We start from the raw sequence: 57,671 nt of genomic DNA, 5'->3' as shown, positions 1-57,671 counted from the left end.
GTCTGGGAGCCGAATCATGAGAGGCGTAGTCACATCGGCACTACGAATGTGTTCAATCACTTCCGTAGCGTGATCAAGCGTATCGAAGCTAAGCAATGCTAGCCGAGCGGAGCCAATCCCACAGGTCGACAGAATGCTCATCTCGGTACAATCACCATAAGTAATGCGAATACCTTGCTTGCGTGCCGCGGCAACAACTTCAGGGTCTCGTTCTATAACCAAGTAGGGAACTTCCTGCAGCGCCAGTAATCGAACCACCGCTTTGCCAACTCGACCATAACCACCCACCAGCACTAACTTTTCTTGATCATTCGCTGTGGTCCCGTCATCGGTATCTAGCTTGCTCGGCTTCAGCCAGCGCGCAACAACATGATGTCCATAGCGAATAAGAAATGGGCTCAAAGCCATACTTAGGACGGCAACAATCATGATGAATGATGCTTGTTCATTAGGCAGTAACCCATAGCTCACGGCAATAGTAAGCAGCGCCAAGCCGAACTCTCCCGCTTCGGACAGAATTAACCCTGACTGAGCAGCAGGTTTGGCGGGATAGCCCAACAGACGGATTAAAACGGCAATAATTAACGCTTTCAACGCCACTAACGCCAACGTAAAGAGGATAATCCGCGGGGCATACTCCACCAACATTGAGGCATCGACATTCATCCCAACGGTTACAAAGAATAACCCTAGAAGAATATCTCGAAATCCACGGATATCGCTTTCGATCTGATGTTTATAGTGACATTCGCCTAACATCATGCCGGTTACGAAGGCGCCCAAAGCCATTGACAGCCCCGCCGCATGGGTAACCCAAGCAGCAACCATCACAATAACAAGGGTACTCAGCACAAAGATTTCGCTAGACTGTGACTTGGCGACTTCACGGTAGACAATGGGTAGTACCCAGCGCCCCACTGCCAAGAGTATTGCCGCAAGTAGCAAACCTTTCACCAGTGCCACACCCAGCGCAGTGCCTAAATCAGCTCCCGATGACGCGCCAAGCACCGGTATAACGATCAATAGCACAACGGCGACAAGATCTTGAAATAGCAACACACCTATGGAGAGTCGGCCGTGGTCGGTATGGACCTCACCTAAGGTGGAGAGCTCTTTCGTGACGATAGCGGTAGATGACAGCGCCAGAGCCCCAGCAATAACAAATGCGGACTCTACTGAGGCTCCCCAAAGATAGGTTGCAGACCCGAAAATGAGCATGCAGAGTAGTACCTGCGCACTGCCCACGCCAAACACAGGGCCCTTTAGACGTAGTAGTTTAGGGACTGAGAACTCAAGACCCAGGGCAAACAGCAAAAAGACCACACCGAACTCGGCGAGAAAGCTAAATTGCTGCGGCTCGTCTATCCACCCCATTACACTGGGACCAATTACAGCGCCAGCAACTAAATATGCTACGATGCTGGGCACGTAAAGCCGACGAAAAATTACTGCTGAGGCTAAAGCTGCTGCTAAAATTATGAGTAACTGATCGAAATACTGAGTATCTAACATACCGTTAAGCCTATTGTCCCTTAGTGCAACTTCTGAGATTATCACAGTTGTCTCTAGCCGAGACAATGTCTATCTCGAAAAGCGGTACAACCGCTATCTTGGAGAAGCGTTTCATGAAGTTCTTCCACATCAGCGTCATGCTCCTCATCCTCACCATGAGTCAAGGTGGGCTAGCTAACGATTTCAAAACTATACAGCAGCAACTGAGCGAAGCTTACCGCTTCGATTTCTTGGATGTACGGGAACAATACCAGCTTACTCGATTTAACCTCCGAGGCATTCAGCCTCGAGCGCTCAGCGACCAAGCTGATTTTAGCGGGGTAGATTTTCTCCGCCAGTTCCCCTCACTAAGTCAAGAAACACCGCTATTCCAATTATCGGAACTCTCGACAACTCACCACCAGGACCGAATTCACCAGCAGTACGCAACCACCCATCTGAGCATACCAGTGCGCGGTAGCGATATCCGAATTCATCGCGATAGTTCAGGTCGGCTTGGCAGCATTAATGGACAAAGTGTCGCCATCAGTCCTCGCTTAGCAGGCTTCGCCAGCCAGTGGGGCAGCGAAGCGGAACTCGACCAGAGCCGAGTATCGGCTCCGCAGTTGCTTTCATACGCGGCCGCTGAACTCGATATCCCAAGCCGTTTCATGACGGTAACCCGCAGCCAAACTGAATGGGTAAATGAAGCGCCTAACCTTCGCCAGACATTCGACGTGACCGTTGGCGGTAACAATATGCGCGTGCTACTCGAATTCGACGCCATCACCGGCGATCTGCTGAAGGTTGATAACCGCATCCATTTACATCAACCGGTTGATAAGATGGTGGGCTACCAATGAAACTTTTCAGCGTGTTAGTGCTCGCCGCTTTATCCGTTTCGGCCTTTGGTGATTCACTCAATACCAACCAAATAAAACATTACTCTTTCACCCTATCGGCGGGTAACAGCTACGAGATCAGCCTTTCAAGCAACGCCGGGGCATGTGCCAATACCGAAGAAGGGACTTGTTGTGTCCTGCTCGCAAATCAGTTCGCACAGCGCCCGGCCATCGATTTCTTCGAGGCCATCGCCGCGACTAACGGGAATAACCCTGACAATCCGCCTGCAAGCATCATCCTGGAACGAGCCACTGATGGGGTAGCGTCGGTTGCTGTTTACGCAGTGAACGCATGTACTTTCGACCCTCCGAGGATTACCGATCTTGGTCCAAGCAATGCTATGGCTACCACCGGCGCGGGTACTGGCCAACTAGGAAATAGGGTTAGCTTAAACACCCTTCAAGTTGGCACCACTGACTATCTCCTGCAAGATTTAAGTCGCCAGACTGATGCCGATGGCGATCAGCCAATCGGTGCAAAGATTTTAGCTGAAGCAGCGTTTGGTTATTATCATCCGATTCGCCGAGCCCTCAGCGAGCAATCGGCTGATAGCAATAACATTTGGGATAGTGAAATCCAGGAAGAACTTACAGACGCCAACCACCATTCGGGCATCGTCTACGATTACTGGCGCGAAGTACTTGGCATCAATTCATTTGATGATCAGGGCGCCACGATGTTGGCATTGGTGAATGTGTCCTACCCTGCACGCCCTACTCAGTTCTGTGACGAAATTATTCCAAGGGGGTCGCTTTTTAACGCATTTTGGAATGGTGAAACCATTGTTTTCACCCCCCGAAACCAAGCAGATAGAAACGGCAAAATATGGCCAATAAGCCTGGTTGCAGCGCTAGATGTCGCCGCCCATGAGTGGGGCCATGCCGTTTCCGATAGAGCGGTCGATCTCCGCTATCAACGTGAGTCAGGCGCGCTCAATGAAGCCTTTTCAGACTGGATGGGGATTGCCGTGGAGTTCTATTCGGGTGAGGACAACTGGACCATGGGAGAAGGTGTGGTCACTATTCGCGACATTAAGGATCCGCTTAATTATGGACAACCCGAAATATATCAAGGTGATCGATGGACTGACACCAGTGTTGCAGCCTGTCCCAATCCAGACATCTGCGAGAATGATTACTGCGGTGTGCATCGTAATAGCGGCGTGGCGAACAAGATGTTTTATCTGCTTGCAAACGGCGGAACGTTTAATGGCGAAACCGTTGATGGGATTGGCTTGGATCTTGCGATGCAAATTTCCTACGATGCGATTCGTTACTACTGGACCTCCGATGAGACCTTCCTCGGCGCGAGACTAGGTATGGAAGATGCGGCTCTGGGCTATAGCGCCGGCGCCGCGGAGCAGGTGGCCAAGGCATGGAGGGCGGTTGGGGTGCTAACCAATTCCGAGCTAAACGGTTCTGAATCAAATGAAAATTCGGTTACAACGGATAGTGGCGAGTCGTCAAGCTCCGGTGGCTGCAGTCTGTCGGAACCCGGATCTAATAACGGTCTAGGCTGGTTGGCGTTAGCTGCCCTTGCCTGGTGGCTGCGTAGACGCTTGAATTCAACGCCACTTTGTTAGCAGATATGACCGAGCTTTCAGCCCTCCACATCGGTATCTTTGTCATCCTGATGCCCGTTGTCGAGGAATTGTTATTTAGAGGAATATTACAGGAACAACTCTATCGAATATTACCCAAGGACAAGGGACGCCAGTTAAATATTAGCTTTGCCAACTTGGTCACCTCCGTTATTTTTTCACTCACACACTGGCTATTTCGAGACTCGGTCACCGCTCTCCTGGTGTTTCCCGCATCGTTGCTGTTTGGTTGGCTCTATGAGCGTCACCATACCCTAACGCTCCCTTTAGCGGTGCATATTTTGGCCAACTTCTTATTTCTTTGGGCGACATCAATTTTTTATGGCGTGCCGACTTTATAGGGCTGCGGGATTGAACCTATTCTCCGAGGCTATCGCGTGATCCGAATATGTGACTGCCAGTCCAATACGCATCATCGCCCATGGCGATAAAAGATATATCCTTGCGGTATCAAGTAACTGACAGAGCAACAACTCACATCGTGTCTATACTGCAATTTATGGCACCATTTTCTATGACTCAACGAATCCAATTAGAGCGCTCCTCCCTATACCTCCGCGTAGGGTTAGCGCTTTTGCTTGCCCTACTTTATATGGGCCTTTCTACGCAGCTGTCTCACGCAGCCGTGCCGTTGAATCGAGGCATACCCGCCGATCGTAGTGAGAGTACGCTAGATTATTGGACCGAGCGACTGGCCCAGAATTCGGTAGCATCTGAACGTGAATTCCGCCAATTTGACAGTGACCTCAATCACTCCATTAATCAATTCAAACTACTACTTCAGTCCCCGCAAACAACACTCAGTGATGTCGGAGCCAATCGCCGCTTACTTGCTGGCCTCATCGACCTCCGGCGTCGTATTTTTGCCCAAGCGCCGCCCGCTCTGCGCAGAGAAGTCTATGGTTTCGGTGAGTTAGGCGTACTGTCAGCAAAAACTGAATTTGCCATTGTCGACATTGCGACGCACGCTCATCGCTTCGAGATTCAGCAAACTATCTACAGTGCTGAGTCAGGTTGGCAGTTGTCGGCAATGATTGAAGCTCGGCTAGCTGGACAGCTCACTCTGCTGCTCATTGGCTTTGTGGTATGGCGTTTCCGTATCGTTCCTCAGCTCCAAGTCGCGGCAGTTAACCGCGAGTATAGCGTTTCTCGATGGCGTTCCACACTGAGCTGGCTATTATTGTCCATGCGACGGCCACTCGAGTTTCTCGTGCTGCTTTGGGCCGTTATGGAGATCATTTCAAGCGAACTACCCCGCCTGGACTTCAGTATTTTACATGACGCGCTCTTCTGGGCCGTCGGCTCTTTCCTCCTAGCGCGGCTCATTTACACCATTGGCGCAACGGAGTACCGTCGAAACCATACCCTAGACCGCAACGCGAGAAAACGCTGGCAGGTGATATTCACCGCAGCCACCATCGGTGCGCTTATTGGCTTTGGCTACGACGCTGCTCATGACTTAAACCTTGCCAAGATGACGCTAGAAACGTGGTATTTACTGGCGTTAATACCGCTTTCCCTTCCTCTCGTAGTATTCCACTGTGCTGTCTGGCGCGAACACATTTTTGAAACCTTAGCCCGAGTCGACTATCAATCGGTTGGCATCGCAAAATGGTGCTTACGACACCAGTCGGGATTTAGCGCTTGGTATGTTGTGCCAGTAGCGGCGATCTATCTAAGCTGGCAATGGCTGAGCAGGTCTGTACTCGCTGTCCTAGCAGAAAACCCCACCTTTCGAATCTTACTCTCCTATCTTTTTCAGGCTGAGGTAGCTAAGCAAGTGGCCAAATCTGAAGGCGAAGAGCCCAAGCTACTGCCCATCAGCCAATCACAGAAAGACGAAATCGTGCGCGGCCCGGGCGAGCACATACCCGTAGATGAAGCGCTTAGCCGGCGGATTACTGCGCTGGTAAATCTAAATAGGTCAACAATTAGCCTGATTCACGGCGCTCGAGCATCCGGTAAAACGGCTCTTCTTCGTGGCTTGGCGAAGCAGCTCACATCACAACAACACGAGGAATCCATTAGCGTTCGGATCGTCGACTGTCCACGAGGAGATTTCGAGCATCTTCTCGAAGCGATGCAAGCGCAATCCTTTAACGATGCGCAGAGTGCCAGTGAAGTCATCAGCTACTTACGAGATGGCGAAGAGCAGGTAATCTGTATCGATAATGCGCATCGACTGGTGACGCCAACCATAGGAGGATTAGGTGAATTCGAACGCTTGATTCGTTTGATCCGGCGATCGTCGGACTCAATATCTTGGATTCTAACGATTGACACAGCTGCCTGGCGGTTCATTCAACGAGCTCGTGGCGAACGCTTTAAATTCGATCTTGAGGATCGCATGCCAATCTGGGCCTCAGCTGATATCCAACAGTTGATTGATAGTACTAATGCATCGCTTTCCCTAAAACTCAGTTTTGATCGCCTTAATTTACCTCGGCAATTTGACGAACTGGTTCAACCCAGCGACGAAGAGCTGGCAACCATTCGCTTTCGGCGTATTCTCAGCGATTACTGCGGAGGAAACCCAGGAATCGCCTTACAACTATGGTCTCAATCACTTTTTATTGACCCATCAATACCCTCTACGTATCTGGTTCAAGTTTTCGATATCTCTCGCGACGGGACCATTGACAACCTCTCTGTAAGCCTACACTTGGTCTTACGTTCCATATTACAGCTTGAGCTAGCGATCCGCTCGGACATTGAAAATGCCACGAAATGTAGCTCCGAGGAGGTGATCGACGCCCTTCGACTGCTAGGCAATCTTGGTGTCGTGGAGCGAACGGATCAAGGCTTCTATCGGGTAACTTGGCTATGGTATCGAGAAGTGTGCTCGCTGATGCAGCGCAAACACCTCCTAGTGATGGGGGAACTAAAAAAATGAGTCCTTACGTCAAAGTCTCAACTAATTTAGTTATTGTATTAACCGCCATCGTTTCAGCTTCAAGCAGTATGGGGCAGGAGCTGAGTGACACTCCCGAGATTGCCTTGGGGCAACTAAGTGAGCTTATTCGTTGGTCTGGTGTGCTCAGCTCTGTAGTGCTCGTTCTAGCGGTGGTTGTGGGCATGCGATTTATCCACAATATTGTTCAACAAATTAGCGAGCAATTCGTTCAACGTCGCTTGCTACTGCATAAACTAGAAACTATCCTGCAATTTGCAGTCTATATCACCACTACCATCGTGGTGTTCAACCTCTCTCTCCGCGTTGATGAGCGCGTACTGGCCCTGATTGGCGGCACGCTCGCTGTCGCAGTAGGTTTCGGGCTAAAAGATCTTGTTGCGTCGTTCATTGCGGGCTTGATCATTATGATCGATCGCCCCTTCCAGGTCGGTGATCGGCTAAGCTTCGATGAGCAATACGGGGACGTTGTTAGTATCGGCCTCCGCTCAGTTCGTTTAAAAACCCTCAACGATGATATTGTCACGATACCCAATAATAAATTTCTCTCAGATACCACTGTCAGTGGAAACTTTGGCGAACTCGACATGCATGTGGGCATGGATTTTTTTATTGGCTACGATCAAGATGTCTCGACGGCTCGCGCTATCATCGAAGAAGCGGCTGCGAGTAGTCGCTATATTCATCTACCCCGACCTATTGTTGTCTTGGTAGAACAAACCGTGCTCGATAATTATGTCGCGATTAAACTCCGCCTAAAAGCCTACGTGCTAGATACCCGCTACGAAAAGCTATTCGAAACTGATGTCAATCTACGGGTCATTGAAGCCTTCAGAAAGAAGGATATTAAACCCGCTGCGATTCTGCATCGACACCTTCAGCACCCAGAGAGTGAGCCAGCCCAACCCCCGCTAGAGAACAGCGCCAAAGGAACTAACAGCTAATGAGGTCGCTCCGCAGTTTTCTGGCCATTTCCCTGTTCGTGATTACCGCCGCAGTGACGGTGGCAAATCATATCTATGGCTGGCTCAAACTCGAAGCGTCGATCGAGCAAGCAATACACCAAGAGGTGTATCGCGAAACTCAGCAGGCAAAGCGTTTTTTGGAGGAAGCGGCTAACCAACTCGATGACTCCTTTTCTCTTCAGCTAATTAATAACGTTTTACTGGAGGATGATTACGCGTCATTTTCTCTCTTAGCGGAAGACCAACTAAATCAATACAGTGCAACGCTCACAGCAACATCAACGCTAGCAGACCTACTTCATATTGAGTTGGTTGAGCTGCTACCTCGTGGACATGTTGAATATATTGACCGTCATTTGGGCGACTATTTAATTAGCACACAACCGGTTTGCTTAAATTATGAAGTAAACTGCTTCAGAATTAGCTATCAAATCAACCTGAACGAGCGTTTAGATAGTGCCTACGCACAACTTACACAACAATCCCTGTTTAACCTACTATTCGGCCTTCTCGGGGCGAGTATACTTCTCATCGCTATCCATGCTCGCTTCACTCGCCGTCTAGCTCGTGCGCTTAGCGTTCTCACCCGATGGAAGATGGGTGATCTTGAGCTGAGAATTGGTCTTGATGGTCATGACGAGTTGACTACCATAAGTGATGCCGTTGACGAAATCGTTAATCAACTCAGTGACGAAAGAGTGGCCCTAGTTGAAAGCCAGCAGCTAAACCAGGCGATCATTGCCAGTGCAGAATATGCCATTATCACCTTGGATTTAGATGGCATTATTAGAACGATGAATAGCGCTGCGGAAGAACTCCTTGAGTACCGGCGTGAGGAGCTGGTTGGCAGCCATTCGCCACTTGTATTCGAACCCTTAAACCAAGAAAACCACCAGACGATCACTGAATTTCTACTCCGACGAAGGCATTCTCCTTCGCAGACTAACACCCAGGCAGTTTTCGCTCAGTCTACGTTTATCAGCAAGTCCGGTAGGACGATACCAGTGAGGCTAGCGCTCTCTTCGTTATTTGATCAAGATCGCCATCATAGTGGTTTCGTCTGTATTGCCTACAACATCTCCGAACAGGTTGAACAAGAGCTTCAGCTCCGTTTATCTTCGAGCGTTTTTAGCCACTCAAGCCAAGCGATCTTGATTGTAAATCGGCAACAACTTGTGGAAGATTGTAACGCTAGATTCTTAGAGATTTTTCAAGTGAATCGCACAGAAACTGTTGGTCACTCCGCAAGAAACTGGCTAAGTAGCGAGCACTCTAGCGCTTTCTTCAACTACATTTGGCGACAAACTATTAAAAGCGGCGAGTGGTCCGGTGAGGTTACTCAAGAAACTGCCAATGGTGATATATTCCCCAGCGAGCTGATCATGTATTGCGTCAACTCGCCAAGCGGTGACATTGAGCATGTCATTATGCTGAGTCAGGACATTACCCAAAAGAAGAATGCTGAGGAACGCCTCGAACAAATGGCATACCTTGATTCGCTAACCAGTTTACCCAATCGCTTCCTATTCAAAGACCGACTGGAACGAGCGATGACCGAGGCCATTAGAGAAAATACCGTGGTCGCATTGATGTTCATTGATCTAGACCGTTTTAAAATGATCAATGATAACTACGGGCACGAAGTTGGCGACGAGCTCCTCCAATTGGTCGCGGCACGCCTGAAACAAACACTGCGCCCGCATGACGCAATCTGTCGACTCGGTGGTGACGAGTTCACAGTTATTCTCAAACAACTACCCGTTAACAGCGCTCGGGACCTAGCTGCTAAGACTGCGGATAGACTAGTAAATGCTCTAGAAGTAGTCTTCGAGATTGGCGCGCGAAAAATATACGTTAGCGCGAGTATAGGTATTACACTCTTCCCAGAAAACGGCACTGAGTTTAGCGAGTTAACACGCAACGCGGATACTGCGATGTATATTGCCAAAGAAATGGATCAGTGTCGCTACGCCTTCTTCGAAGACCAGATGCTGGATATCAACCGACGAAGACTTAAGCTGGAGACAGCTCTGCGTCGCGACATTTCCAACAACGCCCTACGTATTGCCTATCAGCCGCTGATTGACTTTACTTCGTCTTCAATTATTGGCGTTGAAGCGCTCTGCCGCTGGGAGTGTTCAGAATTCGGTATCATTTCTCCCGAAGAGTTCATCCCCATTGCTGAAGATATGGGCATGATTGACGAATTGGGTAGCTGGGTCATGAACCAAGCGATGAAGGACTTTGCAGACTGGTCTGCGTTGCTGAAATCGCCTGCTTACCTATCCATTAACGCTTCACCACAGCAGTTTCGTGCTGATAGCTTCTCCGATTATTTAAATCACGCGCGCTTGCAATTCAATGTGAGCCCAGAGCACATTCAAATTGAAATCACTGAATCCGTATTACTTGATCATGCGCCAGCCACGACCCGGCAGATTCGAGAGCTAAGGCAAGCAGGGATTCGCATTGCCATCGACGACTTCGGCACCGGCTATTCCAGCTTGAGTTACCTCAAACGTTTCCCTATTAGCGCCCTAAAAATCGATAAAAGCTTTGTTCAACACGCCGCTAATGATCCAACAGACCTTGCTATCATCAGAGCTATCATGGCTATTGCCATCCAGATGGACGTTAGTGTTATTGCAGAGGGAGTAGAGACTCAGGCTGAGCTAGACCTACTCATTCGCGAAGCGGTTCACTGCGGGCAGGGTTTCTTCTATTCAGAGCCGCTGTATAAAGAGGAACTGGTGGAGTTTATTCGCGGATTTGAGCAACATTGATGACTCGCCGGCCCAAGAAGGTACAATAGCCAGCTAAACCTGAGAGCGAGAGTTAGCATGTTCATCAAATCCCCAATCAAAGACTTCCAGTTAGCCCGGTTCCCCACTAATCATGACGCCTCTCTCAGAGCGTGGGATGCGGCGGATGAGCTCGTGCTATCTTGGTTGGAAGAACACTCGCCTGAACAGCCTCCGGCGTTGATACTAAATGATAGCTTCGGCGCAATCGCGCTAGGAAGCGGCGGTCTGATTAGCATCTCAGATTCGAAATTGAGCGCTATGGCTACAGAACTCAACGCCCGCAAAAATGATGTGAATTGTCCACAGCTCCTCGATGCGCTCACACCACTGCCTAAAACCGAAGGCCCCATCATTATAAAGATACCCAAGTCCATGGAGCTATTGGCGTATCAGCTGCGTAAACTCCGAGCTCAACTTGCGGATGGTCAAGTCATCGTCGGCGCTGCAATGGTGAAGCACTTGCCAAAACGTGCGCTCGAATTATTCGAGCAAATCATTGGTCCTACCACGACGTCACTAGCAAAAAAGAAAGCTCGATTACTTTTCAGCCATCTGGATAGTTCGCTAAGCGCTTCATCGCTACCCCAGAGTGCGTTCAGTTATCAGGAGCGTGAATATCAATCCCACGCCAATGTTTTCTCCAGTAAAAGTATTGATATCGGGACTCGATTTTTACTGCAACATCTCCCGCACCTCCCTGAACGGGGCCAGATCGCAGACTTAGGCTGTGGTAACGGAATTATTGGCGTTGAGTGCGCGCTGCGTGCTCCAGAGAGCGACATTCACTTCTTTGACGAGTCGTCTATGGCCATCGATAGCGCACGGTACAACTGGGATCATTTAGTTGGCTCATCACGTGTAGCGCAGTTCAACTGGGTAGACACCTTTGGTAGTACGCCAGCAAATCATTTCGACCTGGTGATCAACAACCCTCCTTTTCATCAGGGGCAAGTAATCGGTGATTTTCTAGCATGGAACATGTTCACTGCTTCACTTCGCTGTTTGAAAGTTCACGGTCAACTGGTTATTGTTGGTAACAGGCACCTTAACTATCACGGCAAATTAAAGAAACTCTTTGGTAACTGTGAAACCATCGCAAGTAATGCGAAGTTTGTTATTCTGAGAGCCACCAAACTCCGTTAACCGAGCCGTGAAACCTTCAATTCATCGGGGCGCCTGACAGAAAGGGGATCTATATGTCTTCATCAGCGTTCGATTACATCATTGTCGGTGCGGGGTCAGCGGGCTGCGTATTGGCTTCACGCCTTAGTGAAGACCCCAACGTGAGTGTTTTGCTGGTTGAGGCCGGTAAGAAGGATAGCAACCCACTCATTCATGCCCCCACAGGTGTAGCCGGCCTTGCTGTCTTAGGACAAGCGAACTGGAAATACAATACTACGCCGCAACCTCAGCTAAATGCCCGCCGCGGCTACCAACCTCGCGGGAAGGTGTTAGGCGGGTCTTCATCAATTAACGCCATGTTATATGTTCGCGGTCAGGCCGAGGATTATGACCAGTGGGCTGCGTTAGGTAACGTTGGCTGGGATTATGACAGTGTCCTCCCGTTCTTCATAAAGTCTGAGTGCAATGACACCTTTGACGATGAACTACACGGTACTGAGGGGCCTTTAGGTGTCAGTAATCCAACTCACGCGAGTGAGCTGAACAATCGTTTTATTAGCGCCTGTGAAGCAAATGGTGTCCCACGAAATGATGACTACAATGGTCACGAGCAGGCCGGAGCACACATTCTTCAAAGAACTATATGGAATGGCGAGCGCTGCAGTTCTGCCAAAGCGTATTTAACTCCTGCCGTACAGCGTAATAACCTCACGATTATGACCAACACCTTAACTCACCGAGTCACCCTAGTTGACGGCAAAGCCACTGGGGTGGTGGTCAGCAGTCAAGGGAAGGAGCGTGTTATCAAAGCTAAGCGCGAGGTGCTACTTTCTGCAGGCGCATTTGGCTCGCCGCAACTGCTAAATTTATCTGGGATTGGTGCTGCCGAGGAGTTAGCTCACCATGGTATTAGTCCGCAAGTTGAGCTAGCCGGTGTGGGTAAGAACCTTCAAGATCATATTGACTATGTGGTGGATTATCGTAGCACGGAAACTCACTCAAGCTTTGGCATATCGCTAAAGGGATCGTTTCAGCTGTTAGGAGACACTTTCAAATGGATTCGCAAACGCGAGGGTAGAATTACCAGTTCAATCGCGGAATCTGGAGCATTTTTTACCACCAAAGATGATGGTGAACGCCCTGATATCCAGCTCATTTTCGTGGTCGGCATGGTAGATGATCACGCACGAAAACTTCATCTAGGACATGGCTTCAGCTGCCACGCCACTGTACTAAGACCTCACAGCAGAGGCACGGTAAGCCTTGCAAGCTCAGACCCAAGCGATGCACCGTTGATTGACCCGCAGTTTTTAGCTGATCCGCGTGATCAGCAGACAATATTAGATGGAGCCAGAAAGATGCATGAAATTCTGGCCTCAGAAGCACTCTCTGAAGGACGAGGCGCTCTGCTTTACCCCGTTAATTACCACGACGATACCGCATTGATGTCCGATATTCGTGCTCGCGCAGATACACAATATCACCCCGTAGGGACTTGTAGGATGGGACCCAATAATGATCCACTGGCTGTTGTTGACAACCAATGTCGCGTTTACGGCGTATCAGGAATGCGTGTGGTTGATGCGTCGATCATGCCGACACTTGTGAGTGGCAATACTAATGCACCCACTATCATGATTGCTGAAAAAATCGCTCACGACATAAAACTTGGATGGACTACCTAACGGACTAACGCTATGTACTATCATGTGAGCATCGGCGGTAACATCCAGCCCGATAAAAATATCGGTTGTGCCGTCGTAAAGTTAACTCAGCTTTTTGGCGAATTGACACTCTTTCCCCGAGTCAGCACTGATGCGGTAGAAATGATCGAAGTGAATGAATTCATAAATACCGCGGCCATCTTTGAGAGCTCGCTGAGCCCCACTGCAGTGAAGGCTATTCTGAATGACATCGAAGTTGAATTAGGCAGAGATCGTGACGACCCTCTTTGCAGCGTAAAGAATCGCTGCTGTGACATCGATATATTTCAAGTCCTAGACTCCCCTCAACCCGACAGCTTTTTGTCGAGTGATGAAAGCTATGTCAAAGCGGTCTTCACCTCTAATCGCCATGCCGCAATCCAGTGTGAGCAATTGTATTTAGGCGATGGATCTACCACCATCAACCTTCAAACTGGACCCAGTAACGAACTGGTTATCAACCAAGTATTCTAGCGCCTTCAAGAGTGGTTCAAAGCCCGCCTCATAGCCAAGAGGAGTTTCTCCGAGCACTCTCGCTCTGTCCGCATCGGAATGCGACGGCAAAAACTTAACCGGTCCGGGCTGAATACTATTTACCCGCACACCTGGCGCCCATTTTAATGCCAATGACTTAGTTAAATTCTCCAATGCTGCTTTGCTCGCACAGTAACGTGCATGAACCGCTCGAGGGCGATCCGCGAAGATATCACTGAGGTGAACAATCAAACCGGGTTGGTCTAGGTTGGTTAATAGTGGTTGAAGCCTATAATTTATCAGTGCTGGCGCTTGGACGTGGACACGATTAAATCGCTCGAGCTGATCCCAAGCGTCGAGTTCTTCAGAGTCTACAGCGAAGTAGGACGCATTGTGGACGAGTAGCTGCACCGAGCTGACTTGCTCCTCAATCTGTTTGAGTGCTGTCAACACCGATGCCTTATCTTCATAGTCACATGCTAGCCAACAAACGCCTTTCCCCACCAATGTATCCAGCTCGGGGCTAGATTGCCTAGATAATGCAATGACTTGCCAGCCAAGCTTTAAATAGTGTTCCGCTACCAGCAACCCAAACCGTCTGCTTGCACCTGACACGACTAGTGTATTCATCTGCATCTCCGAACGCCTCTATCAATTGATCGTATCTTAAAATGGGATAACTGTGAAAAACATCCGTAATTCACGCCTCACCACTCGATATATAAGACCTGACTCCTATTGTGGATAAGTTTTTTTTCGAAAAACTGTACAGCTATATAGTTCAAGCCTTTGTTTTTTCTAGCCTGCGAAGAAATCAAGCTTTTTTTGAAAAAAATGATGCCTCATTTCAATCCCTGATCCGTACCGCCCGTTCAAAAAGGATTTAATCCGCACAATGCGGCAGATCTAGCGAAAAAAGCTATATTTATCAATAACTTAATTACACACAGTTTCTGGGGAAAAGGCTGTTAATAGTTTAGACACAGCCCGCTGAAAGCCTTTAAACACAAGGGCTTGACGCCATTTGATTCAAAATCAGCCACATTAGACACTGTACAAAAATACATAACCGAAATGTAACCAATACAGCAAAAGTTATTCTATGAAACTTGTGTATAAGAGTGTGGATAGACTTAAAAGTTGGGGCGCAAAAACCCTTTACTAAGGGTTTTTACAGATCTGTACACTTTTTGTACAGTTTATTTTATTTCCGTCAGCTGCTCAGGCTTTCCTTTACATGCTGCAATGACGATTTCCGCATGCTGAGCTAATAGTAGGCCAATCTTTTCAGCGTCCTTGTCATTCAAACTTTTTGCTTGCGCTTCAAAGAGATCAGTAAAGCCAGCGGCAAGCTCCAACATTTTGTCATGCTTCTCAGCTTCTTTTTTATCTTCAAACATCTTCCCGTCCCTGTCGCACTTCCACATCGCTATTACGGCCATGAATTTCTCCTCGTTGTCATCGCCCATCAAAGCATCGAGTGTACCAGTATTTGCAGCATAATGGTCCCGCTCTTCGATTGCGCTATTTCACAAAAAATACGACAATAGAGAAAACAGAATGAGCACTTAACATGACCCAGAAGAATGATGCCTTCGAACAAAAACTCACTGAGCTAGAAACCTTAGTCAATGAACTCGAAGCCGGCGAGCTTTCGCTTGAAGAGGCGATGACTAAGTTCGAACGCGGTATCGTCCTTACGCGTGAATGCCAACAATCGCTGAGTGCGGCCGAGCAAAAAGTGTCACAGCTTATCGCGCAGAATGCCGTTGACGAAACGGCTCCTTTCAACTCGGAGCAATAGTTATCGTGACCTTTAAGTCTTTCGCTCAAGATAGCCAAGCGCGTATTGAGTCCTATCTTGACCGTCAGCTTGCGGACGCTACCCTACTTGACGAAGCTATCCGCTACAGCGTGTTTAATGGTGGTAAACGTGTTCGTCCAGCGCTCGTCTACGCAACGGCGCAAGCGGTGGGACTGAGCTTCGACTCAGCCGATCCTCTTGCCGCAGCAATTGAATTGATTCATTCATACTCACTCGTTCACGATGACTTACCTGCCATGGACGATGACGACCTTCGTCGAGGCCTGCCTACCTGTCACAAGAAGTATGACGAAGCGACAGCTATCTTAGTAGGCGATGGACTTCAGAGTTTGGGCTTCCAGCAACTGAGCCTGACTCCTGCCGCAACCATTGGCGCCACCCTCGAAACACTGTGTGAGGCAGCGGGTCCCAATGGTATGGTACTGGGTCAAGCTGTGGACGTTGCATCGGCGGGCTCCGCACTAAGCTATGAACAACTTAGAGCGATGCACCGAGCCAAGACAGGCGCAATGATTGTTGCGAGTTGCCTGTTACCCGCAATCGTCGCTCAGGTTGAGCCAGCAGAATTGGCCGCGTTGCAGCGCTATGCCGATGCCATTGGCCTTGCCTTCCAGATTCAAGACGATATTCTCGACGTCACTTCAGACACCGACACCCTTGGCAAACCGCAGGGATCCGATATCCGCAATGATAAGCCAACCTATGTCAGCTTACTTGGCTTGGAAGGTGCTCGCGCTGAGCTCACTAAACTGCATGCCGAGGCGATGAGCTCGGCCGACGAACTAACGGGCGACTCCGCAGCGCTTCGAGGCGTCGCCGACTACATCGTGAGTCGCGTCCTTTAGGCCACTCGTGCTCAGCAAGCCGACGTTCAACCTCAGGGGCTATTTCATTGCTAGGAAAGCAACGCAAATGGCCTTACAATAGCGGTTTATACCCCCGATAGAAGTTGTTATTAATGTACGAAGAAATCCCTCAAAATAGGCCCTCTACCCCGCTACTCGACTCCATTGAGTCAACGAGTGATTTGCGGGCGTTAGATGAGCGTCAATTGATTATTTTGGCTGATGAGCTTCGTCATTACCTACTCTACAGTGTTGGGCAAACTGGCGGTCATTTTGGTGCCGGTCTTGGCGTAGTTGAACTCACTATCGCCTTACACTTTCTCTACGATACACCTTATGACCGAGTGGTATGGGATGTTGGCCATCAAGCCTATCCTCATAAAATCCTCACCGGTCGTCGTGATGCTATGCTAAGCATGCGTCAGGAGGGTGGTTTATCTGGGTTCCCTAAACGCTCTGAGAGTGAGTATGACACCTTCGGAGTTGGTCACTCATCCACATCTATTGGCGCAGCTCAGGGAATGGCAATGGCCGCTAGATTAAAAGGCGAATGTCGTCGAGCTGTGGCAGTGATTGGTGATGGCGCCATGACGGCAGGAATGGCTTTTGAGGCCTTAGCTCACGCTGCTCACACTAAAGAAAACATGATGGTTGTCCTGAATGACAACAATATGTCTATATCTAAGAATGTTGGTGGCTTAGCCAATTACTTCGCCAAGGTCTGGAGTTCAAAAACGTATATTGCGCTGCGCGAGGGCTCTCGTAAAGTTTTGTCTAAGATTCCACAGGCCTGGGAGCTAGCACGAAAGACCGAAGAGCACGTCAAAGGTATGATAAGCCCGGGAACCCTGTTTGAAGAGTTAGGATTTAATTACGTCGGTCCGCTAGATGGCCATGATCTACCTAGTCTTATTTCCACCATGCGAAATATGCGTGATCTAGAAGGCCCTCAGCTGCTCCACATCATCACTAAAAAAGGCAAAGGTTTTGGTCCCGCAGAACGCGATCCTATTGGCTATCACGCACTAACGAAAATCGAGCCAAAGCGAACTCTGTCGGAGCCCAAAGTCAAGAAATTGAAGTTCCAAGATATTTTTGGCCAGTGGCTTTGTGATAGTGCCGCGCAGGACCAAAAACTCGTGGCCATTACACCAGCTATGTCTGAAGGCTCAGGCATGCTGAAGTTCGCTGATCAGTTTCCCGACCGCTTCTTCGATGTAGCCATTGCTGAACAGCATGCTGTCACGCTAGCAGCAGGGCTTGCGTGTGAGTCACTTAAGCCAGTTGTCGCCATCTACTCAACGTTCTTACAACGTGGCTACGATCAACTCATCCATGATGTTGCAATCCAAGATCTCGATGTTACCTTCGCCATAGATCGCGCAGGTTTAGTTGGTGAAGACGGTGCTACCCATGCTGGCGCCTACGACCTCAGTTATCTTCGCTGCATTCCTAATATGGTAATTGCCGTACCAAGCGACGAAGCTGAAACGCGACTTCTACTTGAATCAGCCTACCAGTACCAAGGTCCTGCCGCAGTTCGCTACCCCCGAGGTGCCGGCACAGGCGTTAGCCCAGGAGAGCAACTCGAGATTGTTCCGGTGGGCAGAGCTAGAACGGTTAGAGAGGGAAGTGATGTTGCCATTCTCTGTTTCGGCACCTTGCTTGCTGAGTGTTTAGACGTTGCGAATTCGCTCAACGCAACCCTCATTGACATGCGTTGGGTGAAGCCTTTAGACGCAGCCGCCATTGAGGCGCTTATTGGTACTCACGAATTGTTAGTGACGGTAGAGGTTAACGCCATAGCGGGTGGGGCTGGTAGCGCGGTAAGCGAACATCTGAACCAACAGGGTATGCCCATTGACCTGTTACAACTGGGGCTTCCTGATCGCTATGAGGACCACGCACCTCAAGCCGTTCAGCTACAGAAGCTGGGCTTAGATAGCCAGGGAATACGTGCCGCTATTGATGCCCGACTGAAACGCTAAGCCGAGCACCAAAACTAAGCACCAAAACCAAGCACCAAAACCAAGCACCAAGTCCGGCGACTAGAAGCCAAGTGCTAACGCCAAAAACTAAAGCCCAGCGCGAAAACCCCGTTACCGAAGCCAACGAGTTACCTTAGCGTGAGCCACGGTCATCAATCGGCTTCGAAGACTTTAGCCCAAACGGGGACTATGCATCATCACTGAACATGTGTCCAAACGGGGGCTATGCATCATCACTGAACATGTGTCCAAGCTTGGCGCCTTTCGTTGCGATGTAGCCTTCATTGTGGACGTTATGACCCACTTTGATTTCTTCACGACCTTCAACTTGGATGCCATATTTTGCCATCGCATCCAGCTTTCGAGGATTATTCGTCATTAGTTTAAGCTTGGTTACGCCAAAGTGCGCCAGCATATCTACACACATCGAGTATTCGCGCTGATCTGCTCCGAAGCCCAGTGCTTCATTCGCCTCTACCGTGTCAGCCCCATCATCCTGTAGGTGGTAAGCGCGAATTTTATTCATTAGGCCAATACCTCGACCTTCCTGACGCAAGTACATAATCATGCCACTACCATGCTCGGATATCCGACGCATTGCCTCTTGCAGCTGCGGACCGCAGTCACAGCGTGCACTGAAGAGCGCATCACCCGTCAAACATTCAGAGTGTACACGAGCCAAAACTGCCTCTTTGGTGTTCAGTTCACCAAACGTTAGGACGACATGCTCCTTCAAAGTCTGAGGATCTTGAAAACCATGAATGCAAAACTCACCAAACTGAGTGGGTAGTTTCGAGGAATCAACGAATTGGACGCTCAAGGGGATATCTCCAAAATGATAGGCAAGCGATTTTCACAGAGGAATCGCTCAGAATAAATAGGTAATTAAAGCAGTGGCGAAGTGAGGTAAGCCAGCTGCTGAAGTAATTTAGTTGATAAACTACGCCTACGCCAACGACTTAAACTAAGCGCACGCGTATCTCTCTGGTAGCGATCAATGATCTGATGTAACTGATGAACGGTATCATCGTGGTAGATCGCGACGGTTAACTCAAAGTTTAACCAAAAGCTCCGCATATCCAAGTTTACCGAGCCGTAAAGTGCAAGATCGTCGTCAATCACTACCAGCTTGGCATGGAGTAAGCCACCATCGAAAACTTCAATGCGGACGCCAGCGGCCAACAGCTCTTCGTAATAGGAACTGCTCGCAAGCCCAACTAGCCGCGAATCATTACGCTTGGGCACAATGAGCGTGACCTCAACCCCTCGGTGAACCGCTGCCTTGAGAGCAGTCACTAAGCCTTCACCTGGCACAAAGTAAGGAGTTGTCATCCTGACACAACTTTGTGCTGAATAGATGGCCGTTAACAACACCTCTTCAATACTATCATTGGGGCTTGCTGGCCCGCTTGGCGCGACCTGACATAACACACCGCCGGAAGGGTTTGGGAGCTCTGACTCTCGCAATCGTGGGAGTAAGTTTCGCCCGGTTTCAAGTTGCCAATCGTTAACAATGACACTCTTAAGAAACAGCGCCGCAGGCCCTTCGATACGAATCATGGTGTCAACCCACTCACCAACTCCCGCATCTTCATTAAATAATATTGGATCAACCAGATTCATACTGCCGGTCCAACCCACTCTACCGTCAACCACTACAGCTTTTCGGTGCACTCGGAGGTCTTGGCGTTCCAACCACAGGCGCCAAGGTAAGACGGGGAGTAACTCCAATACCTTCACACCGTTACGCTCTAGCTGTAGCTGACGCTCGCTGCCTATAAATTTAGAGGAGCCAGCTGAATCTAACGCTATAAAAACCTGTACACCGCGGGAAGCTGCCTGTTCTAAGGACTGAAGGACCGGCTCTACCCGTCCGCGTTCTTCAAGGATGTAGAACTCCATCCAAACACTCTGATCAGCGTCATTAATATCAGCAATCAAAGCTTCGAACACCGGTCCAGCTTCGGTAAAGAGTTTAGTAGCATTACCAGGGAGCAAAGGCATTCCTTCGCGGCTAAAGATAAGCTTGGCAACACCCTGCTGCTTAGCGTTAAGCTCCTGTTGAGTGGCTGGGATAAGCGCCGCCATAGAATCCAGCCAAACTCGATATTTTGTATTTAGCCGTCTGGCTCGCTTCGCACGAAAGCGGCCTAGTTCTAACTCACCAAATACCAAATACGCAAACACGCCGATAATAGGGACCGCAAAAATAACGCCGATCCATGCAAGCGTTACGCCCACTTTTCTTCGCTTAAGAATTAACCGGAAGAGAATAAGAATAACGGTAACGAAATAACCTAGCATGAGCGCCGAGGTTAACCACCCCGTGAAGTCACTCATAACCAACCCAGGTCCACTGCGAAAAAGAGTACCGCAGCGCTGAAAATACCGGCGACCATGTCGTCAATCATGATACCGATTCCGCCGGACACATGTCGGTCGATCCAGCCAATCGGCCACGGCTTGGCAATATCAAAGATTCGGAATAAAACGAATCCTACCACTAAGTTCAAAGCAGTAGGCTCAACAACGGCCAGCGTAATCCAAATTCCTACCCATTCATCTATGACAATACCGCCGTAGTCGTGGACCCTCATCTTAATGGCGCTACGATGGGCACACCAGGTACCATAAACTGTTAGGACAATCATGATCGCTGCAGCCACCACTGGTGACAGGTAATTCACCAGCAGCACAAACACCAACAGGCCAGAAATCGTACCCCAAGTACCGGGAGCGGGACGAATTAAACCTGAGCCCATCCCGAAGGCGACAAAATGATCGAGATCTGTAAAGACTTGCTTAGCTGTGATGGGTTGTGCTGTTGCCATAATTAAAAGTGACCGTATCCAGAGTTCGTACAGATAGTGGCGTTACCATCATCTACGATTAGTAGAATTTCTCGATTTAGATTTAACCGACCTATTCGCGTAACCGGGGTGTTAGACGTCAGGCTCAAAGACTCTACCTCCTGCCGTTTTGAGGCCGGAGCTGTGAACAAAAGTTCGTAGTCATCGCCACCTTGAAACGCCAGTTCGAAGGAGGCATCTCTTCCCACGCGTCCTAGGGCGAGCGGATTAATCGGTATTCGCCCACGATCAATCTCTGCACCCAATCCCGATGATTGTAAAATATGTCGGACGTCTCCCGCCAGACCATCGGACAAATCGAGACAACTCGTCGCAATACCACGAGCAAGACCTTGGCCAAACTCAAGGCGGCACGGCGGCTGCCAATAAGCTTGGTCTAGGGCTGAGAGATTGCCGATGTCAGTGTTATCGATCTCCTCCAAAGCGGCTGCACTGCCACCCAACGTGCCCGTAACCCAGAGGTCATCATCGTCTTGCGCACCAGTTCTTCGCAAGGCTTGACCTGCTTCAACACGACCCATAACGGTTACCGAGATGGTGAAAGGGCCCTGAACGGTATCACCGCCAATAATTGGGGTTTGATAGCGCTCTATTCCCATAGCCACCCCTTCGGCAATCCGACGAGCTAACTCAACATTCAGGTTCGGACAGCTCAGCGAAAGCGTAAATCCAAGCGGTTGAGCCCCCATTGCCGCGAGGTCGCTGACGGCACAGCCAATTGCTCGCGCTACAACCAAGGCATAATCCGCGCCTACTGGAAAGTGTCTTGATTCAACTTGGGTGTCGGTGGAGACCACTAATTCTTCGTTTTCACCTAGACGAATAACCGCCGCATCATCGCCTATGCCGAGCACAACATGCTCGTCGCTGACACTTAGCGGCTTCATAAACTCTTTAATGAAAGAGAATTCTTTCATCGATTATTTAGCTCGGACCTCCGCCATACGGAACTTGGCGGCGGCTTTGTCGAGAACACCGTTAACGTATTTAAACGAGTCGGTTGCGCCAAAGGTCTTGGCTAAGTTAACAGACTCATTAATGACCACTTTATAGGGCACATCTATGCAATGCTGTAATTCAAAGAAGCCCATGCGCAACACCGAAATTGCTACGGGATCGAGCTCTGCAAAGGCGCGATCTAGATAAGGTTCAATGGACGCTTGCAACGCTACTTTTTCACGTGCAACACCGTTGAGTACTTTCGAGAAAAACTCGGTATCAACGGGAGCCATGTCATTATCAACATGAAATTGCGCTTCGATTTCAGTCGAAGGGGTACCGGTAAGTTGCCACTGGTACAACGCTTGAACTAATAGTTTGCGCGCCTTGCGACGCGCTGAGGGAGTTGTTGGCATAATATTTTTACAACTGTTTAAGTAGAGAAACCATTTCAAGAGCCGTTACTGCCGCCTCTTCACCTTTGTTACCAGCTTTAGTGCCAGCTCGTTCAATTGCCTGTTCGATGGTATCCACTGTGAGGACACCGAAAGTCACCGGCAAGGTCGCATCGAGGCTAACGGTGGATAAGCCTTTAACACACTCACCTGAAACATACTCAAAGTGAGGCGTACCGCCGCGTATCACCGCACCCAGTGCAATAATTGCATCGTACTCGCCTGCTGCTGCAACCTTTTTTACAACTACCGGTAGTTCAAACGCACCGGGAACTCGGATAATGGTAATGTCACTTTCAGTGACGCCGTGACGGCGGAGACAACCAATAGCGCCTTCTAGCAGTGACTCAACAACAAATTCGTTCCAGCGTGCAACCACGATCGCGAATTTACCACCGCTCACCAAATTACCTTCAATCGTTTTCATAGACTTGTCTTCCCTCAGTTTAGTCGGCTTGACACGGAATGTACTCAGTAACTTCAAGTCCCCATCCCGACAATGCATTAAATTTGATTGGCGCGCTCATCAAGCGCATTTGTGAAATGCCCAAATCCTTGAGGATTTGCGATCCAGTCCCAACTTCGCGATAGCCTTTAATATTATCAGCAGCAAGTGCTGACGGCGCTTTGCCCTCGGCAACAAGATCGATATCCAGGTCCAGCTCATTGAACGCTTCATCGTGACAAAGCACCACTAGCACACCCTGACCTTCTTTGGCGATACGACGCATTGCTCGCTTTACCGTCCAATGACGATAAGGGTCACTCTCATGCTGAATGCCAAACATGTCACGCACACGAGTGGTAACGTGCACTCGAACCAAATTCGGTTCGTCTTCATTCACTTCACCTTTAATAAAGACTAAGTGGTTTTCGTCACGCGCGCTGTCACGATACGTCTTAAGCTCGAAGTCCCCGTACTGGGTCATCACCCGACGTGACTGAACACACTCAACTGTTTTTTCAGTTGAAGCACGATAATGAATCAAATCGGCGATAGTGCCCATTTTGATGTTGTGTTCCTTGGCAAAGATCTCTAAATCATCGCGACGGGCCATGGTACCGTCTTCGTTCATGATTTCGACAATCACTGACGACGGCTCGTAGCCCGCCAAACGCGCGAGATCGGACCCCGCTTCAGTATGACCAGCCCGACTTAAAACGCCGCCTGGCTGAGCGCGTAACGGGAAAATATGCCCTGGCTGGACAATATCTTTCGCTACTGCGTTACGTGCAACCGCAGTGCGAACCGTATGCGCCCTGTCAGCCGCTGAAATCCCCGTTGTAACACCCTCGGCAGCTTCAATAGACACCGTAAAATTGGTGGTATGTTGAGCTCGGTTGTCAGAAACCATTAACGGCAGATTCAATAGCTCACAGCGCTCGTTCGTTAAGGTCATGCAAATTAACCCGCGCGCATGGGTTGCCATGAAATTAATATCTTCAGGACGAACTTGCTCGCTCGCGATAATTAGATCGCCTTCATTCTCACGATCTTCGTCATCCATAAGAATAACCATTTTACCCTGACGAATATCTTCAATCAGTTCAGGTACAGTGCTCATTGGCATGTTAATCACAACCTCAATTTTTAATAAAGCCAGCGTGGCGCAAGCTATCAAGCGTTACCCCACTGCTACGATTTTGTTCCTTTGGGCTTAATAATAGACGCTCTAAATAGCGAGCTATCATATCTACCTCAATATTCACCAAATCACCCACTTGGTAGTTTGCGATCTGGGTTTTCTCAGCCGTATGCGGAACAATGGTAAGTCGGCATTGCTGCTCGGACACATCATTCACTGTCAAACTCACACCATCCACACAGATGGAACCTTTGTGAGCAACGTATCGCGCTAGCTCCATGGGCAAACTCAGGTGATAGTCCCAAGCTCGACCATCACGATTTATCTCGATAATCTTGGCGGTTCCGTCAACGTGCCCTGAAACCATGTGGCCTCCGAAGCGGGTAGTTGGCAACATCGCTTTTTCCAAGTTCACGCGAGTACCGATTGCCAAGTTCGCAAGCGTACTCAGCGCAAGCGTTTCATTCGAGACATCGGCACTAAAATAGTCCGTACCAAATTCGACAACCGTGAGGCACACACCATTCGTTGCAATACTGTCGCCCAACTTCACATCAGCGAAATCAAGTGTACTCGAACGAATTCGAAGACGGGCATCACCGCCGCGACTCTGACGCTGTTCAATTACGCCGTCGGCTTCTACTAGACCGGTAAACATACGGCCCCCTCAGCAAGTTGGATTCCAAAGCGCAGATCATCCCCTATTGTGCGAACTTCTGCTATATCGAGATTTACTGACTCCGACATCTTTTCGAACGGCAAGCGCAACAGTGGATTAGCACTAGACCCCAGCAATTTGGGGGCCATATACAGATACCAACAATCAACTAAACCGGCAGCCAGGAAAGCACCTGATAGCGTAGGACCGGCTTCCACAAGCACCTGATTACATTGCCTCTGTGCCAATAGCTCTAGTACGGCCAACAGCGGCAATCGCCCGTTTTCAAGCGGAAGACTCACACGCTCTACACCAGAGATCACTCTATCTACCTCGGTGCCGGTGATCCAAAGTGTTGGCGCCTCACCCCTACAGATAGCCGCGTCCGCTGATAATCGACCGTGAGAATCTAGCACAACTCGCAAGGGCGGGTTGGCCATTAACCAATCTAAGCTGTTCTCATCAATAGTTAGCTCTTCGCGGCGAAGTGTCAGCCGAGAATCATCCTGAAGGACCGAATCTACACCGGTAATAATGGCCGAACTTAATGCGCGCAGCTTTTGCACATCAGCTCGGGCGGCGGGGCCGGTAATCCACTTGGACTCCCCCGAGGCCATCGCGGTTCGCCCATCTACTGAAGAGGCCGACTTCATCACCACGAAAGGTAATTGGCAGCGAGCGCGTTTAAGAAAGCCTGGATTGATCGCCTCGGCCTGCGGCTGCATCAGCGGACCATCTACTCGAATTCCAGCTAGTCTAAGTTTGTCCAACCCAGCCCCGGCAACTTGTTCGTGAGGGTCAATACCGGCAAAGACCACTCTACTCACGCCCGCTTCAATCAACGCGTCGGCGCATGGCGATGTGCGACCAGTATGACTACAAGGCTCTAAGCTCACGTATGCTGTTGCGCCGGCTGCGAGCTTAGCGGCTGCGGCCAGCGCCACACGCTCGGCGTGAAGACCGCCTGCCGGCTGGGTATGACCTTCACCAACGACTTCGCCGTCAACGACTAACAGACAGCCTACCGAGGGATTTGGGCGAGTAATGAAGCGTCCTTGGCGCGCTATCTGAATTGCACGCGACATAAATTTATGATCAGCGGTATCCATGATTACTTGGCCAGTTCTGCTCGTTTTAGCTCGTCCAGCTCGGCTTGGAATTCGTCAATATTTTGGAAGCTTAGGTATACCGAGGCATAGCGAATATAGGCGACTTTATCCAACTTCTTGAGCTCGAGCATAACGCGTTCGCCGATGCGAATAGACTGAAGTTCACGCTCGCCGGTGGCCTGAAGGTAATGTTTAATATTGTTGATGGCGGTTTCAATATCTTCGGTAGCAACGGGGCGTTTTTCCAGTGCCCGCATCATGCCTGCGCGAAGCTTCAGTTCATCAAAGGGCTGACGAGAACCATCTTGCTTAACAACGCTGGGCATTAACAGCTCAGCAGTTTCATAGGAAGTGAATCGATCGTGGCACGACATACATTCGCGGCGACGGCGAACCTGATCACCTTCGGCAACTAAGCGCGAATCAACAACTTTTGTTTCTTCTGCTTTGCAAAATGGACAACGCATGTGTGTACCCTAACGATTTATAAAGAACAGCGCGCATTGTAGCACAGATTTTAATCAGGCAAAGCCCCGTAAAAGCTGGCCCCAGCAACAACAAACCCCATCATTTCTGACAGGGTTTGATGAGTTTCTAAGCGCTACGCTTGCAGCGCTAACGACCAGTAATCGGCAGTTATTAGTCCGCGTAGACTGGGAACTGCGCGCACAGCGCTTTCACTTTTTCGCGAACTTCTGGGATAACTGTCTCGGACGTACCCTGCTCTAACGAGTCTAAGACATCAACAATCCAGTGACTCAATTGAGCGGTTTCCTGCTCTTTGAAGCCACGAGTAGTGATGGCTGGTGTACCAAGACGAAGACCTGAAGTAACGAATGGCGAACGTGGGTCATTCGGTACGGAGTTCTTATTCACCGTAATGAAAGCTTCACCCAACGCCGCGTCAGCATCCTTACCCGTGTAAGCTTTACCAATCAGATCAACCAACAACAAATGGTTCTGCGTGCCGCCGGAAACAATCTTGATACCGCGCTCCTGAATGGTTGTTGCCATAACGTTAGCGTTGATCATGACTTGCTTTTGATACGCCTTGTAGTCATCGCCCATAGCTTCTTTAAAGCAAACTGCCTTACCGGCAATAACGTGCATAAGAGGGCCACCTTGACCACCTGGGAATACCGCTGAATTAAATTTCTTTTCAAGTTCAGCATTGGCACGCGCCAGAATAAGCCCACCACGTGGACCGCGAAGCGTTTTGTGAGTAGTGGTAGTCACCACATCAGCGAATGGCACTGGGTTCGGATAAAGGCCGGCAGCAATTAATCCTGCCACATGCGCCATGTCAACGAAGAGATAAGCACCTACCTTATCAGCAATCTCTCGGAACTTAGCCCAATCAACCACTCCGGAATAGGCCGAGAAGCCCGCGATAATCATCTTCGGTTTGTGCTCAATTGCTAAAGCTTCAACCTCAGCGTAATCTATTTCTCCAGTCGCCTCGCTTAAACCATATTGCACGGCGTTGTAGATCTTACCGGAAAAGTTAACGCTAGAACCGTGTGTTAAGTGACCGCCATGAGCTAGGCTCATACCCAGTACAGTGTCACCGGCGTTAAGCAGCGCCTGAAATACGGCTGAGTTTGCCTGTGAACCCGAGTGTGGCTGAACGTTCGCGTAATCAGCACCAAACAACTCCTTGGCACGATTAATAGCAAGATCTTCAGCAATATCAACAAACTCACAACCACCGTAGTAGCGTTTGTGAGGGTAACCTTCAGCATACTTGTTGGTCAGCACAGAACCCTGCGCCTCCATGACACGTGGACTGGTGTAGTTTTCCGAAGCAATCAATTCAATGTGATGTTCTTGACGCTCACGCTCTGACTCCATTGATGCAAATAGCTCAGGGTCGAAGTCGGCGATAGACATGGACTTTTTAAACATAATGTTTCCTCGTGTTTCGTATCGTAAACAAACTATCACATAGTCTACGTATAGTGAAGGTTGGCGTTAGTCTAAACTGAACAAATTAAATGAACAAAGTAGGAGTGAATATGACCACAAAAAAAATACCCTCCACCATTGTCAGCCCTGAGGGCACGCTGGAACACCTCTCTGCAATGGAAGTAGATGAGTTAACCAGAACAAAGTTCGACCACCCCATTTATACACTGTTTCGCCAATGTGCTCTGGCGGTGCTCAATGCTGGCGCTCAAACCGATTCAGTGGAAGATCTCATGGCTGAATTTGCCGACTTTGAGATTCATTTCGTCCGCCAAGACCGTGGCATTCGCCTCCACCTCATTAATGCGCCTGGCGATGCCTTTGTAGACGGCAAGATGATTCATGGGGTTCGAAAGTTACTCTTCTCGGTATTACGGGATGTCTTGTACGTCCGCCATCAGTTTGATCTCAACGAAAACGCTACGAATATTGGTGAGCTGTTGAGTGATGGTGTCTATAGGGTTGTACGCAACGCCGGCGTACTCCGAACTGGTATGCAACACGGATTAGTCGTCTGCTGGGGTGGCCACTCTATTGGCACAGAAGAATATAAATTTTGTAAAAGAGTAGGCTATCAACTTGGGCTCCGAAACCTAGGCATTATCACTGGGTGCGGCCCCGGTGCAATGAAAGCCCCCATGAAAGGAGCGGCAATTGGGCATGCTAAACAACAGCATGAACCACGTCGTTACATCGGCCTAACCGAAAACTCGATTATTGCGGCTGAACCACCTAACGCAATTGTTAATGAACTCGTCATCATGCCGGATATTGAGAAGCGCCTCGAAGCGTTTGTCCGAGTTGGCCATGGATTGATTGTCTTCCCGGGCGGGCCTGGTACCGCCGAGGAAATTCTTTATGCCCTGGCTCTCAAACTCCACCCCAAGAATGCCAACTTACAGCTTCCGCTCATCTTCGCAGCGGGCGAGTCGAGTCGCGGTTACTTTGATGCGATGGATACTTTCCTTCGCAAGGCACTTGGTGATGATATTGCCCAACATTACCAACTCATTGTTGGTAATCCTGAAGCCATTGCACGTGAGATGCGCGAGGCCGTTACGAATGTGATGGATTACCGATGTGAACAAAATGACAGTTTCTCCTATAACTGGGGACTTCATATTCCCGAGGCACTGCAGACGCCATTCATCGCCACCCATGACTCCATGGCAGAACTGGACCTGCATCTGAGCCGTGAACCCTACGAGCTCGCTGTCGAGTTGCGACGTGTCTTCTCCGGCGTTGTGTCAGGAAACATTAAAGAAGCCGGCATACGCGCCGTTAGAGACCACGGTCCATTCCAACTCAGCGGCGATCAGGCACTCATGGATACTATCGACCAGCTACTCCAAAGCATGGTCGCGGAAGGGCGCATGAAAATAGCGGGCGACTACATCCCCTGCTATGAGATTCGCAGTTAAACGGCAGGGGCTTTACCTCAGTGCTGATTGACTCGTACAATCAGCACTCATTAAAACTTGAGGATAGGCAGTTGCTTGAAGAACTCATCCAGCAGTTTGGCGTGATGCAAGGAGCAGAGCTTATCGCGCTCTTTTTGGCGGTGGCGTACGTAGTACTTGCAGCCAAAAAAAGTCAGTGGTGTTGGCCCGCTGCGGCGATCTCTACGGCAATTTATACCGCCTTATTCTGGCACGTTTCATTAGTGTCGGAGTCACTACTCAATGGCTACTACCTTGTCATGGCAGCCTGGGGATGGTGGAATTGGCGTAGCCAAGAGGCAACCAGTTTCATCTCTGAACAACGTTCTCTTCAGTGGCACAGCATTGCTATCTTAGCATGCACGCTTGCGGCGTTAGCATGGGGTTACACCGCAGAACGCTGGCTGAGCGCTGAGTTGGCTTACTTTGATGCCGCCACCACAACTTTCGCTATCTTTGCCACTTGGATGCTTACCCAGAAAATTCGCGCTAACTGGCTGTATTGGATTGTCATTAACCTTGCTAGCATCCTTCTTTATCAGGCAAAAGGCCTCTATATCACCAGTCTACTGATGATGATCTATACAGTGATGGCAATCGTTGGTTGGTACAGTTGGAAACGAGACGATGACAGACACCTTTCTCCAGCAGGGGCTTAGCGAACTTCACCCTACGCTGGCTCAATGCCGCGTAGAGTTCAGCCTTTCTGGCACCGCTAACCAAGTGTTTAAAGCACGCGTAGGCGAACAATTGCTCGCCGTTAGAATGATGTCCGTGGTTCGCGATGCGGCTACACCGAGAAAGGCTGAGCACGAAGTCTGGCTAACACTTCAGCACCGCGATCTCGCGCCCGAGCTCTTCCATTGGGATAGCAACCATCAATTCTGTATTGCCAAATGGATTGATTCGGCAGGCGTGCCGTTAGCGAATGAGCTTATTCAGCTTCTCGTTAAGCTTCATACTAGTCCGATACCAGCATCTTGTCCCAAGATAGATTTACTTATGGGAAGCAAGCTGTACCTGGACGAATTAGCACTTCCGATTAAGCCCTTCATTGATCATTTTCAAAGACTTCTCAATGCTCTTGCGCTGAGTCAGCTAAGTCATAGCTTGTGCCATAATGATTTAGTGGCCGGGAACATCATCAAAGACGGTAGCCAGCTATGGCTTATCGACTTTGAATACAGCGGTATCAACCACCCCTACTTCGATCTCTGTAGCAGTTGGAATAGCTTCATTAACGCTGACGAGTCGCTCAACGCGTTTGCTCAGAGATATTTAGTGGCGATTGGTGAAGAATTTAACGACACCGAGCAAGCTGCCTTAGCGGCAGCACACGAGCTCAGTTTATGGGTTGGATTGTTGTGGGCCTTAGCTAAGCAACCAAGCTGGCAAGAAGATTATAGAAAGCCGCTGAGCGAGATTGATAATTCCGTCACTCAACAGCTTCTACATTCACTCATGCAGCTAGCTATCCTCTGACTGATCAAGCTCGCCGCTATAGTGACGGACTATCCCCGAGAAATCATCGCCTAACGCCGACTCCTGTGCAGCAACCAATGCCGCATACTGTTCGCTAGCACACCTTCCCATAGGCGTCTCGGAACCAGATTGCGCAGCCAACGCTAATGCCAAGCCCAAGTCCTTTTGCATGAGTGCGGTCCCGAAGCCACCCTGATAGCCGTTGGCTGCCGGCACACCGTCCATCACGCCAGGCCAAGGATTATACTTCTCCAAGACCCAATTATTACCTGAACTCGCCTTCATAATGTCGGAGAGTACGGCTGGGTCTAAGCCATTATCCACCCCAAAACTTAGCGCTTCGGAGGTCCCGGTCATGAGTACGGCCAGCAACATATTATTAACGATCTTTGCGATTTGACCCGCTCCTGCCGCGCCCGCGTGGAAAACGTTCGCCCCCATAACCTGAAGCAATGGTGTAGCGCGCTTAATAGCGTCTTCACTCCCACCACAGATAAAGCTCAACGTGCCCGCTTTGGCGCCCGCGGTACCGCCGGATACTGGCGCATCAACAACACTCACACCAAGCGCCTCACCCGCGCTATGGAGATTTTTAGCCGCCTCGGCACTAATCGTTGAGCAATCCACCACCAGCGTATCCTTCGCTAGTGACTCCAGCAATCCAGAGTCTAAGTACACGGACTGCACCGCTGCATCACTCGGCAACATCGTGATAATGGCATCACAACCATCCAACGCCGACAGTGCCGACGCGGCGGTTTCCAAACCCTGATCCGCCGCCTTGGCGAGTAACGCTTTACTCATGTCCACCGCAACAACCTGCTGGCCTGACTTGTGCAGGTTAATCGCCATAGGAAGGCCCATGTTACCAATACCGACAAACAATACTTTCATGGTTCAATTACCTTGTGTTTAGCTATTCGTCCACTCGGGTGCGCGTTTTTCAAGAAAGGCGTTTACGCCTTCAGTGGTATCCGCTGAATCGAAAAGCTCAACAAAGGCTTCGCGCTCCTGATATAAGGCGTCGCGCATTGAGGTATGACGAGTTGCCTGAATCAGCGCTTTGCTTGCTGCCACCGAAGTTGGGCTCTGCGCCGATACCTGCTCCGCTAACGCTAAGGCGGCGGCCAACGCTTCACCTTTCGCCACAACCTCTTCCACTAAACCAATGGCCAACGCTTTTTCAGCGTTAAGTCGCTCGCCACAGAGAATCATACGCTTTGCCCAGGCCTCTCCTACGATACGCGTTAGTGTCTGAGTACCCAAACCACACGGGAGCAGACCTACCTTAGCTTCAGGCAAGGCCACCTGAGCCTGCGATTCAGCGATGCGAATATCACAGGCCATCGCCGCCTCTAGACCTCCGCCCATGGCATAACCATTAATCGCTGCGATCGATACGCCACGGAAGTTTGCCAAGGCCGTAAACGCCTTGCCAAAGCAATGGGCGAGCGTAGCCGCGATGCCCTTATCACCCGAGGCAAACATATTTAGATCGGCGCCTGCCGAAAAAAACTTTTCACCTTCTCCCGTTAATACGAGGGCATAGATATCTTTGTCATGATTTAGTGTCTCAACCAACTCTGCGAGGCTGTTTAAACTTGCTTCTGTCCAAGTATTCGCAGGTGGGTTGCTGATTGTTAGCAGGGCCGTTGAGCCTCGCTTTTCTAGGGTGATGCCACTCATAGCTGAAGTCCCTCACAAACTTGATCCATAAAGAGGCGCCGCGAAATAATGACGCGCATCACCTCATTGGTGCCTTCTAAAATCTGATGCACCCGCGTATCGCGAACCATTCGTTCTAGCGGGTATTCTTTAATATAACCGTATCCACCATGGAGCTGAAGCGCCTGATTACAGACCTCGAAACCTACATCCGTTGCAAAGCGCTTTGCCATAGCACAATGCATAGCGGCATTCGCATCTCCACCATCAAGTTTGGCGGCGGCGTAACGGACTAACTGTCTAGCCGCGAGTAGCTCCGTTGCCATGTCGGCTAAACGAAACTGCAGCGCTTGGTTGGCGGCAATCGGCTTGCCAAACTGTTCGCGCTCTTGAAGGTATTTCTGGCTGATCTCAAGTGCCGCCTGAGCGGTGCCTAGTGAGCAGGTTGCAATATTAATGCGCCCTCCGTCCAAACCCTTCATGGCGAACTTAAAACCATCGCCCTCTTGCCCCAACAGATGATCGGCAGGAACGAATACCTGATCGAAGGTGATCATTCGAGTAGGCTGGCAATTCCAGCCCATCTTTTCCTCTTTTTTGCCGTAGCTAATTCCCTCGCTCTTAGCAGGCACCACGAAGGCACTAACACCGCTCGCACCAGCTTCTCCGGTTCGCGCCATAACAATCAATACATCGGTACTGCCCGCTCCGGAGATAAAGACTTTAGCCCCAGACAACTGATAGCCACCGGCTACCTTAGTCGCCTTTGTGCGCAGTGATGCGGCATCGCTCCCAGCCCCCGGCTCAGTCAAACAATAGGAGCCTAGTAACTCGCCCCGAGTCATTGCTTCGCCGTATGTTTCCTTAACCTGCTCCGTACCCCACGTTCCCAACATCCAAGTAGCCATGTTGTGAATGGTTAAGTAGGCGGTGGTGGCGGTACAGCCTTTCGATAGCTGTTCGAATATTAAATGCGAATCGAGCCGCGATAAGGCTAACCCGCCGATATCTTCTGGGGCATAGAGACCGCAAAAGCCTAACTCTGCGGCTTGACGAATCGCCGCCACCGGAAAATGAGCGTCTCGATCCCACTCAGCGGCGTACGGTGCCAGTTGGTCGTTAGCGAAGTCATTCGCTAAGTCCATAAAAGCACGCTGGTCATCTGATAAGCTAAAATCCATGAGCGCTCCTTACTTCAGTGCAATGGTCATATTGGCATCAACATTTTCACCCGCCTCGAACCAGCGCGAGGTTACCGTCTTGGTTTCCGTATAGAACCTAACTGCCTGCTTTCCATAGGCATGTTGATCACCATAGAACGAACCGCGCCAGCCTGTAAACGAAAAGAACGGCAACGGCACGGGAATTGGAACGTTTACGCCCACTTGACCCACTTTAATTCGATGCTGGAAGTCTCGTGCTGCAAAGCCACTACCGGTAAAGATTGAGGTACCATTACCGAAGGGGTTGCGGTTGATCATTGCTATCGCATCGTTAAGATCGTTCGCTTCAACTAGGCACAGTACTGGGCCAAATATCTCCTGCTGATAGACCCCCATTTCCGGCGTTACCTTCGCGAAAACGGTAGCGCCAACCCAATTCCCATTGGGATAATCCGTCACTTCAACTTGAGTGCCGTCTACTAGGCAGCTTGCACCATCCTCTTTAGCCTGCTCAATAATAGCCGTCACTCGTTCTCTCGCTTGCGGTGAAATAAGTGGCCCAAAGTCGGCCTCCTCATCCGTAAACGGCCCCGGCTTCAGGGTTGCCAATTCCGCTGCAATCTCGTCGGCCCAATTCGCTGCTTCACCAACCAATACCGCAACCGAAATTGCCATACACCGCTGCCCAGCTGCACCACAGGCAGCCCCCTTCAACGCATTAATGACCTGCTGTTTATCGGCATCGGGCATCACCACCATATGATTCTTCGCCCCAGCAAAGGCCTGGCATCGTTTCAGATTATCCGTTGCAGTGCGATAGACATGCTGCCCCACGGGAACTGAACCAACAAAGGAAACGCCAACAATATCGGGGTGATGAAGAAGAAAATCTACCTGCTCTTTCGCGCCGTGCACGACTTGCAGCACATCCTTCGGGAAACCGGCCTCTAGAAATAGCTCCGCGAGGCGATTTGGTGTTAAGGGGTCCTGCTCCGAGGGCTTCAGAATGAAGGTATTACCGCAGGCGATTGCCATGGGAAACATCCACAGCGGAATCATTGCGGGGAAATTAAATGGCGTAATGCCAGCAAAAACGCCCATCGGCTGGATCCAGGACGAGCAGTCAATGTTACGGGCAACATTTCCTACCGTTTCGCCCATCATTAACGAGCTAATATTACAGGCGTGTTCAGCCACTTCAATGCCTCGCCAAACATCCCCCTTAGCATCTTCAAAGGTTTTCCCAGTCTCCATAGCAAGCAGTGTCGCAAGCTCATCGTGGTGTTCCTTTAATAGCGCTTGGTACTTCAACATCATACGAGCGCGTTGTGGAACGGGAACATCTTTCCATGACTCAAAGGCGCGCTGGGCCGATTCTACCGCCGCTACCATTTCATCTTGAGTGGCGCAGGGAGTGTTTGTCAGTACCGCTTGCGTAGCTGGATTGGTAACGGGGATAGACACCAGCGATGCGGATTTCACCCAACTACCATTGATTAGCTGAGGGACCTGAGTGGGAATAAGGCCCGCAACCTGAGACACACGCTCTTGTATAGATATCGCCATTAAAACTTCCTTTATTCTTATAGTTTCGTTTACTTAGATATTAAATATAGAATAGCGCGAATTTTAAGCATATTTATTTCTAAATTATTAGCTTATCGCTAACACTGAACCATTAAACTTAAATTTTTGCGAGGTTTTAGCTTGAGATATACCAGATATCGAATGATCGTAGCTAATAGGGCAAGGCAAAGCAGCGATTGAGGCGCCTAGAAGTGAAGGGATGGAAATATTGTGGCACGGCTCGTTGATGCAACAGGCAGAGAAATCTGCCGGTACTGGGGTAGCAGATAGCGGATAGCGGATAGCGGATAGCGGATAGCGGATAGCGGATAGCGGATAGCGGATAGCGGATAGCGGATAGCGGATAGCGATTTAGACTCTAGGCTTAGCGGTCGTCATTATCCAATCATGAATACTAAACCTAGAGGGTGACTAGTCTGAGCTCAGCGTTACGCCGCGACGAGGCCATTCTTTCGCTCGCTGTAGGTTTCAACCATCTGATCAATACCAGCTTGGTCATAGGCGCGTAAACCACTCAAAACCATGTGCTTTTCGCCACGCCCCACTACTCGGTCGCCATCGACGAACTCAAACTTCAAGATCACATTGCCACGCTTCCCCATCACCTCAAGCTCCGAGCCACTCATGCGCAGCGCCAGAGAACTAAAGTTTAGATCTTCAAAGCGAATCATCATGTCCGTGTACATCACAATGGGACGATCAGGGTTAATCATAACCTGATGCTCCGCCATCAGCGGCACGAGGATGTGCGGAAAGCTTTCACCCGAGAAAGCAACATATGCTTCAGTCAGCTGATCAATGAGTTCGGGGCTAGTCAGGCCGTCATTAGAGTGTTCAATGTTCAGACAGGGCTTATCGTTTTCATCCACTAACGAGGACTTACGCGCACACTCGGTGACAACCTTGAGCCGTGTTTGATCTGTCACCATGCCGGCGAAGTTGACATCTAGCTCGCGGCAAATTCCTACCTGTGAAAGTAACACCGAAAAGAGTAAGTCGCCAGGAATACAGAAGCGCTTGGCGTCGACATCATGAATAGGGTTGAAGTCATTCGCTATCTCTTTGGCGAAACGGCAACCCTGTTCACGAGTGAAACTCAATAGGCCATTCGCTGACTGAAAAAAAGGTGTTACCAACATAAAACAACTCTCAGAAATACAATTCACAAAAAAATGCCCAGCGAAACTGGGCAGTCACATTTTACGTTTATAACCGTGACTTGCAAGTCATATTCGTAGAACTCGCGTTGCCCTAGGCATTAGTACCATTAATCGGACGCATTGAGGTTTCCCCGAGACACGCGGTAGCGACGACTTAACTCAGTTGCCGTTGGCGTAGTCACGTGAGTACCTGAAATGACAACCTGTTCTAAGTTACCGTCAATTTCCACAATGCCAGGCACCGGTGACGGCAGTAGCCCGCCTCCAGGAACATATTCGAAGCGATCATTACCAGGAATATAGTCGTTGTTACTCACCCCTTCACCATCAGAAATTCGCACCGCATAGGAGCGAGCGATACCAAGTGAGTCACAGGATCCTGCACCGGCTGGTTGATGAGTATTGAAATAGGTTACCCCAGATAAGGTAACCGCATTACTTACCACCTTTTCTCCATTGACTAGCGTAAAATACCAACCTTCCTTAGACTCATCGACGGTAGCGCCAGCACTCGTTAAATTAGATAGGTCCGACCTCGATATCCAGTCTGAACCGCTAACCGATGAGCTAGGGTCATTCGGCACCCCACCGGAGCCTCCGCCGGGACTTGATGGTGACACATCCTTATCTTCGAACATATAGAATCGGTAATTGACAGATTCATCAAAGGGATCTTCGCGATCACCCGAGCCGATAATTACCGAGTCATATCCCATTTGAAGCGGATTGGCGGCCTCTGGATCATCAACCGCATCTACCACATCGGGCGGGTAGAGAAATCTTTGTTCGTGCCCAACTGAAGCGAGTAAACTGACCTCCCAGGGTGTCGTACTTGTGTCTGACATGTCGACTTTGCCATTTTTCAGCTCGGCTAAATTAACGCGCCATACGTGGCCGCCGGTATCACCAACGTAGATTCGATCAGCTGACCCATCTCTATCTCTGTCGATTATCGTAAGATCTGAAGGAATTGACCACTTCATATGTCCATTTTGGATAAACGTGGCAGAAGCTGGAAAGTCGGCCGGTTCTTCCGATCCGATAAAGGCAACAATATCTCCGGTCAGCGCGTCGAGCGCATAAATGCCTCTTCCCATAGAATACCCAGGCGTTCCATCATTTCGACTGGTGCCACTATCATCAATTGACGACTCATAACCCGCTCCGAAGAAAAGTAACACCTTGTCTTCCTCGCGATACTCATCTGGTGCGCTAGCATCCGAAATACGGTTAGTGACGATAGCGGGAATAGGCTTCGACCAAGTCTCACCAAGCTCGCTAAAGCCATCATCTAGCTGGGCTGAACGGGCGTCATAGGAGCGCTTCCAAAGTAGCCGGGGGCTCGTTGGATTATTAACATCTAAGGCATACAGGAAGCGCCCACCTCGGCGCATCCCCATGTATAGGTTGACAGTATCACCAATGTTGCCGAGCGAACCGTAGCCGGCCTCACCACTCACTTGTGCATCATTGGTATAGACGCCAATGCCGCCATCCACAAAATAGGGTTTATCCGCGCCTATTTTACCAAACGAAGAAGTCACGTGTGCCACATCAGCGGCGGCGTCGCTGGCGTCATAGTTAAGCTGTTCCAGCTCACCCAGATGCTCTGGAAGTGTAAGCCCCCAAAGTTCATTGCCTCGATGATCTCCGGCGTCGTCACCCGGGCCGCCTTGTGCTGCACGAAATAAACCGTCATTCGAGCCATAGAAGACAACAATCGTGTCATCATTACCGTAAGTGTTGTAGTTCACGATGGCTGGCTGAGAGTGAATGACGTCGCCGTGTACATAAGGTCGCATATCCGCCGTTGAGCCGTCGTCGTTTTCATCGTAGACATCGTTACCCGACAACCAACTGTAGAGTGAGCTATCAATCTCACTGCTCATAGTTGTACCGAGCGTTCCACTGGTGTCACTGGTAAAGGTCAGCAGGTCCCGAACCGCCGCAGAAGCACTTCGAATACGCTGTGCAACACCGCCTTTCTCAACCACCTCTCCGTCGGGCGCATCTGAACCCGATGGTATTGTCCCTCTAGGGTCAAAATCCCAGTAATTCGAATCTACACTCCAGAAACTCGTTGCAGTGGCATTGATAAACCCTGATGCGCGATTCTCTGCGGCCAAGCCGTTTTTATCCTCAAGCTGAACTTCATTGGTGTTGGCGTCCACTCCTAATGTGTACATTTTTAGGTTACCTGGCCACAGCGGGCGATTGTAGGTATCAGGTCTAAATACGCCAATATAAACTTGGTTCAAGTTAGTCCCACGAACGTTCACCGATACTGGCAATGCGGTTGCCGCAAACGCGGTATTGATGGCCAGAATTTCATTCAGAATGTCCTTAATAGCCTGAGTCAGCTCGTTAGCATTCTCAGCAGTATGATAGCCACCGCGAGCGATACTTCTTAAATATCCACGTTCGTCAGCTGTCCTAGGGTCTTTCCCATTGGCATCAGGGTTGTAGACATCGACAACGAAGGTAACGATGTTTTGATTTCCATCTTGGCTATCATCGGTATCTGTATTTTCTAAAAAACGCGACCATTCATCGGCCCAACTCGACTCATATTTATTTCCGTCCAAGTCAATAACCGACGCATCTCCTCCAGCAGCTCTCAACGCGGCTTCTGCACTGGTGTTTTCGCCGGAATCAGGCGAACCATTACCAATCAACACTACGTAACTGTTGCCGCAATCTCCAGCTGTGACGGGCGAAATATAGTTACCACTGGCATCCACTGCCGCGGGATCATAATTACCATCATTTAAGCCAGAATAAGCTGAGAGCCCCATGTAATAGCGGTACGCTTCATGTAAAGACATGCCGTAAGGCGCGTTGTTGGTCTTGTCGAGCAAATAATCATTATCATTGCCACTTGCATTCAAATAGAACAAGTCACTGATCGCTAACTCGCTACCGGTTTTACTCTCAGCTTCTTTGCGGACCAAATAATCCTGCCAAGCTAGTCGCGATGCTGGGGTAAATTCCTCTACCGCACGCATAATCTTGCCGCCACGTGGCGAGTTTGAGTCCGAGTACAACATCAGCCCTAGATTCATGGCGTAGGTCGAACTATTCGAATCCGCGGGACAACTAGGATCCGTCACCGCACCCGTTGCGACAACCGTTGAAGCAAAGCTACCATCGGCTTGCTCCACTTCAACCACCGTGTCGGGAACAGCTAAGCAGGACACCATGTTAAAGAGGGCATCGTGGATGAGCATATTTTTAGTTGGGGTTCGGGTATCAACGCCATTGGTCTCGTCGCCCATGGAAGCATTCCAGTTGGCCGAGTTATCAATAACGAAGAGAATGTTTGGGACGCCACCAGCCCCAGCTCCCGCTAGGAAGATGTCGGTATCGTGCGCTGGCACAGAACTCGCTGCCGCAAAACCAACGGCGGCGGCAAGCGTGGAAATTTTGGCTGATAGTCGCTTAGTCTTCATAAGGAACTCCTAATCACAACTGCCCGCTGTGTAGTTAAATTTGACCACTTGGCGGTAACCCGCTACGGCGGAAGTGATTGTATCTACTACGGAAACATCAACTTCCCAGTAAACCGTTTCTGGAACAATACTTTGTGTCAACGAGTAGCCGGCCGCTGCCTGAGCGTGAACGCAAACTGGCGTACCTACGGTCACCGTATAACCCGAGGTTAACTCCGCCGGAATGGTTAATGTTGTGGTGGCCGAATTCACCAGATTATCAACATCGCTAAGAACGTACTCAATGACATTACGACCCACCTGTTCGGTAGTCAGGCGGTCCTGATGCGCAGTCATTAATTGCGCTGAAGTCGTAGTACGATATAACAGCGATACGGATAAGAATGCTAACAGTGCAACAATTACTAGTGCGGTAATTAACACTGCGCCACGTTGATTCTTCATTGTCGCCTCATACCAATATTTGTGAGCTTCACATTACCAATCACCAATCGGCGCTTAAACTGATCGGAGTACGGACCAAAATAGCCTGCCTCGCCCATGAAGTAAGTACGCGTATCCGTTTGCTTTGACACGGCATCCTCAGAACGAATCAACAGGTAGGTTTGAATGGCGGTAACGTTCTGCCAATCTGCTACGGTAGTAAGTGATGAGACATACGCATCGTCGTCACCTACATTGGTATCGTTCGGTGCGCCATCGTTAGAGCGATCCACACCATAATCCACCTCAAAGGCATCAATATTTTCAACTAATGGCTCCAGCACAAAACCGCTACCAGAGAGCGTCAACCGCTTGAGCGTTAGATCCGCTGCATCCACCAGATAAACATTGATCAAGAAAGGCGCCACACCAAGCGATAAGCCCGTTGCGTATTCGCTTAGATTGAAGTTGGACGCATTAGCACCCGTATCAATCACATAATTAACAGGGCTAGCCTGAAGGTAAAAGGTGTTAGCATTAAGGGTTACCACCTCTTGAGAAGAGCGGCGCGCCACCACTACCACATCGGTACCCTCTAAGACCGTGACACCCTGACAACTAAAACCACTGGCGACATCATTATAGCCAGTAACCGGCACCGCCATTTGCGCAGCGAGTGTGGCCGACGTGGCCACCCATGCCGCATTACATACGTCGGGCACCGCCGCGGGCGTAGCGGCCATGTAGTCATCTAGCCGCCCAAAGTATCCAGCCATCTCGAATTCCTCGGTAAATTGGGAAGTAGCAAAGACGCTATCCTCCAACAACCGAGCACCTTCTCTTAGCTGAGCATTGGTGCCCAAACCTGAAATGTACACCGACACCACAGTAGTCATCAACACAGCACCCAAGGCCAAGGTAACTAAAACTTCAATTAAGGTGAGACCCCTTTGATACGTCATCAGTCCAACTCCGCTACACGTACATAGAGGCGCACTGCCCGGCGAAATGTATCCGTTCCATATAAACCATTGCCACAGCTTGCGCTGGGGACAATCGTGGACGAGGCGCCTTGGTAGGCCACAACAATTTCATAAAAATCGGTAGAAGACACTAAATTGCCGCTAGCATCATAGGTGTCGGTAGGCCCATAAACACAACCCCGAGCATCCACTAAACTCCCTACGGCATCGGTGCCATCAAGCTCACCTCTTCCCTTCAATGCGTTGTCCCAGCGCACTATATCTCGCATTGGCTGTACTCGTGTTGCAATGGTACCAAAGGCCGCACAACTTACTGTCCCGCTATAACCCGTTCCAACGTAGGCTGTGCCATTTGATGAAAAAGCATAGCAACCCGCAACCCCGGCATTACCTTGAATGTATTCAGCCATATTCTGTGCTAATCGCAGCGCTTCATCACGCTGCAAAACTTCTAACGCGGCCAGCTGGCTTCGGCCTTGCAGCGCAACGAAACCTAAAATAGCGACCGCCGTAACAAAGAGTGCCACGAGAAATTCAATTAAACTAAAACCGCGCGCGCGCATCATGAACAGGCATCTCCCGTACTCAACTCTGTACCGCCAGATAACTTCAAAGTTACATCACTCGAATTCAAGCCGCTAACGGTTGAAGCACAGACCTCAAAACTATCGTTGGTGCTACTTGCATCACTGGCCACATCACTACGGCCGTTAGCCCCGTACACAATCTCGTTGACGGCGGCTGTGATGGTGACATCTGAAAACGCCTCACTCACAAATAGACAGCTCGTATCGGCAGACGCGGCAGTACAATCGGCAAAGCTTGTACTATCACTGGTTGCCACAAAAAAACCGTTACTCCAATCTGCACTGGTGCTGCCATTGGGCTTGACCCATACCTCAGCTCTTCGCTTGATAGCTTCCTGACGAGCGACGGAAATGCCGCTTTGCAGTTGTAGCGCTACCGCCCTCTGCTGCGACTGCGCTGCCCACGCCTGAAAGCGAGGTAAGGCAATGGACGCCGTTATGCCCAAAATCACTAAGATAATGAGCAGTTCAACCAATGAGAAGCCCTGATGTTGTTTCACCGTTATCCCTACCACTTCGCAGCCGGAGTTTTAACTCCAAGCTGATTGATTGTGAGGTCACCATCACTTGCCTGAGTGGTACCCGCAACGGGCTTAGCGGTAATCACAAATCTCGGCGGCCCAGCGCTTACTGCGATGGTGACGGTATAGACTCCGCTTATGGCAGAAGGTTCCGAGACTCCCAAGTTTGCAATCGTTGAGGTATAGCTTCGGCTATCGAGAAGGTATTGCTGCTCAGCCGAGGCCAGCTCAAGCATATACTGCTGGGCCGCAGTGCGATTCGTTCGTGTTACATAGTCATCATACTGCGGCATGGCAATAGCCGCCAGAATGCCAATAATCAAAATCACCAGCATTAACTCAATGAGCGTAAAACCCTTCGCATGTCTCTTCATTTCACTCAAACTCTTGTTTGTTATTTCTTATTATCGTTACCCACAGGGCGATCGCCAGAGCATTCTAGCGCGCTTGTGCGGTGGGTAGCCATTTTATTGATTAAATTTGAATCAGATCACGTATTCAACCACTCAGATGCTGTGCTCGCGAGCCAAGTGCTGGCCATTTCTGTTCCGCTAGCCATACACGCACCTATACCCGTTACCTTACCCACTAACGAACGTTGACTCCACTCCTAATGATGGATAATTCCCTTCGAGTGTGGTTTACAGTTAGTCACGGGGAACGTAATGTGGTCCCTAATTGATAATAGATAAGGACGTGTTTATGAAGACCATGCAGACACTCGCTCTTAGCATTTTAGCGCTGAGCACCGTTAGTTCCGCTGATACCATTAAAGAGCAAGTTGCCAGTATCGAACCTCAGGTTATTGAGTGGCGGCATCATTTACACCAAAACCCAGAACTGTCGAATAGGGAGTTTGAAACGGCTAGCTACATTGCTGAGCACTTAAGCTCGCTTGGAATTGAAGTGGAAACCGGTGTGGCGCATACGGGTGTAGTAGGCATCCTCGATTCAGGAAAGCCGGGACCAACTATCGGACTGCGTGCTGACATGGACGCGCTACCTGTTTTAGAGCAAACCGGCTTAGACTTCGCCTCCACCGCAATGGGCGAATATAACGGCGAAGCGGTCCCTGTGATGCATGCCTGTGGCCACGACACGCACGTGGCTATGCTCATGGGCGCTGCTGAGTTACTCGCCGCCAACACCGATGCCTTTAGTGGCAAAGTAGTCTTTCTTTTCCAGCCCGCAGAAGAAGGCGCGCCGCGAGGCGAGGAAGGGGGTGCGGAACTCATGGTCAAAGAAGGCGTGCTTGAGCGCCACAACATCGATAGCGTGTTCGGCATCCACATTAGTTCCGGCGAACTGATGGGAGCAATAGGTTATCGCGAACGCGGTATCATGGCTTCAGTACAAGACTTTAAGATCATTGTAAAAGGTCAGCAAGTACATGGCGCGTACCCTTGGGGAGGGATTGATCCCATTGTCGCCTCGGCGCAACTTATCAATCAACTGCAAACAATTGTAAGCCGCGAGGCTGAACTCATTAACGCCGGCGCCGTGGTTACCGTGGGCGCGATTCACGGCGGTGTTCGCAGCAATATCATTCCCGAGGAAGTTGAGATGCTGGGTACTATTCGAACCTTGGACCCCAACATGCGCGATCAAATCTGGGCCGCTATGCATCGCAAAGTGGCTGGCGTCGCGATGGCTACCCGCACTGATATTGAGCTAATCCTCCCATACAGTAGCAATTATCCAGTTACCTTCAACGATCCAGCGTTAACACGCGCCGTGCTCCCCATAGCAAGAAGAACCGCTGGTGATGACATGGTTTTTGAGCGCAATGCGGTCACGGGCGCAGAGGACTTTAGTTTCTTCCAAGAAAAGGTCCCTGGCGTTTACTTCTTCCTTGGAGGCCGCAATCCCGATACAGCTCCCGAAGACGCGCCAGCTCACCACACTCCCTACTTCGTTGTTGAAGATGGCGCCATGAAGACCGGCGTTGAGTTGTTCTATCGCTTGATTACTGAATACCCTCAATAGCCTCTCTTTGCGTCCGCGACAGGAAGCCGTCCTGTCGCGGACGTGACTAAGCAGCCACAAATCGTTACAGACTAAACCCACTCCCTAGGCTAATCTAAGCCCCATATCTATGCGTATAAGAAAGCATTCACGGGGGCAATATGTCAGAAGAAATTACACTTTTTAAAGATATGGTCTTGCGCTTCTTCGAACAGGAAGTGGCACCAAACTACGAACAGTGGGAACAAGACCACTGTATGCCACGGGACTTTTGGCGCACCATGGGCGAAGCAGGCCTTCTGTTAGTTGATATGCCGGAAGAGTTCGGCGGCTCTGAAACCAGTGTTGATGTTGCACTGATGATTATGGAAGAGCTGTCGCGTTGTGGTTATTTCGGCTTAGCAACGGGTTATAACATCCATGCCAATATCGTTGCACCTTATGTGATGAATATCGGTAACGATGACCAGCGAGCACGCTGGCTTCCAGGGATGGCGAGTGGTGACATTGTCACCGCCCTTGGCATGACTGAACCGGGTGCAGGCAGTGACGTTGCAGGTATGCGCAGCACCGCAATTCGCGAAGGTGAATTCTACCGACTGAACGGTTCGAAAATCTTCATCACCAACGGCATCCACGCCGACATGGTTATTGTCTGCGCTAAAACAGACCCAGCCGCGGGCGCCAAGGGTATTTCGCTATTCCTTGTGGATACGTCCTTGCCGGGATTCTCCAAGGGCAAAAAGCTGGAGAAGATGGGGCAACACAGTAGTGACACGGCGGAACTCTTCTTTGAGGACGTCATGGTGCCAGCAGAGTGTTTATTGGGCGAAGAAGGCAAAGGTTTTATGTACCTGATGCAAGAGCTCCCTCGCGAACGCTTAGGTTGTGCAATTCAAGCTATCGGCCATGCCCAAGGCGCGCTCGATATGACTTGCGAATACGTGACGGATCGCAAAGCATTTGGCCAAAGTATCGCTCAGTTCCAGAACACCCGCTTTAAGCTGGCAGAGTTAAAGACTGAACTGGAAATGTGTCGAGCACTCTACGAAAAGCTAAAGGGTAAATTTGCTGAGGATCAAATGACCGTGGATGACGGTGCGATGATCAAATTGGCGTCCACGGAAATGGAGTTGAAGATGGTGGACACTTGCCTACAGCTTCACGGCGGCTACGGCTATACGGACGAATACGAGATCTCTCGCTTCTACCGAGACGCACGCGTGCAAACGATCTACGCTGGAAGCTCAGAAATCATGAAGGAAGTGGTGGCGCGGAGCATCCTTGGGCGCTAAGTGAGCAGGGCTGAACGAAACGGGTTTCGCCTAGTTTCACTAACGCTAAGACAAAAGAAGGCGACTGAATAATCAGTCGCCTTCTTTGTAATGCCTACCCAGATTAGAGCTGAGCGAGCGCGCAGCTAGTCTTTTAGCTTGGTGTATTTAATGCGCGATGGCTCATAATTCGGGCCATGACGAGCAATCAAGTCTTCGTGATAGTCAGCATAGGAGCCTTCCATGAACACTACTTTCGAATCGCCTTCAAACGCCAAAATATGGGTCGCAACGCGATCAAGGAACCAACGATCATGCGAAATAACCATCGCACAACCTGGGTAGTTTAGTAGCGCCTCTTCAAGTGCTCGTAATGTTTCAACATCCAAGTCATTAGTTGGCTCATCCAACAACAGTACGTTAGCACCCTGTTTTAAAATGTTCGCTAAGTGCAAACGTCCACGCTCACCACCCGAGAGATCACCCACGCGCTTTTGCTGGTCTGTTCCCTTGAAATTAAAACGGCCTACGTAGGCTCTGCTTGAGGTGGTGTAGTTGCCAATAGTGATGTTATCCAAACCACCTGACACTTCCTCCCAAACGCTTTTATCGTTATCCAACGCATCGCGGCTCTGATCAACGAACGCCAACTTCACACTTTCGCCAATCTCAATGTTTCCGCCATCGGGCTGCTCTTGACCATTGATTAGCTTGAATAGCGTGGACTTACCGGCACCGTTACCGCCAACAATTCCGACAATTGCACCCTTGGGAATAGAGAAACTTAAATCCTCATAAAGCACCTTGTCGTCAAAACGCTTAGTGACATTATTAAACTCTATCACCTTGTCACCCAAACGTTCGCCTGGCGGAATGTAGATCTCGTTGGTCTCGTTACGTTTCTGGAATTCGCGACCACTCATTTCTTCTACGCGCGCTAAACGAGCTTTGTTCTTAGCTCTCCGCCCCTTTGGATTCTGACGGGCCCACTCAAGCTCGTGCTTCATAGTTTTTGCATGCGCGGCTTCTTGCTTTGCTTCCATTGCCAGGCGCGCTTCTTTTTGCTCCAACCACGTGGTGTAGTTACCTTCGTATGGAATGCCTTCGCCGCGGTCTAATTCAAGAATCCAACCGGCGCAGTTATCAAGGAAGTAGCGATCGTGGGTAATAGCCACAACTGTGCCATCGAAGTCTAGTAGGAATCGCTCTAACCACGCTACCGATTCAGCATCCAAATGGTTAGTTGGCTCATCTAATAGCAACATATCTGGGCGTGACATTAGCAGGCGACAAAGCGCCACACGGCGGCGTTCTCCCCCTGACAACTTAGTCACATCGGCATCCCATGCTGGGAGCCGCAATGCATTGGCGGCCACTTCAAAACGGTTGTCTAGGTTGTGCGCATCCCATGCCTGAATAATATCCTCAAAACGTGCCTGCTTTTTAGCGAGCGCGTCGAAATCAGCATCCGGCTCAGCGTAGTCCGCATAGACCTGCTCTAATCCTGCCAGCGCATCAACCGCTTCACGAACACCGTCTTCCACGTTACCGCGAACATCTTTTTCAGGATCGAGATGTGGCTCCTGTTCAAGGTAGCCCACCTTGATACCTGGCATAGGCCGAGCCTCACCTTCGTAGTCCTTGTCTACACCCGCCATAATACGCAGTAGCGTAGATTTACCTGCACCGTTTAAACCCAACACACCAATTTTGGCGCCAGGAAAAAATGACAGTGAGATATTCTTCAGAATGTGACGTTTTGGCGGGACGATTTTGCCCACACGATTCATTGAAAAAACGTATTCAGCCATGGTGTTCTTGAACCCTTATAAAAATCGGTTGAGATCGTTATATACTAGCCGCTTATTGTAACACTGCGTTATGCGATGATAAGCGTAAATCGTAGTGACCCACTAAAAAGGGCAGTTTTTGTGCAAAATGACGAACTAAATTGGTCCGTTTACCTCATTGAGACGGTGGATAACACCCTCTACTGCGGTATCAGCAATGACGTTAAAGCGAGATATCAAGCGCACTGCGCCGGTAAAGGCGCAAAATACACTCGCGCTCACAAGCCCCGCGCGCTAGTTTGGACTGAACTAGGCCACTCCTATTCGTCGGCCCTCAAACGCGAGTACGCCGTCAAAAAGCTGTCTCGCCAAAGAAAACTCGCCCTCATCGCTGGAGCTAAGTCATGATCAAAGGAATTTGCGTCTACTGTGGTTCATCCGGCCAAGTGGCGCCACACTATTTAGCAGAGGCAGCTACCCTTGGAGAGTTACTAGCCGAACAACAGATCACCCTTATCTATGGTGGCGCGAATGTTGGCTCCATGGGCGCAATGGCGGATGCTTGCCTCGCCGCTGGCGGGAAAGTCATTGGCGTGATGCCTCGGGGTTTGGTAGAAAAGGAAGTGGCCCATCAGGGTTTGACCGAACTGCATATAGTAGATGACATGCATCAGCGCAAGGCGATGATGGCCGACTTAGCCGACGCGTTCATCGCTTTGCCGGGCGGCATGGGCACACTTGAGGAATTGTTTGAGGCGCTCACCTGGGCACAACTAGAGTTTCACGGCAAAGCGATTGGTGTGTTAAATAGCCAAGGTTACTTTAGCCAACTTCTGGCGTTCCTTAGTCACGCGGCCTCCGAGGGGTTTATGCACCAACGGCATGTAGGTTTGCTATTGGAGGATGCTTCGGCTGCGGGTCTAATAGAAAAACTGCAACGCTATCAGCCCCAGGAGCAGAGTAAATGGTGGTAGCTTAGTTCCAACACTCGAAGGGACCGTTAAACGAACCCCTTTAAAGTAATCCATCAGCACACTCTTATTAGGAAGCAATCAGCCGCAACACTCTCTCTGGGAAGCAAGGTGCAACAACCTAAGCACGCGAAATGTAGCGAGCTTCGTCCACATTGACGCGAATTTTTTCGCCTGGGGCCAAGTATTCGGGCACTTGTACCACGAGCCCAGTGTTACAGGTTGCCGGCTTCGTCCTAGCGGCTGCGCTTGCACCTTTGATGACAGGAGTCGTATCCACTACGGTCAATTCAATGGTTGACGGTAGTTCCAACGCCACCACGTTGCCATCCACCATCAGTGCTAACGCCCCCTGAAGATCTTCACTGATATAAAGTACCTGATCACCCAGTGCCTCGCGACTGACTGGAAACTGGCTATAGTCCTCGGTATCCATGAACACCATGAAATCACCATCGTCATAGGAGTAAGTCACTTCACGGCGGATCAAATCCACATCGGGAAGCTGATCGTCGCCCTTAAAGCGATCTTCCAGTTTTGCCCCGTCCGGGATAGTGGAGAATCTAACTTTATAGAGCGTTGCCGCTCCGCGCGCAGATGGGTTTTGTACGTCAATAATTCGAACGATACACATTTGGTCCTTATAACGAACCACCTGGCCTTTCTTTAGTTCTGCAGCGCGTGGCATAACAGCAATCTCCACAATTGGTTGACGAGTTGTATGCTATTTTAGCGAAAGCTTTACGCAACTTACAGTTTAAAACGTTAGCACGCTCAAGGAATTTAATTACTGCGATCGCTAATAGTGCTGTTGAGTCTTTCGCTATTCGGAAATCAACCACTGATGCTAACCTTGGATACTATGGTAAAAGAGCTAGCAAGGTTAAGTGGGAGTAGTGGCCTCAACGCGCCGTGCCGTTCATGGAAGAAATGTACAATAACTTCGACTACCGTGAGCGTTAGCCCATAAAAACTAACCACGACTCCCCTGCGGCAAAGGAGAAACGATGACCAAGATATTAATTTTCGGTAATTCAGGTTCAGGAAAATCGACTCTAGCGGCGCGCACTAGTCAACGCCAGGGAGCGCTGCACTTAGACCTCGACAACTTTGCTTGGGAAAACACCTCGCCGCCGAATCGAAGGCCGGTTAGCGACTCGCTAGCGCAAATTAACGCCGCGATTTCAGGCCATAATCAATGGATCATCGAAGGTTGTTATAGTGACTTACTAGCCCCCCTTTCTAATCAGGCTGACCAAATAATCTTTTTAAACCTTCCAGTAGAAGATTGCCTTAGTAACGCCAAGAACCGACCTTGGGAGCCTCACAAATACGCCTCGAAGGCCGATCAAGATGCCAACCTACCCATGCTATTGAACTGGATTGCGGACTACGAGCTACGTGACGACACCTTCTCCAAAGCGCACCACAGGGCTTTATATGACTCTTTTTCGGGTCAAAAGCTTGAGTTAACTGAAAATCAATAGGCCATCAATCATGCAGAGCAATCGCCCCCGTATTCTGAAATGCCTTAGAACTGAAACTGAAGCCGAAGCTGCTAAACAGTAATATTGAACTTAATTAGCTTTGCACCGCGTTCCACCCATCCCTATAATGCGACCACCTGAAAGGTTTTTGGTTTCCTTCGGAATTAATAGGGAATTCAGCGCTTCGGCGCATTAATTGAAGCTGTCCCCGCAACTGTAGCTAACGAGACATCGTCACTTGTGTACCACCATGTATTTGGGAAGGTCTGATGCTGTTGCCGACTTAGTAGCCAGGAGACCTGCCAAAAACCCGTTGTCCCTCGTTCATCGGGTGAATGATCGAAGCGGATTGCCGTCTGACAACGCGGGTTGGCGGCCTAGACAAACTAGGCCGAATAATCTTAATAAACACGGCAGATATCATGACCTACAAAACACTTTGGTCCGCGGGCGCTATTAGCGTTGCGGCCTTTCTAAGCACCTCACTTTACGCTGAAGAACAATCCCTTGAAGAAATTAATGTCACCGCGCATCGTATGCCTGTGGCGGCTGATCAGCTGGGTTCAACTAGCTTCAGTTTGCTCGGAAGCGAACTCCGTGAGCAAGGCATCTATTTCGTCAGCGAAGCACTTCAACGTGCCCCAGGTGTGTCGCTCGCTAGTAATGGTGGCGCCGGCGCGCTGACCCAAATTCGCTTGCGTGGCCAAGAGGCCAATCATACTCTAGTACTACTAGATGGCATGCGAATCAATGATCCCGTCACGGGCTTCGTAGACTTAGCTAACCTTCGCCTCACTGGTGTCGCCCGGATTGAAATCCTCTACGGCCCACAAAGCGTTTTATACGGCACCGATGCTTCGGGTGGTGTAATTCATATCATCACTAATAGCGGCAAGGAACAGAGTCTTGGCCTGAGTGCCGAAGTCGGGAGTAATCAAACGGCTCGAGCCGCGATCTCAGGAAGCTTTGATAACGAAACCTTTTATGGCGGCCTCCAATACAGTCACTATCAAACCGATGGTATTTCAGCCGCGAGCGAAGCAAGAGGAAATAGCGAGAAGGATCGCTATGAATCCGATGCGGCCAACGTGCAATTAGGTGCTCGCTTAAATGGCTTTGACATTAACCTCGTGGGGTACGACAGCAGGAATACCGTTGGCTTTGACGCCGACGACCTAACTACGGGGCTGCCGATTGACGAAGCGCCAGGCTTTGAAAACCTGCAGGATCGTCACTCTCAGTACCTCCGCGCCAGCGCCAGCTTCGCGACTAGCGATGACAGCTTCTCGCTCATGATTGCGCACACTCAGGGTAAAGACACTAACGAAACGAGCAGCTATTCGCCCGGCTACCCAAGCTGGGGAATTCCTGCTGGCATGCAGGACTACCTTGCCGAAGGTGAGCGCGAATACTCCGAGGTCACCGCCAACTACCGCTTTAGTGACGCTGCCCAATTACTTATTGGCGCAGACAAGCTTGATGAAGAGGTAGGCACTACCTATTTTGCTAAGCAGTCAGTGAGTAGCAACAGTGTTTTTGCTCAGCTCATGGGCGAAACAAAGGCAATCAGCTACTCCCTAGGATTGCGACACGACGACCATGATCGTTTTGGCACTGAGCTGAGCTATCGGGGAACGCTTCGCTACCAGTTATCGACTGATTTTAGCCTGCGCGCTAGCTACGGGACTGGCTTCAAAGCACCTTCTCTCTTTGAGCTTTACGATTTCGGCGGCAACCCACAGCTCAAGCCCGAAACTTCAAAGGGGGCGGATATCGGCTTGGATTGGCAGCACAACGATATAACGCTCTCCGCCACGTTATTCCAACAAGATACCAAGCAACTCATTCGCTCGGTGGGCAGCTTCCCCAACTCACAGATGGAAAACGTGGACTCAAGCGAGGCAAAGGGTCTAGCACTGGAATACCAGCAGCAGTTTGCTTCGGCATGGCAGTTCAGCGCCAACTACACCTTCACTGACGCTAAAGAGTACAATCCTCAGCCACAGCCCGCTTTGCGTGTCCCGAAACATCAAGCCTATGCTATGGTGAATTGGCAGATTGTTGAGCAGGCGGCGATTTGGACGCAACTTCGTTATACCGGTGACCGCACCGACTACAACTGGTTATTCGCCAACTATCCCACACTCGATAGCTATATCACGTTAGACGTCGGCGCTCGTTACCAAGTAACGAATGAATTCGCCGTTAACTTTGGTGTTAATAACCTCATGGACGAAGATTATGAGAGCGTTACCGGTTTTGGCCAGTTGGGCCGCACTGCTTCTCTCATCGTTAGCTACAGCTTCTGATCGGCCCGAGCGAGTCATCTCGCTCGACCTCTGTAGCGATTGGCTGCTGGCTCACTATGCTGAGCCCAGCCAAATCCTCGCTCTCAGCCCGCTGAGTGCCAGTTACAAAGGCCCGATTGACACGACTAGCTATGCGCTTCACGACGGTTCTCTTGAGCAGCTAATCAGCCTGAACCCAGACCTTATAGTAGTGGGGCAATATAACGCTTGGCTACTCCGTGAGCGCCTCACCGCGCTTGGCTACCCGGTAAAAATATTGACACTTCCTCAAACCTTGGCCGCGGTTGACGAGCAAAATAGCACCCTACTCTCGTGGCTATCGCCAGAGCAGCCATATGAAGCCCAATATCAACCTGCGCCACCGTTAAGCGAGGACGCGCCGTTGCTGCTCAAACTGGGATCTAACGGCATTGCCACAGGTTTAGATACCTTCGAAAATCAGCTGCTAGAACAAATAGGGTTTCGCAACTACTCCGATCATTCTGGATACGCCGCGATTGATCTTGAAGGGGTTATCGCCAGTCCACCTGATCGACTACTTATCGCCGCGCCTCAAAGCCCTGCACTGGCGAACCTAGTCTTTGATCATCCCATTTGGAAGCAGCTACTGAAGCCTCAACAAATCTACAGCTCGGATGACTGGCGTTGGCAATGTCCCGGCCCATGGACCTTCAAATTAATTGAGGAACTACGCGCATGGCGTTAAATCTTCGACTTGGCTTAATTCTGGCCGTATTGCTGCTAACTTCCCTATCACTCGGTAGCGTTTGGGTCTCGCCACTCACTGGCTTACTGGACCTCCTAAGCCAAGAAACCTCGCTGGCCTCAATGGTTATTGGTGATATCCGGCTACCACGAACACTGCTTGCGGCGCTGTGTGGCGCTTCATTGGGACTGGCTGGCGCAGCACTGCAAGGGCTACTGAGAAATCCTCTCGCTGACCCTGGCCTAGTAGGCGCCTCACAAGGTGCCGCACTCGGGGCGGCAGCGGCATTCTATTTTGCAGTAGGTGGATTAGCCGCCAGCTATGTAATTCCTGCCGCCGCGCTGTTAGGAGCCGCATTATGTTTGTCGGGAGTGTTAGCGCTCGCTGGCTCTAGTAGGCCGGCACTCCTTATTCTTGCAGGACTTGCTATTGCCACTGTCGCGTCGGCACTATTGGCGATGGTGTTAAATTTCGCACCTAACCCCTATGCCATGCAAGAACTGGTGTTCTGGCTGCTCGGCTCGGTGGCGAATCGTGACTATAACCACGTTACAATTGCGCTGCTTGGCCTAGTGATAGCCGCCGTGCTAATACTGCCGCAGAAACGCTTTCTCTTTGCCCTCACCTTAGGTGAAGAAGTGGCAGAAACGTCCGGTTTCAACGCAAAACGTCAAGGTCGTCTGATCATTATTGGCAGTGCCATCGCCGTGGGAAGCTGCGTGGCGGTGGCCGGCAATATTGGCTTTGTTGGCTTAATTGTACCGCACCTCATTCGCCCATTGGTGGGGCATCGCCCTGACCGCAGTCTGGTTCCGGCTATGATTGGTGGCGCGGCATTGGTGGTGGCAGCGGATCTATTCGTACGGGCCGTCCCCTCAGGGCAGGAACTCAAGCTTGGCGTTGTCACCTCGCTCCTTGGTGCCCCGCTGTTTATCAAACTGATAATTTCGGAGCGTAAGAAATGGCTTTAGTCTCCCTAAAAAATGTCTGCTTAGATCAACGCCTTAGGAGCGTTTCCTTAACCATTAACAAGGGCGAGGTAGTGGGAATTATTGGCCCTAACGGCGCCGGGAAGTCCACACTGATTAAAGCGCTCACCGGACTATTGCCGCCTGAGCATGGCACCATCGAGTTGCTAGACAAAGTACTCAGCACATACTCCGCGCAAGAACGGGGGCGATTGATTAGCTGGATTCCGCAGAGCATCGAGACGAATTGGCCAATTTCGGTTCACGATGCCGTGGAGCTTGGAACCTTAATTCACGGAGATCATGCAGCCATTGACCGAGCACTAGTAAAGGCTGATCTCGTCTCGCTCGCTAACCGCCAGTTAGATTCTCTGTCTGGGGGTGAGCTAGCCCGAGTTTGGTTTGCCCGTGCGCTCGCAAGTGACGCAACACTGCTCCTTGCCGATGAGCCCGTAGCGGCTTTAGACCCTCGTTATCAACTTGAGCTCCTGTCGCGCATCCGCGCCGAGGCGACAGCCGCAAAAGCCGTTGTGGTGGTGCTACACGACCTTCAACTTGCGGCACAATTTTGTGATCGGCTATTATTGATTCATGAGGGCGCGGTAATAGCTGACGGCTCGCCCGAACGTGTACTTAACTCCGCGGAACTCAAGTCGAGCTTCGGAGTAAGTTTCCAAGTGGACTTTGATCAGTCGCCGCCCCTAATTCGAGCGGTAGCAACAAGTGAGGGCACCCACAATGACGCTTAAGCATAAAGGCTCGATTGACGAGCTGGTCTACCCGTTCATCTACGAAGCTTCGCCACTGTGTGATTTTGAAGTGCTAACCGACGAATTGGCCGCGCGCCTAGGCGGAATAGCTCAGTATTTGGAAGACAGCTGTGCAGACATCAACGTGGACATCGCAACGCTCGTTGAGCTGGCATTCCATCTCAACGGTTCGATTCGGGGCAAGCAAGCTATACATGAGCGACACATTAGTTGGCTCACACAAAGTTATAAACATTATCAGCTTGAGTTGGGCGATACGGTTAGCAGCTTCGTCCTCCCCGAGGGCGCCGCTCCGGTTAGCGAGTTGAATCTCGCGAAGTGCAATTGCAAGAAGGTAATTCGCCAAATGGTCGCGCTAGATGCGAAGGGCATTACGGTTCCGCGCGAACTCGTGCGTTTTACCAACCTACTCGCCAACTGGCTATTCTGCGTTAGTATGGTGATTAATAAACGAAGGGGCTTCCCAATTCGTAATTTTGTTTCTCAGTCTTACTAACACGGAGTTCATCATGCCCACCACCAAACGCATTGCCTTGGTTGCTCACGACAATATGAAACCTGCTCTTTTGGCTTGGATAGACACCCATAAAGCACATTTACGTGACCAACAGTTATTCGCAACGGGCACCACTGGGAAGCTAATTACTAAGACGCTGAATTCGCCCGTACACTGTTTCGAAAGTGGTCCGCTGGGCGGCGATCAACAAATTGGCGCGCTGATTTGCGAAGGCGGTTTAGACATGATGATTTTCTTTTGGGACCCATTAGAAGCTCAGCCTCATGATCCCGATGTAAAAGCTTTACTGCGCTTAGCCGCAGTTTGGAATATTCCAATGGCCTGTAACGAAGCCACGGCAGACTATTTGATTAAATCACCACTCTTCAGCGAAAATTACAGCCCAAAAGCCCCAGACTTCAGTGTTTATCGCGCCCGTAAGGTTGGCGCCTAAAACAGCGCTTCCAACGCTTCAGCGAGGGTTGCAACGGCGACAACTTCCACACCCGGGATTTTAGCCGATGGCGCGTTAGATTTTGGTAGCACAATGCGAGTGAAACCATGTTTCACCGCCTCGCGTAAGCGTTCTTGACCTGACGGGACAGGACGAATTTCACCGCTCAGACCAACTTCGCCAAACACCAAGAGATCTCGAGGCAGGGCGTTATCTCTCAGACTGGATACAATCGCGCATAACAGCGCCAGATCCGCCGAGGTTTCTAATACTTTCACACCGCCAACTACGTTTACGAAGACGTCCTGATCACCCACCATGATTCCTCCGTGGCGATGAAGCACAGCAAGTAACATTGACAGACGATTAGCATCTAGGCCTACCGCTACGCGCTTCGGGTGCCCTGTGTGAGAATCATCCACCAGCGCTTGAAGCTCAACGAGAAGCGGGCGAGTGCCCTCCCAAACGGCCATAATTGCTGAGCCCGAACTGACGGCCTGATCCTTTTGTAGGAAGATCGCAGACGGATTTGCCACCGCTTTGAGCCCCTTGTCAGTCATTGCGAAGACACCTAGTTCATTTACCGCGCCAAAACGATTCTTTTGCCCTCGAAGTGTCCGAAATCGCGAATCATGCGTGCCTTCTAACAGCAACGAAGCATCAATCATATGCTCAAGTACTTTAGGCCCCGCCAAACTACCATCTTTTGTCACGTGTCCCACCAATAGGAGCACCGTGCCCGTTTGCTTTGCATAGCGGGTCAGAAAGGCCGCTGATTCTCGAACCTGAGAGACCGAGCCGGGAGCCGAGCTTATGTCCTCCATGTGCACAACCTGTATTGAGTCAATCACCATGACCTTAGGTTGCTCTTTCTCGGCAACCTGACAAATTGACTCAACGCTGGTCTCGGAAAGCATTTTTAATTTGTCGACGGGCAACCCCAATCTATTCGCACGCATGGCAACCTGTTGCAGTGACTCCTCACCAGTGACATACAAGCAGCTATTTTGTTGCGCCAGGTAGCAAAGCGTCTCCAGTAGCAACGTAGATTTACCTGCTCCGGGGTGTCCGCCCATCAAAATCGCGGAGCCTGGAACCATGCCGCCGCCAAGTACGCGGTCAAACTCAACACTACCGCTGCTAAAACGCGGCAAATCTTCTAAGTTGATGTCGGCGAGTGTCTGAACGGTTTGCCCGCCGGCAGATCCTGCGTAGCCTCCTCGCGCCGCCGCCACGGGCTTTGCTCGCGATGAGGCACCCCCTAAGCGAACCTCCGAAAGCGTATTCCAAGCACCGCAGTCATTACACTGCCCCTGCCAACGGGGATAATCTGAACCGCAATCATTGCAGACGAAGGCTGACTTGGTTTTTGCCACAGGGCTATGCTCCAAAGAATAAAAGGGAAGTATTTGATGTTACAGGATGCAATCACATGTCGCCAACTTCTGATAGTGACGTTCTGATACGGTGACTTTCCGCGGTGTTAAACCGGGTTGTGGACAATGATGATGGATCGTTCGCGAAAGCGTTGTGAGCGGAGTTTTAAGATTGCTGAGCGGACTCTGAACAACGAAATTGAAAGCTAAAGTACATGAAGTAGCACGTCCGTGTGCAAAAATGCCCGCTCGATATACTGTGGAGCAAATCGCTATTCAAAGAACAACGAGCCTCCCCCAAAGCGCTCAACACAGTACTCAGTGTGAACGATGCTACTCCATGTACACCTACATTACGCCAGCCTTGATTCGGATTCAATACTTAAGGAGACACTAGAGATGTCTTTAAGAGACAAAATAGGGGTTTTCAACT

General features: G+C 50.2%; 54 protein-coding genes and 1 riboswitch (1 of these 55 only partly in view). Of the genes, 26 read left to right on the top strand and 28 right to left on the bottom strand.

The genetic code is table 11. The features are described from left to right. Positions 1 to 1,512, bottom strand: partial view of a cation:proton antiporter gene (locus tag DFR27_RS01865; RefSeq protein ID WP_121875757.1) — the 5' portion only. 162 nt of this gene lie to the left of the window's left edge; 1,512 of the gene's 1,674 nt are visible here — the first part of the coding sequence; it begins with the start codon at positions 1,510 to 1,512; its stop codon lies beyond the left edge, outside the window. A gap of 65 nt (positions 1,513 to 1,577) precedes the next feature. Here DFR27_RS01865 and DFR27_RS01860 point away from each other — a divergent pair, with 65 nt between their 5' ends. The 9 genes from DFR27_RS01860 to DFR27_RS01820 all read left to right on the top strand — a co-directional run bounded on the left by DFR27_RS01860 (position 1,578) and on the right by DFR27_RS01820 (position 13,973). Further along, a complete protein-coding gene (locus DFR27_RS01860) occupies positions 1,578 to 2,354 on the top strand; it encodes a hypothetical protein (protein ID WP_147434495.1) in 777 nt (258 codons plus the stop codon). Next, positions 2,351 to 3,976: a M4 family metallopeptidase gene (locus tag DFR27_RS01855; protein ID WP_121875755.1), complete on the top strand. Its 1,626-nt coding sequence runs from the start codon at positions 2,351 to 2,353 to the stop codon at positions 3,974 to 3,976. The genes DFR27_RS01860 and DFR27_RS01855 overlap by 4 nt, the downstream gene beginning before the upstream one ends. A gap of 5 nt (positions 3,977 to 3,981) precedes the next feature. Continuing rightward, positions 3,982 to 4,335, top strand: a complete 354-nt coding sequence (gene mrtJ, locus DFR27_RS01850) for a JDVT-CTERM system glutamic-type intramembrane protease MrtJ (protein ID WP_121875754.1) — start codon at positions 3,982 to 3,984, stop codon at positions 4,333 to 4,335. A gap of 173 nt (positions 4,336 to 4,508) precedes the next feature. Continuing rightward, on the top strand, positions 4,509 to 6,887 hold the full coding sequence (locus tag DFR27_RS01845) for an ATP-binding protein (protein ID WP_170150745.1): 2,379 nt from the start codon (positions 4,509 to 4,511) through the stop codon (positions 6,885 to 6,887). Continuing rightward, a complete protein-coding gene (locus tag DFR27_RS01840; protein ID WP_170150744.1) occupies positions 6,884 to 7,849 on the top strand; it encodes a mechanosensitive ion channel family protein in 966 nt (321 codons plus the stop codon). Before DFR27_RS01845 ends, DFR27_RS01840 begins: the two co-directional genes overlap by 4 nt. Then, complete coding sequence (locus DFR27_RS01835; RefSeq protein WP_121875752.1) at positions 7,849 to 10,653, top strand: GGDEF and EAL domain-containing protein; 2,805 nt, start codon at positions 7,849 to 7,851, stop codon at positions 10,651 to 10,653. The genes DFR27_RS01840 and DFR27_RS01835 overlap by 1 nt, the downstream gene beginning before the upstream one ends. Before the next feature lie 57 nt (positions 10,654 to 10,710). Next, positions 10,711 to 11,817, top strand: a complete 1,107-nt coding sequence (locus tag DFR27_RS01830; RefSeq protein WP_121875751.1) for a methyltransferase — start codon at positions 10,711 to 10,713, stop codon at positions 11,815 to 11,817. 53 nt (positions 11,818 to 11,870) lie between these two features. Beyond that, the gene (locus tag DFR27_RS01825; protein WP_121875750.1) at positions 11,871 to 13,481 is read left to right on the top strand and encodes a GMC family oxidoreductase; all 1,611 of its coding nucleotides are present in this window, start codon (positions 11,871 to 11,873) and stop codon (positions 13,479 to 13,481) included. Positions 13,482 to 13,493: 12 nt separating this feature from the next. Beyond that, positions 13,494 to 13,973 carry a 2-amino-4-hydroxy-6-hydroxymethyldihydropteridine diphosphokinase gene (locus tag DFR27_RS01820; RefSeq protein ID WP_121875749.1) on the top strand — a complete coding sequence of 160 codons (480 nt, stop codon included), beginning with the start codon at positions 13,494 to 13,496 and terminating at the stop codon, positions 13,971 to 13,973. Here the strand turns inward: DFR27_RS01820 and DFR27_RS01815 are convergent. Continuing rightward, positions 13,899 to 14,603, bottom strand: a complete 705-nt coding sequence (locus tag DFR27_RS01815) for an SDR family oxidoreductase (RefSeq protein WP_170150743.1) — start codon at positions 14,601 to 14,603, stop codon at positions 13,899 to 13,901. The two genes, DFR27_RS01820 and DFR27_RS01815, sit on opposite strands and share 75 nt — an antisense overlap. A gap of 569 nt (positions 14,604 to 15,172) precedes the next feature. Continuing rightward, positions 15,173 to 15,415 carry a YebG family protein gene (locus tag DFR27_RS01810; protein ID WP_121875747.1) on the bottom strand — a complete coding sequence of 81 codons (243 nt, stop codon included), beginning with the start codon at positions 15,413 to 15,415 and terminating at the stop codon, positions 15,173 to 15,175. 131 nt (positions 15,416 to 15,546) lie between these two features. Here DFR27_RS01810 and DFR27_RS01805 point away from each other — a divergent pair, with 131 nt between their 5' ends. The 3 genes from DFR27_RS01805 to dxs all read left to right on the top strand — a co-directional run bounded on the left by DFR27_RS01805 (position 15,547) and on the right by dxs (position 18,631). Continuing rightward, a complete protein-coding gene (locus DFR27_RS01805; protein WP_121875746.1) occupies positions 15,547 to 15,777 on the top strand; it encodes an exodeoxyribonuclease VII small subunit in 231 nt (76 codons plus the stop codon). A 5-nt stretch (positions 15,778 to 15,782) separates the two neighbouring features. Beyond that, a complete protein-coding gene (locus DFR27_RS01800) occupies positions 15,783 to 16,643 on the top strand; it encodes a polyprenyl synthetase family protein (protein ID WP_245962582.1) in 861 nt (286 codons plus the stop codon). 113 nt (positions 16,644 to 16,756) lie between these two features. Beyond that, a complete protein-coding gene (dxs, locus tag DFR27_RS01795; RefSeq protein ID WP_121875744.1) occupies positions 16,757 to 18,631 on the top strand; it encodes a 1-deoxy-D-xylulose-5-phosphate synthase in 1,875 nt (624 codons plus the stop codon). 223 nt (positions 18,632 to 18,854) lie between these two features. Here the strand turns inward: dxs and ribA are convergent, their stop codons facing one another. From ribA to glyA, 11 genes are all read right to left on the bottom strand, one after another. Beyond that, entirely contained in the window at positions 18,855 to 19,451 is a 597-nt protein-coding gene (ribA, locus tag DFR27_RS01790) for a GTP cyclohydrolase II (protein ID WP_121875743.1), read from the bottom strand. A gap of 65 nt (positions 19,452 to 19,516) precedes the next feature. Then, on the bottom strand, positions 19,517 to 20,971 hold the full coding sequence (cls, locus tag DFR27_RS01785; RefSeq protein ID WP_121875742.1) for a cardiolipin synthase: 1,455 nt from the start codon (positions 20,969 to 20,971) through the stop codon (positions 19,517 to 19,519). Then, positions 20,968 to 21,462 carry a phosphatidylglycerophosphatase A family protein gene (locus DFR27_RS01780; protein ID WP_121875741.1) on the bottom strand — a complete coding sequence of 165 codons (495 nt, stop codon included), beginning with the start codon at positions 21,460 to 21,462 and terminating at the stop codon, positions 20,968 to 20,970. Before DFR27_RS01780 ends, cls begins: the two co-directional genes overlap by 4 nt. A 2-nt stretch (positions 21,463 to 21,464) precedes the next feature. Beyond that, on the bottom strand, positions 21,465 to 22,418 hold the full coding sequence (gene thiL, locus DFR27_RS01775) for a thiamine-phosphate kinase (RefSeq protein ID WP_121875740.1): 954 nt from the start codon (positions 22,416 to 22,418) through the stop codon (positions 21,465 to 21,467). A gap of 3 nt (positions 22,419 to 22,421) precedes the next feature. Continuing rightward, positions 22,422 to 22,856 (bottom strand): transcription antitermination factor NusB, encoded by a 435-nt coding sequence (gene nusB / locus DFR27_RS01770; RefSeq protein ID WP_121875739.1) that lies wholly within the window; start codon positions 22,854 to 22,856, stop codon positions 22,422 to 22,424. Positions 22,857 to 22,863: 7 nt separating this feature from the next. Then, the gene (gene ribH / locus DFR27_RS01765; protein ID WP_121875738.1) at positions 22,864 to 23,322 is read right to left on the bottom strand and encodes a 6,7-dimethyl-8-ribityllumazine synthase; all 459 of its coding nucleotides are present in this window, start codon (positions 23,320 to 23,322) and stop codon (positions 22,864 to 22,866) included. Between the two features lie 19 nt (positions 23,323 to 23,341). Continuing rightward, complete coding sequence (gene ribBA, locus DFR27_RS01760; RefSeq protein WP_121876093.1) at positions 23,342 to 24,466, bottom strand: bifunctional 3,4-dihydroxy-2-butanone-4-phosphate synthase/GTP cyclohydrolase II; 1,125 nt, start codon at positions 24,464 to 24,466, stop codon at positions 23,342 to 23,344. A 13-nt stretch (positions 24,467 to 24,479) separates the two neighbouring features. Beyond that, a complete protein-coding gene (locus tag DFR27_RS01755; protein ID WP_121875737.1) occupies positions 24,480 to 25,139 on the bottom strand; it encodes a riboflavin synthase in 660 nt (219 codons plus the stop codon). Beyond that, positions 25,124 to 26,248, bottom strand: a complete 1,125-nt coding sequence (gene ribD / locus DFR27_RS01750) for a bifunctional diaminohydroxyphosphoribosylaminopyrimidine deaminase/5-amino-6-(5-phosphoribosylamino)uracil reductase RibD (RefSeq protein ID WP_121875736.1) — start codon at positions 26,246 to 26,248, stop codon at positions 25,124 to 25,126. The genes DFR27_RS01755 and ribD overlap by 16 nt, the downstream gene beginning before the upstream one ends. A gap of 2 nt (positions 26,249 to 26,250) precedes the next feature. Further along, on the bottom strand, positions 26,251 to 26,715 hold the full coding sequence (nrdR, locus tag DFR27_RS01745; RefSeq protein WP_121875735.1) for a transcriptional regulator NrdR: 465 nt from the start codon (positions 26,713 to 26,715) through the stop codon (positions 26,251 to 26,253). Positions 26,716 to 26,887: 172 nt separating this feature from the next. Then, a complete protein-coding gene (gene glyA, locus DFR27_RS01740) occupies positions 26,888 to 28,153 on the bottom strand; it encodes a serine hydroxymethyltransferase (RefSeq protein ID WP_121875734.1) in 1,266 nt (421 codons plus the stop codon). A gap of 110 nt (positions 28,154 to 28,263) precedes the next feature. On the opposite strand from glyA, the gene ppnN reads away from it, so the two are divergent. Genes ppnN through DFR27_RS01725 form a run of 3 tightly spaced genes read left to right on the top strand, consistent with a single transcriptional unit; the run spans position 28,264 to position 31,134 of the window. Then, the gene (gene ppnN / locus DFR27_RS01735; protein WP_121875733.1) at positions 28,264 to 29,634 is read left to right on the top strand and encodes a nucleotide 5'-monophosphate nucleosidase PpnN; all 1,371 of its coding nucleotides are present in this window, start codon (positions 28,264 to 28,266) and stop codon (positions 29,632 to 29,634) included. A 20-nt stretch (positions 29,635 to 29,654) separates the two neighbouring features. Further along, entirely contained in the window at positions 29,655 to 30,311 is a 657-nt protein-coding gene (gene pnuC, locus DFR27_RS01730; RefSeq protein WP_121875732.1) for a nicotinamide riboside transporter PnuC, read from the top strand. Beyond that, positions 30,280 to 31,134: a phosphotransferase gene (locus DFR27_RS01725; RefSeq protein WP_121875731.1), complete on the top strand. Its 855-nt coding sequence runs from the start codon at positions 30,280 to 30,282 to the stop codon at positions 31,132 to 31,134. The genes pnuC and DFR27_RS01725 overlap by 32 nt, the downstream gene beginning before the upstream one ends. On the opposite strand, the gene mmsB is transcribed toward DFR27_RS01725, so the two are convergent. The 11 genes from mmsB to DFR27_RS01670 all read right to left on the bottom strand — a co-directional run bounded on the left by mmsB (position 31,120) and on the right by DFR27_RS01670 (position 43,046). Then, entirely contained in the window at positions 31,120 to 32,028 is a 909-nt protein-coding gene (gene mmsB, locus DFR27_RS01720; RefSeq protein WP_121875730.1) for a 3-hydroxyisobutyrate dehydrogenase, read from the bottom strand. The two genes, DFR27_RS01725 and mmsB, sit on opposite strands and share 15 nt — an antisense overlap. Before the next feature lie 18 nt (positions 32,029 to 32,046). Beyond that, positions 32,047 to 32,820, bottom strand: coding sequence for an enoyl-CoA hydratase (locus DFR27_RS01715; RefSeq protein ID WP_121875729.1), 774 nt, complete (start codon positions 32,818 to 32,820; stop codon positions 32,047 to 32,049). Continuing rightward, entirely contained in the window at positions 32,817 to 33,980 is a 1,164-nt protein-coding gene (locus DFR27_RS01710) for an acyl-CoA dehydrogenase family protein (protein ID WP_121875728.1), read from the bottom strand. Before DFR27_RS01710 ends, DFR27_RS01715 begins: the two co-directional genes overlap by 4 nt. A gap of 9 nt (positions 33,981 to 33,989) precedes the next feature. Beyond that, positions 33,990 to 35,528: a CoA-acylating methylmalonate-semialdehyde dehydrogenase gene (locus DFR27_RS01705; RefSeq protein ID WP_170150741.1), complete on the bottom strand. Its 1,539-nt coding sequence runs from the start codon at positions 35,526 to 35,528 to the stop codon at positions 33,990 to 33,992. 449 nt (positions 35,529 to 35,977) lie between these two features. After that, a complete protein-coding gene (locus DFR27_RS01700; protein ID WP_121875727.1) occupies positions 35,978 to 36,688 on the bottom strand; it encodes a DUF3581 family protein in 711 nt (236 codons plus the stop codon). Positions 36,689 to 36,816: 128 nt separating this feature from the next. After that, positions 36,817 to 40,158 (bottom strand): pilus assembly protein, encoded by a 3,342-nt coding sequence (locus tag DFR27_RS01695; protein WP_121875726.1) that lies wholly within the window; start codon positions 40,156 to 40,158, stop codon positions 36,817 to 36,819. A 9-nt stretch (positions 40,159 to 40,167) separates the two neighbouring features. Next, positions 40,168 to 40,602 (bottom strand): hypothetical protein, encoded by a 435-nt coding sequence (locus DFR27_RS01690; protein WP_121875725.1) that lies wholly within the window; start codon positions 40,600 to 40,602, stop codon positions 40,168 to 40,170. Beyond that, positions 40,599 to 41,543, bottom strand: coding sequence for a PilW family protein (locus DFR27_RS01685; protein WP_121876091.1), 945 nt, complete (start codon positions 41,541 to 41,543; stop codon positions 40,599 to 40,601). The genes DFR27_RS01690 and DFR27_RS01685 overlap by 4 nt, the downstream gene beginning before the upstream one ends. Continuing rightward, entirely contained in the window at positions 41,543 to 42,130 is a 588-nt protein-coding gene (gene pilV / locus DFR27_RS01680; protein ID WP_121875724.1) for a type IV pilus modification protein PilV, read from the bottom strand. Before pilV ends, DFR27_RS01685 begins: the two co-directional genes overlap by 1 nt. Beyond that, positions 42,127 to 42,651, bottom strand: a complete 525-nt coding sequence (locus DFR27_RS01675; protein ID WP_170150740.1) for a GspH/FimT family pseudopilin — start codon at positions 42,649 to 42,651, stop codon at positions 42,127 to 42,129. The genes pilV and DFR27_RS01675 overlap by 4 nt, the downstream gene beginning before the upstream one ends. Before the next feature lie 8 nt (positions 42,652 to 42,659). Beyond that, on the bottom strand, positions 42,660 to 43,046 hold the full coding sequence (locus tag DFR27_RS01670) for a type IV pilin protein (RefSeq protein ID WP_121875723.1): 387 nt from the start codon (positions 43,044 to 43,046) through the stop codon (positions 42,660 to 42,662). 328 nt (positions 43,047 to 43,374) lie between these two features. Here DFR27_RS01670 and DFR27_RS01665 point away from each other — a divergent pair, with 328 nt between their 5' ends. Continuing rightward, positions 43,375 to 44,658, top strand: coding sequence for an amidohydrolase (locus DFR27_RS01665; protein ID WP_121875722.1), 1,284 nt, complete (start codon positions 43,375 to 43,377; stop codon positions 44,656 to 44,658). A 140-nt stretch (positions 44,659 to 44,798) separates the two neighbouring features. Then, positions 44,799 to 45,932, top strand: a complete 1,134-nt coding sequence (locus DFR27_RS01660; protein ID WP_121875721.1) for an acyl-CoA dehydrogenase family protein — start codon at positions 44,799 to 44,801, stop codon at positions 45,930 to 45,932. A gap of 125 nt (positions 45,933 to 46,057) precedes the next feature. Here the strand turns inward: DFR27_RS01660 and ettA are convergent, their stop codons facing one another. Beyond that, positions 46,058 to 47,722 (bottom strand): energy-dependent translational throttle protein EttA, encoded by a 1,665-nt coding sequence (gene ettA, locus DFR27_RS01655; RefSeq protein ID WP_121875720.1) that lies wholly within the window; start codon positions 47,720 to 47,722, stop codon positions 46,058 to 46,060. Positions 47,723 to 47,842: 120 nt separating this feature from the next. On the opposite strand from ettA, the gene DFR27_RS01650 reads away from it, so the two are divergent. Both DFR27_RS01650 and DFR27_RS01645 read left to right on the top strand, forming a co-directional pair. Next, positions 47,843 to 48,109 (top strand): GIY-YIG nuclease family protein, encoded by a 267-nt coding sequence (locus DFR27_RS01650; RefSeq protein WP_245962581.1) that lies wholly within the window; start codon positions 47,843 to 47,845, stop codon positions 48,107 to 48,109. Then, positions 48,106 to 48,675, top strand: a complete 570-nt coding sequence (locus DFR27_RS01645) for an LOG family protein (RefSeq protein ID WP_121875718.1) — start codon at positions 48,106 to 48,108, stop codon at positions 48,673 to 48,675. Before DFR27_RS01650 ends, DFR27_RS01645 begins: the two co-directional genes overlap by 4 nt. A 118-nt stretch (positions 48,676 to 48,793) precedes the next feature. Here the strand turns inward: DFR27_RS01645 and efpL are convergent, their stop codons facing one another. Then, positions 48,794 to 49,360 (bottom strand): elongation factor P-like protein EfpL, encoded by a 567-nt coding sequence (efpL, locus tag DFR27_RS01640; protein ID WP_121875717.1) that lies wholly within the window; start codon positions 49,358 to 49,360, stop codon positions 48,794 to 48,796. 319 nt (positions 49,361 to 49,679) lie between these two features. Between efpL and DFR27_RS01635 the strand changes: the two genes are divergently transcribed. The 7 genes from DFR27_RS01635 to DFR27_RS01605 all read left to right on the top strand — a co-directional run bounded on the left by DFR27_RS01635 (position 49,680) and on the right by DFR27_RS01605 (position 55,862). Further along, the gene (locus DFR27_RS01635) at positions 49,680 to 50,159 is read left to right on the top strand and encodes an AAA family ATPase (protein WP_121875716.1); all 480 of its coding nucleotides are present in this window, start codon (positions 49,680 to 49,682) and stop codon (positions 50,157 to 50,159) included. 132 nt (positions 50,160 to 50,291) lie between these two features. Continuing rightward, positions 50,292 to 50,480: riboswitch (cobalamin riboswitch) on the top strand. Between the two features lie 101 nt (positions 50,481 to 50,581). Continuing rightward, on the top strand, positions 50,582 to 52,468 hold the full coding sequence (locus DFR27_RS01630) for a TonB-dependent receptor plug domain-containing protein (protein WP_170150739.1): 1,887 nt from the start codon (positions 50,582 to 50,584) through the stop codon (positions 52,466 to 52,468). Beyond that, positions 52,401 to 53,174 (top strand): ABC transporter substrate-binding protein, encoded by a 774-nt coding sequence (locus tag DFR27_RS01625; protein WP_121875714.1) that lies wholly within the window; start codon positions 52,401 to 52,403, stop codon positions 53,172 to 53,174. Before DFR27_RS01630 ends, DFR27_RS01625 begins: the two co-directional genes overlap by 68 nt. After that, the gene (locus tag DFR27_RS01620) at positions 53,165 to 54,145 is read left to right on the top strand and encodes a FecCD family ABC transporter permease (RefSeq protein WP_121875713.1); all 981 of its coding nucleotides are present in this window, start codon (positions 53,165 to 53,167) and stop codon (positions 54,143 to 54,145) included. The genes DFR27_RS01625 and DFR27_RS01620 overlap by 10 nt, the downstream gene beginning before the upstream one ends. Beyond that, on the top strand, positions 54,136 to 54,891 hold the full coding sequence (locus DFR27_RS01615) for an ABC transporter ATP-binding protein (RefSeq protein WP_121875712.1): 756 nt from the start codon (positions 54,136 to 54,138) through the stop codon (positions 54,889 to 54,891). The genes DFR27_RS01620 and DFR27_RS01615 overlap by 10 nt, the downstream gene beginning before the upstream one ends. Next, positions 54,881 to 55,408 (top strand): ATP:cob(I)alamin adenosyltransferase, encoded by a 528-nt coding sequence (locus DFR27_RS01610; protein ID WP_121875711.1) that lies wholly within the window; start codon positions 54,881 to 54,883, stop codon positions 55,406 to 55,408. The genes DFR27_RS01615 and DFR27_RS01610 overlap by 11 nt, the downstream gene beginning before the upstream one ends. Before the next feature lie 13 nt (positions 55,409 to 55,421). Next, a complete protein-coding gene (locus DFR27_RS01605) occupies positions 55,422 to 55,862 on the top strand; it encodes a methylglyoxal synthase (protein WP_121875710.1) in 441 nt (146 codons plus the stop codon). Here DFR27_RS01605 and radA read toward each other — a convergent pair. Then, the gene (gene radA / locus DFR27_RS01600) at positions 55,859 to 57,238 is read right to left on the bottom strand and encodes a DNA repair protein RadA (protein ID WP_121875709.1); all 1,380 of its coding nucleotides are present in this window, start codon (positions 57,236 to 57,238) and stop codon (positions 55,859 to 55,861) included. The genes DFR27_RS01605 and radA overlap by 4 nt on opposite strands. Between the last annotated feature and the right edge of the window lie 433 nt (positions 57,239 to 57,671).

Origin of the sequence: Umboniibacter marinipuniceus (assembly GCF_003688415.1) — a bacterium.
GTDB lineage: Bacteria > Pseudomonadota > Gammaproteobacteria > Pseudomonadales > DSM-25080 > Umboniibacter > Umboniibacter marinipuniceus.
The sequence above is the reverse complement of the archived record's forward strand: the minus strand, read 5'-3'. Positions and strand labels throughout refer to the sequence as shown.

What these genes read in the sequence shown, in the direction of transcription:
- DFR27_RS01860 (WP_147434495.1), top strand. Translation starts at nt 1,578, where the DNA reads ATGTCTATCTCGAAAAGCGGTACAACCGCTATCTTGGAGAAGCGTTTC.
- DFR27_RS01855 (WP_121875755.1), top strand. Translation starts at nt 2,351, where the DNA reads ATGAAACTTTTCAGCGTGTTAGTGCTCGCCGCTTTATCCGTTTCGGCC.
- mrtJ (WP_121875754.1), top strand. Translation starts at nt 3,982, where the DNA reads ATGACCGAGCTTTCAGCCCTCCACATCGGTATCTTTGTCATCCTGATG.
- DFR27_RS01845 (WP_170150745.1), top strand. Translation starts at nt 4,509, where the DNA reads ATGACTCAACGAATCCAATTAGAGCGCTCCTCCCTATACCTCCGCGTA.
- DFR27_RS01840 (WP_170150744.1), top strand. Translation starts at nt 6,884, where the DNA reads ATGAGTCCTTACGTCAAAGTCTCAACTAATTTAGTTATTGTATTAACC.
- DFR27_RS01835 (WP_121875752.1), top strand. Translation starts at nt 7,849, where the DNA reads ATGAGGTCGCTCCGCAGTTTTCTGGCCATTTCCCTGTTCGTGATTACC.
- DFR27_RS01830 (WP_121875751.1), top strand. Translation starts at nt 10,711, where the DNA reads ATGTTCATCAAATCCCCAATCAAAGACTTCCAGTTAGCCCGGTTCCCC.
- DFR27_RS01825 (WP_121875750.1), top strand. Translation starts at nt 11,871, where the DNA reads ATGTCTTCATCAGCGTTCGATTACATCATTGTCGGTGCGGGGTCAGCG.
- DFR27_RS01820 (WP_121875749.1), top strand. Translation starts at nt 13,494, where the DNA reads ATGTACTATCATGTGAGCATCGGCGGTAACATCCAGCCCGATAAAAAT.
- DFR27_RS01815 (WP_170150743.1), bottom strand. Translation starts at nt 14,603, where the DNA reads ATGAATACACTAGTCGTGTCAGGTGCAAGCAGACGGTTTGGGTTGCTG.
- DFR27_RS01810 (WP_121875747.1), bottom strand. Translation starts at nt 15,415, where the DNA reads ATGGCCGTAATAGCGATGTGGAAGTGCGACAGGGACGGGAAGATGTTT.
- DFR27_RS01805 (WP_121875746.1), top strand. Translation starts at nt 15,547, where the DNA reads ATGACCCAGAAGAATGATGCCTTCGAACAAAAACTCACTGAGCTAGAA.
- dxs (WP_121875744.1), top strand. Translation starts at nt 16,757, where the DNA reads ATGTACGAAGAAATCCCTCAAAATAGGCCCTCTACCCCGCTACTCGAC.
- cls (WP_121875742.1), bottom strand. Translation starts at nt 20,971, where the DNA reads ATGAGTGACTTCACGGGGTGGTTAACCTCGGCGCTCATGCTAGGTTAT.
- DFR27_RS01780 (WP_121875741.1), bottom strand. Translation starts at nt 21,462, where the DNA reads ATGGCAACAGCACAACCCATCACAGCTAAGCAAGTCTTTACAGATCTC.
- thiL (WP_121875740.1), bottom strand. Translation starts at nt 22,418, where the DNA reads ATGAAAGAATTCTCTTTCATTAAAGAGTTTATGAAGCCGCTAAGTGTC.
- nusB (WP_121875739.1), bottom strand. Translation starts at nt 22,856, where the DNA reads ATGCCAACAACTCCCTCAGCGCGTCGCAAGGCGCGCAAACTATTAGTT.
- ribH (WP_121875738.1), bottom strand. Translation starts at nt 23,322, where the DNA reads ATGAAAACGATTGAAGGTAATTTGGTGAGCGGTGGTAAATTCGCGATC.
- ribBA (WP_121876093.1), bottom strand. Translation starts at nt 24,466, where the DNA reads ATGCCAATGAGCACTGTACCTGAACTGATTGAAGATATTCGTCAGGGT.
- DFR27_RS01755 (WP_121875737.1), bottom strand. Translation starts at nt 25,139, where the DNA reads ATGTTTACCGGTCTAGTAGAAGCCGACGGCGTAATTGAACAGCGTCAG.
- ribD (WP_121875736.1), bottom strand. Translation starts at nt 26,248, where the DNA reads ATGGATACCGCTGATCATAAATTTATGTCGCGTGCAATTCAGATAGCG.
- nrdR (WP_121875735.1), bottom strand. Translation starts at nt 26,715, where the DNA reads ATGCGTTGTCCATTTTGCAAAGCAGAAGAAACAAAAGTTGTTGATTCG.
- glyA (WP_121875734.1), bottom strand. Translation starts at nt 28,153, where the DNA reads ATGTTTAAAAAGTCCATGTCTATCGCCGACTTCGACCCTGAGCTATTT.
- ppnN (WP_121875733.1), top strand. Translation starts at nt 28,264, where the DNA reads ATGACCACAAAAAAAATACCCTCCACCATTGTCAGCCCTGAGGGCACG.
- DFR27_RS01725 (WP_121875731.1), top strand. Translation starts at nt 30,280, where the DNA reads ATGACAGACACCTTTCTCCAGCAGGGGCTTAGCGAACTTCACCCTACG.
- mmsB (WP_121875730.1), bottom strand. Translation starts at nt 32,028, where the DNA reads ATGAAAGTATTGTTTGTCGGTATTGGTAACATGGGCCTTCCTATGGCG.
- DFR27_RS01715 (WP_121875729.1), bottom strand. Translation starts at nt 32,820, where the DNA reads ATGAGTGGCATCACCCTAGAAAAGCGAGGCTCAACGGCCCTGCTAACA.
- DFR27_RS01710 (WP_121875728.1), bottom strand. Translation starts at nt 33,980, where the DNA reads ATGGATTTTAGCTTATCAGATGACCAGCGTGCTTTTATGGACTTAGCG.
- DFR27_RS01705 (WP_170150741.1), bottom strand. Translation starts at nt 35,528, where the DNA reads ATGGCGATATCTATACAAGAGCGTGTGTCTCAGGTTGCGGGCCTTATT.
- DFR27_RS01700 (WP_121875727.1), bottom strand. Translation starts at nt 36,688, where the DNA reads ATGTTGGTAACACCTTTTTTTCAGTCAGCGAATGGCCTATTGAGTTTC.
- DFR27_RS01695 (WP_121875726.1), bottom strand. Translation starts at nt 40,158, where the DNA reads ATGAAGACTAAGCGACTATCAGCCAAAATTTCCACGCTTGCCGCCGCC.
- DFR27_RS01690 (WP_121875725.1), bottom strand. Translation starts at nt 40,602, where the DNA reads ATGAAGAATCAACGTGGCGCAGTGTTAATTACCGCACTAGTAATTGTT.
- DFR27_RS01685 (WP_121876091.1), bottom strand. Translation starts at nt 41,543, where the DNA reads ATGACGTATCAAAGGGGTCTCACCTTAATTGAAGTTTTAGTTACCTTG.
- pilV (WP_121875724.1), bottom strand. Translation starts at nt 42,130, where the DNA reads ATGATGCGCGCGCGCGGTTTTAGTTTAATTGAATTTCTCGTGGCACTC.
- DFR27_RS01670 (WP_121875723.1), bottom strand. Translation starts at nt 43,046, where the DNA reads ATGAAGAGACATGCGAAGGGTTTTACGCTCATTGAGTTAATGCTGGTG.
- DFR27_RS01665 (WP_121875722.1), top strand. Translation starts at nt 43,375, where the DNA reads ATGAAGACCATGCAGACACTCGCTCTTAGCATTTTAGCGCTGAGCACC.
- DFR27_RS01660 (WP_121875721.1), top strand. Translation starts at nt 44,799, where the DNA reads ATGTCAGAAGAAATTACACTTTTTAAAGATATGGTCTTGCGCTTCTTC.
- ettA (WP_121875720.1), bottom strand. Translation starts at nt 47,722, where the DNA reads ATGGCTGAATACGTTTTTTCAATGAATCGTGTGGGCAAAATCGTCCCG.
- DFR27_RS01645 (WP_121875718.1), top strand. Translation starts at nt 48,106, where the DNA reads ATGATCAAAGGAATTTGCGTCTACTGTGGTTCATCCGGCCAAGTGGCG.
- efpL (WP_121875717.1), bottom strand. Translation starts at nt 49,360, where the DNA reads ATGCCACGCGCTGCAGAACTAAAGAAAGGCCAGGTGGTTCGTTATAAG.
- DFR27_RS01635 (WP_121875716.1), top strand. Translation starts at nt 49,680, where the DNA reads ATGACCAAGATATTAATTTTCGGTAATTCAGGTTCAGGAAAATCGACT.
- DFR27_RS01630 (WP_170150739.1), top strand. Translation starts at nt 50,582, where the DNA reads ATGACCTACAAAACACTTTGGTCCGCGGGCGCTATTAGCGTTGCGGCC.
- DFR27_RS01625 (WP_121875714.1), top strand. Translation starts at nt 52,401, where the DNA reads ATGAGAGCGTTACCGGTTTTGGCCAGTTGGGCCGCACTGCTTCTCTCA.
- DFR27_RS01620 (WP_121875713.1), top strand. Translation starts at nt 53,165, where the DNA reads ATGGCGTTAAATCTTCGACTTGGCTTAATTCTGGCCGTATTGCTGCTA.
- DFR27_RS01615 (WP_121875712.1), top strand. Translation starts at nt 54,136, where the DNA reads ATGGCTTTAGTCTCCCTAAAAAATGTCTGCTTAGATCAACGCCTTAGG.
- DFR27_RS01610 (WP_121875711.1), top strand. Translation starts at nt 54,881, where the DNA reads ATGACGCTTAAGCATAAAGGCTCGATTGACGAGCTGGTCTACCCGTTC.
- DFR27_RS01605 (WP_121875710.1), top strand. Translation starts at nt 55,422, where the DNA reads ATGCCCACCACCAAACGCATTGCCTTGGTTGCTCACGACAATATGAAA.